Source organism: Pseudomonas atacamensis, assembly GCF_017167965.1.
GTDB lineage: Bacteria > Pseudomonadota > Gammaproteobacteria > Pseudomonadales > Pseudomonadaceae > Aquipseudomonas > Aquipseudomonas atacamensis.
This window is the reverse complement of sequence record NZ_CP070503.1, coordinates 4,646,332-4,702,708: the sequence shown is the minus strand read 5'-3', so window position 1 is coordinate 4,702,708 and position 56,377 is coordinate 4,646,332. Positions and strand designations below refer to the sequence as shown.

At 60.8% G+C, this 56,377-nt stretch carries 53 protein-coding genes and 1 pseudogene (2 of these 54 running past the window's edge); 25 read left to right on the top strand and 29 right to left on the bottom strand.

Annotation, left to right across the window (positions count from 1 at the left end):
- Positions 1-2,217: the 5' portion of a penicillin acylase family protein gene (locus tag JWU58_RS21465; protein WP_206420948.1), read on the bottom strand. The gene continues 234 nt to the left of window position 1, outside the view; only the first 2,217 of its 2,451 coding nucleotides appear in the window; the start codon lies at positions 2,215-2,217; its stop codon lies beyond the left edge, outside the window.
- Positions 2,218-2,418: 201 nt separating this feature from the next.
- Between JWU58_RS21465 and JWU58_RS21460 the strand changes: the two genes are divergently transcribed.
- A complete protein-coding gene (locus JWU58_RS21460) occupies positions 2,419-2,976 on the top strand; it encodes a cysteine hydrolase family protein (protein ID WP_206420947.1) in 558 nt (185 codons plus the stop codon).
- A 145-nt stretch (positions 2,977-3,121) separates the two neighbouring features.
- Here JWU58_RS21460 and JWU58_RS21455 read toward each other — a convergent pair whose 3' ends face one another.
- The 4 genes from JWU58_RS21455 to JWU58_RS21440 form a co-directional block, all read right to left on the bottom strand.
- The gene (locus JWU58_RS21455) at positions 3,122-3,325 is read right to left on the bottom strand and encodes an SEC-C metal-binding domain-containing protein (RefSeq protein ID WP_003198420.1); all 204 of its coding nucleotides are present in this window, start codon (positions 3,323-3,325) and stop codon (positions 3,122-3,124) included.
- A gap of 5 nt (positions 3,326-3,330) precedes the next feature.
- A complete protein-coding gene (locus tag JWU58_RS21450; RefSeq protein ID WP_024011906.1) occupies positions 3,331-3,816 on the bottom strand; it encodes an LEA/WHy family protein in 486 nt (161 codons plus the stop codon).
- Positions 3,817-3,932: 116 nt separating this feature from the next.
- On the bottom strand, positions 3,933-4,409 hold the full coding sequence (locus JWU58_RS21445) for a YchJ family protein (RefSeq protein WP_016770618.1): 477 nt from the start codon (positions 4,407-4,409) through the stop codon (positions 3,933-3,935).
- A 4-nt stretch (positions 4,410-4,413) separates the two neighbouring features.
- On the bottom strand, positions 4,414-4,911 hold the full coding sequence (locus JWU58_RS21440) for a DUF6231 family protein (RefSeq protein ID WP_039762620.1): 498 nt from the start codon (positions 4,909-4,911) through the stop codon (positions 4,414-4,416).
- Positions 4,912-5,110: 199 nt separating this feature from the next.
- Between JWU58_RS21440 and JWU58_RS21435 the strand changes: the two genes are divergently transcribed.
- From JWU58_RS21435 to JWU58_RS21420, 4 genes are all read left to right on the top strand, one after another.
- A complete protein-coding gene (locus tag JWU58_RS21435; RefSeq protein WP_024011908.1) occupies positions 5,111-5,806 on the top strand; it encodes a PA1041 family peptidoglycan-binding anchor lipoprotein in 696 nt (231 codons plus the stop codon).
- A gap of 90 nt (positions 5,807-5,896) precedes the next feature.
- Positions 5,897-6,619 (top strand): PA1041 family peptidoglycan-binding anchor lipoprotein, encoded by a 723-nt coding sequence (locus tag JWU58_RS21430; protein WP_206420946.1) that lies wholly within the window; start codon positions 5,897-5,899, stop codon positions 6,617-6,619.
- A gap of 160 nt (positions 6,620-6,779) precedes the next feature.
- On the top strand, positions 6,780-7,061 hold the full coding sequence (locus JWU58_RS21425) for a DUF1145 domain-containing protein (protein WP_016771375.1): 282 nt from the start codon (positions 6,780-6,782) through the stop codon (positions 7,059-7,061).
- Entirely contained in the window at positions 7,054-7,812 is a 759-nt protein-coding gene (locus JWU58_RS21420) for a collagen-like triple helix repeat-containing protein (protein WP_125918042.1), read from the top strand. The genes JWU58_RS21425 and JWU58_RS21420 overlap by 8 nt, the downstream gene beginning before the upstream one ends.
- Positions 7,813-8,012: 200 nt before the next feature.
- On the opposite strand, the gene JWU58_RS21415 is transcribed toward JWU58_RS21420, so the two are convergent.
- Positions 8,013-8,477, bottom strand: a complete 465-nt coding sequence (locus tag JWU58_RS21415; protein ID WP_016771373.1) for a CopD family protein — start codon at positions 8,475-8,477, stop codon at positions 8,013-8,015.
- 99 nt (positions 8,478-8,576) lie between these two features.
- Here JWU58_RS21415 and dinG point away from each other — a divergent pair, with 99 nt between their 5' ends.
- From dinG to JWU58_RS21385, 6 genes are all read left to right on the top strand, one after another.
- Positions 8,577-10,721, top strand: a complete 2,145-nt coding sequence (gene dinG / locus JWU58_RS21410) for an ATP-dependent DNA helicase DinG (protein WP_206420945.1) — start codon at positions 8,577-8,579, stop codon at positions 10,719-10,721.
- A gap of 95 nt (positions 10,722-10,816) precedes the next feature.
- Positions 10,817-13,285: a beta-galactosidase gene (locus JWU58_RS21405; RefSeq protein ID WP_206420944.1), complete on the top strand. Its 2,469-nt coding sequence runs from the start codon at positions 10,817-10,819 to the stop codon at positions 13,283-13,285.
- Between the two features lie 210 nt (positions 13,286-13,495).
- The gene (locus JWU58_RS21400; protein WP_206420943.1) at positions 13,496-14,641 is read left to right on the top strand and encodes a serine hydrolase domain-containing protein; all 1,146 of its coding nucleotides are present in this window, start codon (positions 13,496-13,498) and stop codon (positions 14,639-14,641) included.
- Between the two features lie 113 nt (positions 14,642-14,754).
- A complete protein-coding gene (locus tag JWU58_RS21395; RefSeq protein WP_016771371.1) occupies positions 14,755-15,858 on the top strand; it encodes an OmpA family protein in 1,104 nt (367 codons plus the stop codon).
- Positions 15,859-15,882: 24 nt separating this feature from the next.
- Entirely contained in the window at positions 15,883-16,530 is a 648-nt protein-coding gene (pdxH, locus tag JWU58_RS21390; protein ID WP_122612613.1) for a pyridoxamine 5'-phosphate oxidase, read from the top strand.
- A 180-nt stretch (positions 16,531-16,710) separates the two neighbouring features.
- Positions 16,711-17,175, top strand: a complete 465-nt coding sequence (locus JWU58_RS21385) for an outer membrane lipoprotein (RefSeq protein ID WP_016771369.1) — start codon at positions 16,711-16,713, stop codon at positions 17,173-17,175.
- Between the two features lie 73 nt (positions 17,176-17,248).
- Here the strand turns inward: JWU58_RS21385 and JWU58_RS21380 are convergent, their stop codons facing one another.
- From JWU58_RS21380 to nhaA, 5 genes and pseudogenes are all read right to left on the bottom strand, one after another.
- A complete protein-coding gene (locus JWU58_RS21380; RefSeq protein WP_206420942.1) occupies positions 17,249-17,500 on the bottom strand; it encodes a pyocin S6 family toxin immunity protein in 252 nt (83 codons plus the stop codon).
- Between the two features lie 10 nt (positions 17,501-17,510).
- Positions 17,511-18,704 (bottom strand): annotated as a pseudogene (locus JWU58_RS21370) (S-type pyocin domain-containing protein).
- Between the two features lie 200 nt (positions 18,705-18,904).
- Entirely contained in the window at positions 18,905-19,645 is a 741-nt protein-coding gene (locus JWU58_RS21365; RefSeq protein WP_073475882.1) for an ATPase, read from the bottom strand.
- The gene (locus tag JWU58_RS21360; protein WP_071174604.1) at positions 19,642-19,911 is read right to left on the bottom strand and encodes a hypothetical protein; all 270 of its coding nucleotides are present in this window, start codon (positions 19,909-19,911) and stop codon (positions 19,642-19,644) included. The genes JWU58_RS21365 and JWU58_RS21360 overlap by 4 nt, the downstream gene beginning before the upstream one ends.
- 120 nt (positions 19,912-20,031) lie before the next feature.
- Entirely contained in the window at positions 20,032-21,219 is a 1,188-nt protein-coding gene (nhaA, locus tag JWU58_RS21355) for a Na+/H+ antiporter NhaA (RefSeq protein WP_071174605.1), read from the bottom strand.
- A 251-nt stretch (positions 21,220-21,470) separates the two neighbouring features.
- Between nhaA and JWU58_RS21350 the strand changes: the two genes are divergently transcribed.
- A complete protein-coding gene (locus JWU58_RS21350; protein WP_206420940.1) occupies positions 21,471-22,565 on the top strand; it encodes a PLP-dependent cysteine synthase family protein in 1,095 nt (364 codons plus the stop codon).
- Between the two features lie 138 nt (positions 22,566-22,703).
- On the opposite strand, the gene JWU58_RS21345 is transcribed toward JWU58_RS21350, so the two are convergent.
- The 3 genes from JWU58_RS21345 to JWU58_RS21335 form a co-directional block, all read right to left on the bottom strand.
- Positions 22,704-24,317 (bottom strand): NAD(P)/FAD-dependent oxidoreductase, encoded by a 1,614-nt coding sequence (locus JWU58_RS21345; RefSeq protein WP_206420939.1) that lies wholly within the window; start codon positions 24,315-24,317, stop codon positions 22,704-22,706.
- Positions 24,318-24,413: 96 nt separating this feature from the next.
- Positions 24,414-25,067, bottom strand: coding sequence for a COG3650 family protein (locus JWU58_RS21340; protein WP_110645952.1), 654 nt, complete (start codon positions 25,065-25,067; stop codon positions 24,414-24,416).
- A 60-nt stretch (positions 25,068-25,127) separates the two neighbouring features.
- A complete protein-coding gene (locus JWU58_RS21335; RefSeq protein ID WP_125918054.1) occupies positions 25,128-25,727 on the bottom strand; it encodes a short chain dehydrogenase in 600 nt (199 codons plus the stop codon).
- Between the two features lie 104 nt (positions 25,728-25,831).
- Here JWU58_RS21335 and JWU58_RS21330 point away from each other — a divergent pair, with 104 nt between their 5' ends.
- Positions 25,832-26,746, top strand: coding sequence for a LysR family transcriptional regulator (locus tag JWU58_RS21330; protein WP_206420938.1), 915 nt, complete (start codon positions 25,832-25,834; stop codon positions 26,744-26,746).
- Between the two features lie 108 nt (positions 26,747-26,854).
- Here JWU58_RS21330 and JWU58_RS21325 read toward each other — a convergent pair whose 3' ends face one another.
- From JWU58_RS21325 to JWU58_RS21285, 9 genes are all read right to left on the bottom strand, one after another.
- Positions 26,855-27,331, bottom strand: coding sequence for a DoxX family protein (locus tag JWU58_RS21325; RefSeq protein WP_206420937.1), 477 nt, complete (start codon positions 27,329-27,331; stop codon positions 26,855-26,857).
- Positions 27,328-28,086 carry an HvfC/BufC N-terminal domain-containing protein gene (locus tag JWU58_RS21320; RefSeq protein ID WP_016771360.1) on the bottom strand — a complete coding sequence of 253 codons (759 nt, stop codon included), beginning with the start codon at positions 28,084-28,086 and terminating at the stop codon, positions 27,328-27,330. Before JWU58_RS21320 ends, JWU58_RS21325 begins: the two co-directional genes overlap by 4 nt.
- Positions 28,083-28,970, bottom strand: a complete 888-nt coding sequence (bufB, locus tag JWU58_RS21315) for an MNIO family bufferin maturase (protein ID WP_206420936.1) — start codon at positions 28,968-28,970, stop codon at positions 28,083-28,085. Before bufB ends, JWU58_RS21320 begins: the two co-directional genes overlap by 4 nt.
- 25 nt (positions 28,971-28,995) lie before the next feature.
- A complete protein-coding gene (locus JWU58_RS21310) occupies positions 28,996-29,301 on the bottom strand; it encodes a BufA1 family periplasmic bufferin-type metallophore (protein ID WP_016771358.1) in 306 nt (101 codons plus the stop codon).
- Between the two features lie 290 nt (positions 29,302-29,591).
- The gene (locus JWU58_RS21305; RefSeq protein WP_003222380.1) at positions 29,592-30,293 is read right to left on the bottom strand and encodes an ABC transporter ATP-binding protein; all 702 of its coding nucleotides are present in this window, start codon (positions 30,291-30,293) and stop codon (positions 29,592-29,594) included.
- A complete protein-coding gene (gene livG, locus JWU58_RS21300; protein WP_016771357.1) occupies positions 30,294-31,061 on the bottom strand; it encodes a high-affinity branched-chain amino acid ABC transporter ATP-binding protein LivG in 768 nt (255 codons plus the stop codon).
- Positions 31,058-32,314, bottom strand: a complete 1,257-nt coding sequence (locus tag JWU58_RS21295; RefSeq protein ID WP_016771356.1) for a high-affinity branched-chain amino acid ABC transporter permease LivM — start codon at positions 32,312-32,314, stop codon at positions 31,058-31,060. The genes livG and JWU58_RS21295 overlap by 4 nt, the downstream gene beginning before the upstream one ends.
- Positions 32,311-33,234, bottom strand: coding sequence for a high-affinity branched-chain amino acid ABC transporter permease LivH (livH, locus tag JWU58_RS21290; RefSeq protein WP_016771355.1), 924 nt, complete (start codon positions 33,232-33,234; stop codon positions 32,311-32,313). The genes JWU58_RS21295 and livH overlap by 4 nt, the downstream gene beginning before the upstream one ends.
- Before the next feature lie 229 nt (positions 33,235-33,463).
- Positions 33,464-34,591 (bottom strand): branched-chain amino acid ABC transporter substrate-binding protein, encoded by a 1,128-nt coding sequence (locus JWU58_RS21285; protein ID WP_016771354.1) that lies wholly within the window; start codon positions 34,589-34,591, stop codon positions 33,464-33,466.
- A gap of 351 nt (positions 34,592-34,942) precedes the next feature.
- Between JWU58_RS21285 and JWU58_RS21280 the strand changes: the two genes are divergently transcribed.
- A complete protein-coding gene (locus tag JWU58_RS21280) occupies positions 34,943-35,248 on the top strand; it encodes a DUF2288 domain-containing protein (protein WP_016771353.1) in 306 nt (101 codons plus the stop codon).
- A gap of 307 nt (positions 35,249-35,555) precedes the next feature.
- Here the strand turns inward: JWU58_RS21280 and JWU58_RS21275 are convergent, their stop codons facing one another.
- Positions 35,556-37,754: a hypothetical protein gene (locus JWU58_RS21275; protein ID WP_206420935.1), complete on the bottom strand. Its 2,199-nt coding sequence runs from the start codon at positions 37,752-37,754 to the stop codon at positions 35,556-35,558.
- Between the two features lie 196 nt (positions 37,755-37,950).
- Between JWU58_RS21275 and JWU58_RS21270 the strand changes: the two genes are divergently transcribed.
- Complete coding sequence (locus JWU58_RS21270; RefSeq protein WP_206420934.1) at positions 37,951-38,847, top strand: NAD(P)-dependent oxidoreductase; 897 nt, start codon at positions 37,951-37,953, stop codon at positions 38,845-38,847.
- Here the strand turns inward: JWU58_RS21270 and JWU58_RS21265 are convergent.
- Positions 38,738-41,020, bottom strand: a complete 2,283-nt coding sequence (locus JWU58_RS21265; protein WP_206420933.1) for a putative bifunctional diguanylate cyclase/phosphodiesterase — start codon at positions 41,018-41,020, stop codon at positions 38,738-38,740. The genes JWU58_RS21270 and JWU58_RS21265 overlap by 110 nt on opposite strands.
- A 150-nt stretch (positions 41,021-41,170) precedes the next feature.
- Entirely contained in the window at positions 41,171-41,539 is a 369-nt protein-coding gene (locus JWU58_RS21260) for a YkgJ family cysteine cluster protein (protein WP_130926997.1), read from the bottom strand.
- Positions 41,540-41,840: 301 nt separating this feature from the next.
- Here JWU58_RS21260 and JWU58_RS21255 point away from each other — a divergent pair, with 301 nt between their 5' ends.
- A complete protein-coding gene (locus JWU58_RS21255; RefSeq protein ID WP_206420932.1) occupies positions 41,841-43,190 on the top strand; it encodes a spinster family MFS transporter in 1,350 nt (449 codons plus the stop codon).
- A 110-nt stretch (positions 43,191-43,300) separates the two neighbouring features.
- On the opposite strand, the gene rapA is transcribed toward JWU58_RS21255, so the two are convergent.
- Positions 43,301-46,147 (bottom strand): RNA polymerase-associated protein RapA, encoded by a 2,847-nt coding sequence (gene rapA, locus JWU58_RS21250; protein ID WP_024011930.1) that lies wholly within the window; start codon positions 46,145-46,147, stop codon positions 43,301-43,303.
- Between the two features lie 239 nt (positions 46,148-46,386).
- Between rapA and JWU58_RS21245 the strand changes: the two genes are divergently transcribed.
- The 3 genes from JWU58_RS21245 (at position 46,387) to ccoM (ending at position 47,252) form a co-directional block, all read left to right on the top strand.
- The gene (locus JWU58_RS21245) at positions 46,387-46,728 is read left to right on the top strand and encodes a hypothetical protein (RefSeq protein WP_024011931.1); all 342 of its coding nucleotides are present in this window, start codon (positions 46,387-46,389) and stop codon (positions 46,726-46,728) included.
- Positions 46,729-46,822: 94 nt separating this feature from the next.
- Complete coding sequence (locus JWU58_RS21240; protein ID WP_016771347.1) at positions 46,823-46,984, top strand: hypothetical protein; 162 nt, start codon at positions 46,823-46,825, stop codon at positions 46,982-46,984.
- Between the two features lie 154 nt (positions 46,985-47,138).
- Entirely contained in the window at positions 47,139-47,252 is a 114-nt protein-coding gene (gene ccoM, locus JWU58_RS27420) for a cytochrome c oxidase subunit CcoM (protein WP_016771346.1), read from the top strand.
- A 786-nt stretch (positions 47,253-48,038) separates the two neighbouring features.
- Here ccoM and JWU58_RS21235 read toward each other — a convergent pair.
- The gene (locus JWU58_RS21235; RefSeq protein WP_016771345.1) at positions 48,039-49,514 is read right to left on the bottom strand and encodes an inorganic phosphate transporter; all 1,476 of its coding nucleotides are present in this window, start codon (positions 49,512-49,514) and stop codon (positions 48,039-48,041) included.
- Positions 49,515-49,884: 370 nt separating this feature from the next.
- Positions 49,885-50,085, bottom strand: coding sequence for a hypothetical protein (locus JWU58_RS21230; RefSeq protein WP_206422218.1), 201 nt, complete (start codon positions 50,083-50,085; stop codon positions 49,885-49,887).
- A gap of 631 nt (positions 50,086-50,716) precedes the next feature.
- Between JWU58_RS21230 and pcaR the strand changes: the two genes are divergently transcribed.
- From pcaR to pcaH, 6 genes are all read left to right on the top strand, one after another.
- On the top strand, positions 50,717-51,559 hold the full coding sequence (pcaR, locus tag JWU58_RS21225) for a pca regulon transcriptional regulator PcaR (RefSeq protein ID WP_016771343.1): 843 nt from the start codon (positions 50,717-50,719) through the stop codon (positions 51,557-51,559).
- 293 nt (positions 51,560-51,852) lie between these two features.
- Positions 51,853-53,199, top strand: coding sequence for a 4-hydroxybenzoate transporter PcaK (pcaK, locus tag JWU58_RS21220; RefSeq protein ID WP_206420931.1), 1,347 nt, complete (start codon positions 51,853-51,855; stop codon positions 53,197-53,199).
- Positions 53,200-53,473: 274 nt separating this feature from the next.
- The gene (locus tag JWU58_RS21215; protein ID WP_024011937.1) at positions 53,474-54,331 is read left to right on the top strand and encodes a CoA transferase subunit A; all 858 of its coding nucleotides are present in this window, start codon (positions 53,474-53,476) and stop codon (positions 54,329-54,331) included.
- Positions 54,331-55,110 (top strand): CoA-transferase subunit beta, encoded by a 780-nt coding sequence (locus JWU58_RS21210; RefSeq protein ID WP_016771341.1) that lies wholly within the window; start codon positions 54,331-54,333, stop codon positions 55,108-55,110. Before JWU58_RS21215 ends, JWU58_RS21210 begins: the two co-directional genes overlap by 1 nt.
- A complete protein-coding gene (gene pcaF / locus JWU58_RS21205) occupies positions 55,107-56,312 on the top strand; it encodes a 3-oxoadipyl-CoA thiolase (RefSeq protein ID WP_206420930.1) in 1,206 nt (401 codons plus the stop codon). Before JWU58_RS21210 ends, pcaF begins: the two co-directional genes overlap by 4 nt.
- Positions 56,313-56,348: 36 nt before the next feature.
- Positions 56,349-56,377: the beginning of a protocatechuate 3,4-dioxygenase subunit beta gene (gene pcaH, locus JWU58_RS21200; protein WP_016771339.1), read on the top strand. The gene runs 676 nt beyond the window's last position; only the first 29 of its 705 coding nucleotides appear in the window; its start codon is at positions 56,349-56,351; its stop codon lies beyond the right edge, outside the window.

Sequence of the window (56,377 nt, the reverse complement as noted above, 5' to 3'; positions counted from 1 at the left end):
GCCCCAGGCAAACGCCGAGCTGTTCAGCGTGGTGTGATCGCCTCCAGCCGCCAGCGGCCCGCGTACAGTCTGACCGTTGCTGTTTTTCCACGCATAGCTGTGCAATTTGCCCCACTGCCAGGCGCGATGATCGCCGCCCAACTGGCTGTCGCCCGCTGTAATCGCTGCAGCGAGGCTGCGGGCGAGAATCACCGCTTTATCTTCCTTCTGCGGCGTGCGCAGATCATCCCAGAACGGACTGTCCTCACGTCCCAAGAGATGATCGGCCTGCGCCGCGTAGGACAGATCGCCATTGGCGACAAAGGCCTTCCACGCCGGGCTCGATTCAGGACCCAGTTCATCGAGGAAGAGCTGCTTCATGCTTTCCTGCAGAAACAGTTCATAAATCGCGGCATCCGCCGAGGTCGGGCTGAGCTTGCCGTCGAACGCCATCATTCGCGTGAAGGCTTCACGAGCCTTGCTGCGTTCGGCGTCCGGCAGGGCGTCGATCGCCTGTTTCAGCGGTTGCTTCATCCCCGGTGCTTCGAAGACTTTTTTCAGCTTGGCGGCGAAGGTGGTGGTCTGGTCGTACTGCATGGCGATCACGCTGCGGCTGTCGTGCTTGCCGCTGCCAGCCATTTCCGCCAAGCGTTCGCCGCGCTCCGGTGCCGCCCAGGATTTCGACAACTGCATGCCGTAGCCGTCGGGGATGACGCGCTGGTTGGCGGTGCCGAGCCAGCCTTGTGCCGGGTCCTGATCGTAGGGGTGCAGCATCGGGTCGGCGTAACCGTCCCAGTCGTAGCGACCGTCCCAACCCGGCGAGGGCAGCAGGCCTTCGCCTTCGCGACGGTTGGGGAAGCGCCCGGTGACTTGCCAGCCGATATTGCTCGCATCGGCAAAGACCAGATTCAGGGTAATGGCGCGGATTTCACGGCTGGCGTCCGAGGCGCGCTCGACGTTTTGCGCTCGGGTCAGATCGAAGAAGGCATCCAGCGTTTTGTCGTCGGTGAAGCTTGGCGTCTGCAAGGCGAGGCCGAAACCGCTGCCTTGCGCCGCTGCCTGGGCACTGTTGAGCAGCGCGCCGTGACGGGTTTCGTACACGGCTTCGCGAATCGGCCGCTGGCCTTTGACGAAGTAGGTCTCGTTGCGCACGCCCAGCGGCTGCCATTTGCCGTTGACTTCGTAAGTGAGGCTGCTGCCCTGACGGCGGATTTTCTCGAGGAACAGGTCCTGATTGTCGCCGAGCACGCTGGTCATGCTCCACGCCACTTTACCGTTGAAGCCGCCGAGCACCATCGGCAGACCGGCAACCGTGACGCCGGCCGCCTGATATTTCGGCGCACGTATCTGCACGAAACTCCACAACGACGGCGCGGCCAGTGGCCCGTGCGCATCGCTGGCCAGCAGGCTTTTGCCGCTGCGGCTGCGTTGCGGGGCAATCGCCCAATTGTTCGCAGTCGGCGTGGCGAGCAGGTTCAGCGCCGACAGTTGCTGGCTGGCGCTGCTCAGTTCCGTCAGCCCCGGAATCTGCCCGTTGAGCTTAAGGCCTTGCAGTTTGTCGGCTTCAGCCACTGGCAGGTTTTCATCAGGCGCCGACGGGCTCAGCCAGGCGAGTTTGTCAGTGGTCACGGTTTGCGCGAGCACCAGCGACTGGATTTCCTCCGGCAGGTTGGCCGACTGGCTGAAATTCAGCAGGGCAAAAATCAGCGCCGAATCTTCCGGTTTCCAGTATTCGGGCTTGTAACCGCTGGCGGCGAGGTCGCCCGGCAACTTGTCGGCGTAGCGGAACAGGTAGGCGTTGACGCCCCGTGCATACACTTCGAAGAAGCGCTTGAGCCGTGGCGACGAGGCCTTGTACAGCTCGCCGGCGCTCTTCTTCAGATTGACCGCGCGCATGTAGCGGTCGGCATCGAGCATCGACGCGCCGGACATTTCCGCCAGCCGGCCCTGGGCCAACAGGCGCAGGGTGACCATCTGGTTGATGCGGTCGCTGGCGTGGACGTAACCGAGACTGAACAGCGCGTCATGGAAGCTGTTGCTTTCGATCAGCGGCATGCCCATCGCATTGCGCCGCACCGAAACGTTCTGCGCCAGGCCCTTGAGCGGTTGCACGCCGGAGGTCGGCGGCAGGCTGTCCTGGGCGTTCCAGGTCTGGCAACCGGACAGGCCGAGGACACCGGCCACTGCTGCGGCAACGCCGAACCGGGGAAGAAAATGTGAAAGGGCTGGCGAGGCCATGGCGAAGCTCCTGCGGGGGTATAAGGCTGGGGGCGCAATAAAGCCGCTACGTTAGTGACGGCGCGAGAGCCGCGCAAGCGGGGCGAGTGGTTATTTATGCAGTTGTCGGCTGATCGGTCAGAGGTGTGACAGTTGCTTGTGGGAAAGCGCTGATGTTGAACTACGGAACAAGTCCCGTGCCCTGTCAGGAGAAAGATCGCTATGGAGCTTCAGAGCAACACTGCGCTGATCATCATCGACCAGCAGAAAGGCATCCTGCATCCGCGTCTGGGGCGGCGGAATAATCCTCAGGCCGAGGAAAGAATGCTTGAGCTACTGGCGCTGTGGCGCCTGCGCGGGCGCCCGGTGATCCACGTGCAGCACTTGTCGCGCTCACCTGATTCGGTGTTCTGGCCCGAGCAGGACGAAGTGGAGTTTCAAGAGCGATTTGTTCCTCGGGACGGGGAATGGCTGGTGCAGAAACAGGTGCCGGACGCGTTTTGTGCCAGTGGGCTGGAGGCGCAGTTGTGTGAGGCTGGGATCGGGCAACTGATCATCGTTGGTGTGGCGACCAATAACTCGGTTGAGTCGACGGCGCGCACTGCGGGCAACCTGGGGTTCGACACATGGGTGGCAGAGGATGCATGTTATACCTTCGACAAGGCCGATTATTTCGGCACACCGCGTACCGCTGAAGAGGTGCACGGGATGTCGCTGGGCAATCTGCATGGGGAGTATGCGACGGTGGTCGGCTCTTCCCAGATTCTGGCGGCGGGCTGAAGTTTTGTAATGGAGGCGCCGCCGCCTTCGCGAGCAGGCTCGCTCCCACAGTGACCATATTTCTTCAGATGAAACGCGATCCCTGTGGGAGCGAGCCTGCTCGCGAAGGCGGTGTGTCAGGCGAAGAAGACCTTCGCCAGTGACATCAAGCGCCGTGGCACTTCTTGAATTTCTTGCCGTTGCCGCATGGGCAAGGGTCGTTGCGGCCGACGTCTTTCAGGGCGTTGCGCACCGGTTCCTGGTGGGCGTGGCCGCAGTTCGGGCCGTGGACATGGCCATGGTCGTGATCGTGATGGTGGTCATGATCGTGGTTGCAGTCAGGGCCATGGACATGGGGTTGCTGGGTCATCGAGGTCACTCCGGAGTTAGATCGGCGGGGATTATCACGCCATTGCGCTCAAGGTGCACGTAGTGGGCGATGAATAAACCGGTTTCCATTTCGCCCTGCAATCGATAGGGAATCTGCTGGTTCGGATTTTTCAGCAGTTTCACCACCTGTTTCACCTTCGGCCACAGGTTGGTGCGGATCGGCACTTTGAAGTAAGCGCTGCGCTTGGGCCCCACGGTAAACCAGTGCTCATGCTCGCCTTCGGTGAGCAGCATGTCGGCCAGGTGAATCCGGTATTCGAGGCCGCGCACGGTCAGGTCGCTGTCGTTGGGATTGTCGACGCGAAAGTGCAGGATGAATTTCTGTTCGAGCAGTTTGGCCCGCACGACCTCGACTTTCACCAGATGCACGGCGGGCTCGACGCTGTCGTCGCTGAACCACGAGGCACAGCCGCCGAGGTTTACGATCAGCATCAAGAGCAGAAAATGTAATGTGCGCCGACGACCGAGCATGAAATTGACTCCCTTTGTGCCCAGTCTAGACCTTAAAAGATTTCAGCCTTCGGCTAATCCCGTGTAGGAGCGGCCGAAGGCTCGGGCCGCGATCGGACGATCTTTTGATCTTCAGCTCAAGCGCCGAAATAACCCGAACAACACTTCTTGAACTTCTGCCCGCTGCCACACGGGCAGCCGTCATTGCGCCCCAGCTTCATCTGCACCGTCGGATCGATGAAGTACCAGCGCCCGCCGTTCTGGACAAAGGATGAGCGCTCGCGATGGCTGTGCTCGCCCTGGCTGTCATGCCAGCGCGCGGTGAAGGTGACAAAGGCGTGTTCCGGCTGACCGCCAAAGACTTCCGAGCTTTCAACCTCAAGGCCGAGCCAGGTGCTTTGCGCACTCCAGTCGCTGATCGATTGTCGGTTCAGCCCCGCCTGTTGCGCGGGCAGGGTAGTCGCTACCAGATAGTCGATCAGCCCCAGCACATAAGCGCTGTAGCGCGAACGCATCAAGGCTTCGGCACACGGTGCCGGGTGGCCGTCGTGATAAGGGCCGCAGCAGGCGTCCAGCAGATTGCCGCTGCCGCATGGGCAAATGGCTGTACTCATTGCATTACCACCAGTATTTCCCGAAGTTTTCCGGATTGGCCCAGAAGCGTGAATTGAGCCAGTCGGGGACTTGTTTGTAGTCAAGCAGATCGTAGGTGAACAGGGTCAGCACCTGCTCGTCGCGCTGGAAACGCTCGCTGGCCTGCAGGGCCAGCGAATAGAAATCGGTTTCCTGCCAGCCACTGGCCGCCAGATCCGCCAGCACCGCGATGCGACTGGCGTTGAGATTGCGAATGCCGCCCAACAGGTTCAGGCCGTCGCGCTTGGGCAAATGTTCCAGGCAATCGACTACCAGCGCCAGATCGAAGCGTTGCGCGGCCAGCTCAGCCGGCAGTGCGCCGGGTGCGGCATGGGCGACCACTGTGTCGGGATGCGCGTCCTTGAAAGCGCTCAAGGCGGGAAACTCGCTGGCGCCGATCAGCAGCAGACGGGCCGGGGCGTAGCGATCCAGCAAAGCGGCCAACGCCTGTTGTGGCGTGCGCGAAGAAATGGCGGCGTTCATCGAAGCTCCTCAGTCAGACCGCCAAGACTAGCCTGCCAGACCGCGTCGGCAAAGCGCCCGGTGGCACCGGTTTTCGCCAAAAGAGGCAAACCCCTGTGAACACGGTCGCAAACAGCGGTGGCCTATTGCTGGCGGAGATTAAAACTCCGGTCTTTACTCCCTGAATCGGTTTTAAGCCGATCCCTCAGGAGAAAACTAGATGAGCATAGTTCGGACAGCATTACCCTTGGTTCTGCTAACCAGTGTGTTGACTGGTTGTGCAGGTTTGCAGAAAACCGACTGGCCGACCTGTGCGGCGGTCGGCGGTGTGGTCGGTGCCGGTCTCGGCGCGACGGAAAGCGCATCGTGGGCTGGCTACGGTGCGCTGCTCGTTGGCGGCACGGCAGCGGCCTATTGCTGGGTGCATGGTGATGGCGATGAAGACGGCGATGGCGTGCCGGACAGTCGCGACAAGTGCCCGGGTACGCCTAAAGGCGTACAGGTCGACGCTGACGGTTGCCCGCCACCGACGCCTGCGCCAGTGGTCGAAGAAGCGGTTGTGGTCAAGGAAGAAACCATCGTCATTCGTGATGTGCATTTCGAATTCGACAAAGCCACGCTGACCGGCCCCGACAAGCAAGTGCTGGACAAGGTCGCCGATCGCCTGAAACAGGAATCCTCTACCGCGCAACTGACCGTTACCGGTCACACCGACAGTGTCGGCAGCGATGCCTACAACAAGAAACTGTCGGATCGTCGTGCGCACTCGGTGGTGGAATACCTGATCCAGCAGGGCGTTCCACGTGCCAGCTTCGTTTCGGTGTCGGGCCTTGGTGAAAGCCAGCCTGTGGCTGACAACAAGTCGGCTGATGGTCGTGCGCAGAACCGTCGCACCGAAATCAAAATCGTCCGCTAGCCCCTCTCGCATCCGCGGCTTGTGCAGTCGCGGATGCGGGTCTTTACTCCTGTGTAACCGGTATGGGCCGGTACACAGGAGCGTTCACAAATGCGTGTTTTCTCAAGGTCCGTCTTGCCGGTGCTGCTGCTAGGCAGCTTGCTCACCGGTTGTGCCACTCACAGCGATGGCACCGCCCCCCTCAATCAACGTACGTGGCCAATCTGCAGCCTGCTTGGCGGCCTGGTCGGCGGCGGTCTTGGCGCCATTGAAAGCGCCGGCTGGGCCGGTGGCGGCGCGGCATTGGGTATCGTCACCGGCGGGCTGATCTGTTACGCCCAGGATGGCGACGAGGACAGCGACGGCGTATTCGACCGCCGCGACCGCTGCCCGGACACACCGGAAAATACCGAAGTCGATCATCGTGGCTGCCCGCTGCCGCAATATCCGGTGGCAGTCAAACCGGTCGAACCGGCGCCGCAAACCGAAGTGATCACCTTGAGCGATGCCGGCAACGTGCTGTTCGATTTCGACAAGTCCGATCTGACCCCGGCGGCCAAAGCCCAGCTCGACACCTTGATGGACAAACTGCGTAATGCCGACGTGGTCAGCATCAAAGTCATCGGGCATACAGACAGCAAAGGCTCCGACGCCTATAACCAGGCTTTGTCCGAGCGGCGCGCGAGCAGTGTCGCAGCGTACTTGCTCAGTCAGGGCCTGGCGCCGAACAAGCTCACCAGCGAGGGTCGAGGCGAAAGTGAGCCGGTCGCCGATAACGCCAGCGATGAAGGTCGCGCGGAAAATCGCCGGGTCGAGCTGCATATCAATCGTTAGGAAAGGTCTGTAGTCCGCCGGCTAGAGCTGCCGGGTCGAGATCGTCGCCCCGGCAGCCATTTCATCAGCGTTTGCACAAATTTCATTTTTCCCTCTGGCTTATCCCCCGCAGAAGCCGGTACTGTGCGTGCAAAGAATAATTCGCAACACGGGGGAGCGTATGAAGGTGTTCTGGGGGCTGGGGCGTTTGCTGACCCTGCTGTTCTGCTGCGTGGTACTGGCCAATCAACTGGTGCCGTTTGTTCATCCGTTGCATCTGCTGGTCAATCTGGCCGGCGCTCTGTTGTTGCTGATTCATCTACTCGAAGTGCTGCTGTGCAACCGCAGCCTCAAGGGTCGTCCGCACCCTTGGCGTGATCGTGGCCGCATCCTGTTGTTCGGCGTTTTCCACCTGCAAACCATCCCGGCCCCGGCCGCTCCGGAGGCTTCTTCCCATGCGTAAACTCTGCCTGCTCGCTGCATTCATCAGTCCACTGGCCTGCGCCCAGGTGGTCAACGTGCAAAGCAATTCTTTGATGCGCTTGCCCAACACCACCAGCACGCTGCAACTGGAGAAACTGGAAGTCGCCGATTACGGCACCTTGCTGATCCCGTCCAACGTGACTGAATTAAACATCGATGAACTGCGTCTTGGCCATGAAGCACGTATTGCTATCGTTCCGGCTGAACAAGCGCTGGAAGTGAAGGTCAAGCGCGCTGAATTGAGCGAGGGCAGCCAGATCACCGCGCGCGGCGCCCCCGGCACTTATGAAAAAGCGGCCCGGGCCGGGCGCAATCTGAATCTGCAATTCCAGGCCCTGAGCGCGCCGCAACTGACGGTCGATGCCCGTGGCGGCAGGGGCGCGCCAGGGTTCGTCGGCCTCGACGGCGGCAACGGTGAAGATCCGGGCTGCACCTATGGCTCGGCCGGTCACGGTGCCGATGGCAGTGACGGCAGCGATGGCCAGCCAGGCGCGCCGGGTGCGCTGGTGCGACTCGCCGTACCACGGGATTTTCCAGCCGAGCTGATCAAAGTCAACGTGGCTGGCGGTGCCGGCGGCCCGGCGGGTGTCGGCGGCAAGGCGGGCAAGGGTGGCAAGTCCAAGGGCTGCCTGGTGTACCGCGCTGACGGCGGCAAGAACGGCAAGGCCGGCGTGGATGGCCAGCCGGGGCCGGAGGGAGCGGCGGGTTCGGTTACCGTGCAACGCCTCTAAAACTGCGACCCACTCTCTGATCAATAAAATGCTTTGGTGAGTGAAGATCTTTGGTGAGTGAAATTATGTGGCGAGGGGATTTATCCCCGCTGGGTCGCGAAGCGGCCCCGCTCTAAAAATCAAAAGCGGGACTGCTACGCAGCCCAGCGGGGATAAATCCCCTCGCCACAACTGTGTTCACAGCAGAAAAATAGTGCGATTCAGAGCATCGGTCTCGCCGCCGCTACCGCCACCAGCACCAACCCGACCAGCAGATTAAGCCCCACCACCCGGCGAATCCGCCCCAGCACTGCCGCACCCGCCGGCCAATCCTTCGCCTCAACCGCCTTGCGCAATTCCGGCAGCATCAACCCCTGAATGCGGATGAACAGCGCCGTCATCACCACATACAAACCGATCATCACCTGCACGTACTTCGGCGCGGTTTCAAATCCGACCTGCTGCAGATGCAGCATGCCCACGCCGCTGATCGGCAACAGGATCACTGCGACCCAGACCCAACGGAAAAAACCTTGAAACACTTCCACCCACAGGGTCAGGCGAGCTGGGCCGTCCAGAGCCTTCACAGCCGCAGGGCGCAAGACCATCCAGGCGAAAAACATGCCGCCGACCCACACCAGAGCGGCAAGGACATGCAGGGGGTAAACGAGGCTAAAAGGTGTCATTCGGGCACTCCGTTCTGCGCAGGATCGATTAGGCAGGTATGATAGCCGCCGAACCAAACTACTGAAAATTTATCCAGCGTTTCCAGCGCCCGACACTCAATGATCAGCACTGAACTCAAAACCACGATCCAGGGCGCCTATTCGCGTTTTCTAGAGGCCAAGAGCCTCAAGCCGCGTTACGGCCAGCGCCTGATGATCGCCGAAATCGCCAAGGTCCTCGGGGATATCGACACCGATGACGAAGGCCGGCGCAGTGGCGACCCCGCGATTGTCGCGGTGGAAGCCGGCACCGGTACCGGCAAGACGGTGGCCTACAGCCTGGCGGCGATTCCTACGGCGAAACTGGCCGGCAAGCGTCTGGTGATAGCCACCGCGACCGTCGCCCTGCAAGAGCAGATCGTCTACAAGGATCTGCCTGACCTGATGCGCAACAGCGGGCTGAATTTCAGCTTCGCCCTGGCCAAGGGCCGTGGCCGCTACATGTGTCTGTCCAAGCTCGACATGCTCTTGCAGGAAGGCCACGCGCAAACCGCCACCGCGCAGTTGTTCGAGGAAGAAGGCTTCAAGATCGAAGTCGACGAGGCCAGTCAGAAGCTGTTCACCAGCATGATCGAAAAGCTCGCCGGCAATAAATGGGACGGCGACCGCGACAGCTGGCCTAACGCGCTGGAAGACGCCGACTGGGCGCGCCTGACCACCGATCACAGCCAGTGCACCAACCGTCATTGCCCGAACTTCGGCCAGTGCGCCTTCTACAAGGCCCGCGAAGGCATGGGCAAGGTTGACGTGATCGTCACCAACCACGACATGGTCCTGGCGGATCTGGCACTGGGCGGCGGCGCCGTGCTGCCGGACCCGCGCGACACCATTTACGTGTTCGACGAAGGTCACCATTTGCCGGACAAGGCCATCGGCCACTTCGCTCATTACACGCGCCTGCGCTCCACCGCCGACTGGCTGGAAACCACTGCCAAGAACCTGACCAAATTGCTCGCGCAGCATCCGTTGCCGGGTGATCTCGGCAAGCTGATCGAGCAGGTGCCCGTGCTGGCGCGGGAGATCAAGACCCAGCAGCAGTTCATGTTCACCGCGTGTGAGCAGATCGCCGATTTCAAACCCGGCGAAGACGTCGAAGGCCGCGAACGTCCGCGACATCGCTTTGTCGGCGGGGTGATTCCCGAGGACATGCGCGAGATGGGCATCGAGCTGAAAAAAGGCTATTCGCGCCTTAACGATCTGTTCCAGCGCCTGACCGATCTGCTCAAGGAAGGCATGGATGGTGAGGTCAATATCGGCATCGCCAGCAATCAGGCCGAAGAGTGGTATCCGCTGTTCGGCAGCCTGTTGTCCCGCGCTTCCGGCAACTGGGAATTGTGGACCGCGTTCACCGCCGAAGACCCGGAAGACAGCCCGCCAATGGCCCGCTGGCTGACCCTGGCCGAAAGCGGTTCGCTGTTCGATATCGAGGTCAACGCCAGCCCGATTCTGGCGGCGGAAACCTTGCGTCGCAGTTTGTGGAACGTCGCTTACGGCTGCCTGGTGACCTCGGCGACGCTGACGGCGCTGGGCACTTTCGACCGTTTCCGCATGCGCGCCGGTCTGCCGAAAAAAGCTGTCACGGCGGTGGTGCCGAGCCCGTTTCATCATGCCGATGCCGGCGTGCTGCGCGTGCCGGATCTGAAGGCCGACCCGCGCGATGCCGCCGCCCACACGGCGGCGATCATCCGTGAACTGCCGGATCTGGTCGAAGGTTCCCGTGGCACGCTGGTGCTGTTCTCCTCGCGCAAGCAAATGCAGGACGTGTTCGACGGTCTCGACCGCGACTGGCGCAAGCAAGTGTTCATTCAGGGCAACCTGTCGAAACAGGAAACCCTCAACAAGCACAAGGCGCGGGTCGATGGCGGTGATTCCAGCGTTCTGTTCGGGCTGGCCAGTTTTGCCGAGGGTGTCGATTTGCCGGGTGCCTACTGCGAGCACGTGGTGATCGCCAAGATTCCGTTCTCGGTGCCCGATGATCCGGTCGAGGCCGCGTTGTCGGAGTGGATCGAGGCGCGTGGCGGCAATCCGTTCATGGAAATCTCCGTGCCCGATGCCTCGCTGAAACTGGTTCAGGCCTGCGGGCGTCTGCTGCGCACCGAAGAAGACCGCGGCACCATCACCTTGCTCGACCGGCGTCTGGTCACCCAGCGCTACGGCAAGGCGATCCTCAATGCGTTGCCTCCTTTCCGACGTGAAATATCCTGAGACGCGGGTGGGCCGATTGGCCCGCCGCGTTGTCTATCTCTCTGCCACCGCTTTTCCATTGGCCTTGACTGGTCGTTAGGGAGAACTCCGTTCTTATGATCCGCCGTTCGTTGCCCGCTGTTTTCGCCATGTTCTTTGCCGCGCCGTTGCTGGCCGCGCCCGCCGGTCAGCAGACGCTGTTCAACTTCGTGCGCCCGGCCGACGTGGTCAAGGTCGCCACGGAAAACGCCGACCTGCCCCAGGCCAATGCCGAACAGACCGCGGAAGGTGAAGTGCTGCGCCGGGTGACGTTCAATCCGGTCGCCCGGCCAACCTTGCGCCTGACCCCACAGACTGGCGCCTGGGACTGGTCGCAGTCCGGCATGATGAGCTTGCGTCTGCAGAGTGCGATGAACTGGGCGGTGACGGTTTATGTGCAGATCCAGAGCAACGATGGCCGCACCCTGATCAGCCGCGTCGATCTGCCGGCCGGCCCCGCGCAAACCTTGCTGGTGCCGCTGGTGGCTTCGACGCCGCTGAGCCAGGGCATGAAAGCCGGGCCGCCGATGCCGATGACCGTCGATGGTCAACGCATCCTGCTGGCCAGTAGCACCGGCGAGATCGACCGCAGCCAAGTGGTCTCGGTGAGTCTGTCGATGGATCAGCCGAAAGTTGCGCAGAGCCTGTTGCTCGAGCGTTTCGGCGTGCAGGACGGCGAGTCGGTGACGCGCGCGGTGTACGGTAATCTGGTCGATGCTTACGGGCAGTCAACCCGCAGCAAGTGGCCGGAAAAAGTCAGCAGCGACGAGCAACTTAAAAGCGCCGCCAGCAAAGAGCAGCAACAACTGAATACGTGGCTGACTGAGCGTGAAAAGGCTTCGCTGGACAAGTTCGGCGGCTGGAACAAAGGCCCGGCGTTCAAGGCCAGCGGCTTCTTCCGCACGGAAAAACGTGATGGCCGCTGGTATCTGGTGACCCCTGAAGGCCACCCGTTCTATTCGCTGGGCGTCAACACCGTCAGCGCGCAAGTCAACCAGACCTACGTGGCTGGTCGTGAGTACATGTTCGAATCGTTGCCGAAGAACGACGACCCGCTGGCCGCGCATTTCGGCGAGGGCGACAACCGTGGCGGCAACGGTGCCGATCAGGGCCGTGGCTACGGCAACGGCCGCTGGTACGACTTCTATGGCGCCAATCTGCAACGCCTGTACGGCGAACCGTGCAAGGCGGACAGCGACAACAAGGCCGGGATTGCCGAAGCAGCGAAGGCGGGCGCGGCTGAGGCCGGCTCGGTGCAGGCTGCTGAGACTGCAGCGGTGCCTGCCGAGCCGAAATCCGGTATTGCCGAAGCGGCGCAGACCGATGCGGTGCAAGCGTCCAGCGAGGAAACCGCCCCGTGCAAAGCCACAATTGATGAAGAACGCTGGACCCGCCATACCCTCGATCGGCTGCAAGCCTGGGGCTTCAACACGGTAGGCAACTGGAGCGCGCCGTCGCTGGCTGACGCTGAGCGCGTGCCGTACACCTTGCCGCTGTCGATCGTCGGCGATTACACCAGCATCAGCACCGGCAGCGATTGGTGGGGCGGCATGCCGGATCCGTTCGATCCGCGTTTCGCCATGGCCACCGAGCGCACCGTGGCCATTGCCGCCCGCGATCACCGTGACGATCCGTGGCTGATCGGTTATTACGCCGACAACGAACTGGCCTGGGCTGGCCCAGGCGACGATCCGAAGGCTCGCTACGCGCTGGCCTACGGCACGTTGAAAATGACCACCGACGTGCCGGCCAAACGCGCCTTTCTCAAGCAATTGCGCGACAAGTACCGCAATCAGGCCGGACTGTCCAAGGCCTGGGGCATCGAGTTGCCGGCGTGGGAATTGATGGAGGACCCTGGCTTCGTGCCGCCGCTGCCGAACCCGGAGCATCCGGAGATCGAAGCGGATTTCAAATACTTCCAGAAGGTCTTCGCCGATACCTATTTCAAGACCATTTCCGATTCGCTGAAATGGCACGCGCCGAACCAGATGCTCCTTGGCGGCCGCTTCGCTATCAGTACGCCTGAAGCCGTGGCGTCCTGCGCGCAGTACTGCGATGTGTTGAGCTTCAACATGTACACGCTCAAGCCGCAGGACGGTTACGACTTCGCCGCACTGGCGGCGCTGGACAAACCGGTGCTGATCACCGAATTCAACTTCGGCTCGGCTGACCGAGGGCCATTCTGGGGCGGCGTGACGCAGTTGGCCAAGGAAGAAGATCGCGGCCCGGCTTATGCCAACTTCCTCAAACAGGCGCTGAGCGAACCGTCGATTGTCGGCGTGCACTGGTTCCAGTATCTCGACCAACCGGTGACCGGGCGTTTGCTCGACGGCGAGAACGGCCATTTCGGTCTGGTCGGGGTCACTGACCTGCCGTATCAGGGTTTTGTCGAGGCGGTGCGTAAGAGCAATCTGCAGGCGCTGGAGCAATTGGGCAAGGAGGCGCAGAAAGCACCGGTTGCAGAGATTGAAGGCGGGCGCAAGGCCGAGGCTGGCAAAGCGCCGGGGGCTGCACAGGCGGGTGGGCATTCGGGGAATGGTCACTAGGTTTCAGACCGCGTTATCGTTCTTCGCGAGCAGGCTCGCTCCCACAGGGGAACTGCGCTGCTGTTGAGATCCAGTGTGGGAGCGAGCCTGCTCGCGAAGGGATCACCACAAATTGCCGATCAACCGTCTGGCCCGCGCCTGTTCCCAAATCCCTCAAGGGCTGGAACAATGCGGGCCACTTTGTAGAGCGTTTTCGCGGGGGAGTTGCGGGTGCAGATTCAGGGACATTACGAGCTTCAATTCGAAGCGGTGCGCGAGGCTTTCGCCGCACTGTTCGACGATCCCCAGGAACGCGGCGCAGCCCTGTGCATCAAGGTCGGTGGAGAAACCGTCCTCGACCTCTGGTCCGGTACTGCCGACAAGGACGGCGCCGAAGCCTGGCATAGCGACACCATCGCCAACCTGTTCTCCTGCACCAAGACCTTCACCGCCGTCACCGCGCTGCAACTGGTCGCTGAAGGCAAGTTGCAACTCGACGCCCCGGTTGCCCGCTACTGGCCGGAATTCGCCGCCGCCGGCAAAGAATCCGTCACCCTGCGCCAATTGCTCTGCCATCAGGCCGGCTTGCCGGCGCTGCGCGAACTGCTCGCCCCTGAAGCCCTATATGACTGGCAAACCATGGTCGACGCCCTTGCGGCCGAAGCGCCATGGTGGACTCCGGGCACCGGTCACGGTTATGCCGCGATCACCTACGGCTGGCTGGCCGGCGAATTGCTGCGCCGCGCCGACGGTCGTGGGCCGGGCGAGTCGATCGTCGCTCGGGTCGCCAAACCGTTGGGCCTGGATTTCCACGTGGGCCTGGCCGACGAAGAGTTTCATCGCGTGGCGCACATCGCCCGTGGCAAGGGCAACGCCGGCGACGCTGCGGCCCAGCGTCTGCTGCAAGTGACCATGCGCGAACCGACTGCCATGACTACTCGCGCCTTCACCAATCCGCCGTCCGTGCTGACCAGCACCAACAAGCCGGAATGGCGACGCATGCAGCAACCGGCGGCCAACGGCCACGGTAACGCGCGCAGTCTCGCCGGGTTCTATGCCGGCCTGCTCGACGGCAGCCTGCTCGAGAGCGAGATGCTCGAAGAGCTGACCCGCGAGCACAGTCTTGGCGATGACAAGACCTTGCTCACGCGCACCCGTTTCGGCCTCGGCTGCATGCTCGATCAACCGGACGTGCCCAACGCCACCTACGGCCTCGGCCCACGCGCGTTCGGTCATCCGGGAGCGGGCGGCTCGATCGGTTTTGCTGATCCTGAGCACGATGTGGCTTTCGGTTTCGTGACAAATACCCTGGGGCCTTACGTTTTGATGGATCCGCGCGCGCAAAAGCTGGCGCGGGTGCTTGCCACTTGTCTGTAAAGCTTCAACAGAGGTTCCAGGGTCGGAACCTCAAAGGGATTTTCGTTTCAAAACGGCTGTTTATCCGGGCGAAAGTGCTCTGATTTTTCATTACTTCATTTTGTGGATTTTCAATGTCATCTAAAAAGACCCTCGCCCTGGCCCTGTGTGTAGCGATCACCGGTTGCGCACAGAACCCGAAAAACAATGCGGACGGCGGCAGTTGGTGGCCGTTCGGTTCTTCCGACAAAGTCGCGGCCAAAGATTCGGCCCCGGCTCCTGCTCCTTTGAAACCTGCGGCGACTGCGCCAGTGGCCAAGGCCGAAAGCAGCAACCCGTGGTACTGGCCGTTCGGTTCCAGCGATGAAGCGGTCAAGGCTGATCTGAAAGCCGAGGTCAAACCTGAAGCCAAACCGGTCGAGGTGGCCAAAGCCGAGGCGCAGTCCAATGGCAAATGGTGGTGGCCGTTCGGCGGCAAGGACCAGCCAACTGCCAAAGCCGTGCCGATGCCGGATCCGAAGGTCACTCAGGCCTGGCTCGACGACTACGAGCCGCGTCTGCGTGAAGCGGTGAAGGACAGCAATCTGCAACTCGAGCGTCGCGACAACGTACTGGTGGTGACGGCGCCGGTCGAAGGCTCGTTCAACCCGGACCGCCCGGCGATGCTGCTGCCGGTCACCCTTGGCCCGTTCACTCGCGTGGCGAAAATCCTTGAAGCCGACCCGAAAACCGCGGTGCTGGTGCTCGGTCACAGTGACACCAGCGGTGCCGCACCGGCCAACGTCAAGCTGAGTCAGGAACGTGCGCAATCGGTGGCAGCGATCTTCCGCCTCAGCGGCTTGCAGCGTGATCGCCTGATGCTGCGCGGCATGGGTTCCGAAGCGCCGCGTGCGGCCAACGACAGCGTTGAAGGCCGTGCCTTGAACCGTCGTGTCGAACTGCTGGTGACGCCGCAAAACACCATGGTTGCGCTGCTGAGCAAATACAACATGCCAGCGCCGAAGCCGGTGACGATGGTTGCTGCGCAAGACGTCAAGCCAGTGGCCAAACCCGCCACCCCAGCGCCTGCTGCCAAGAAAGCTGCTGCCCCTGCGGCGAAAAAAGCGCCAGCCAAGAAAACCGCTGCCAAGGCTCCGGCGAAGAAGGCCCCGGCCAAGGCTCCGGCGAAAAAGACCGCACCAGCCAAAGCCGCCGCGACCGACAAGAAAGTCGCCGCAGCCGACGCTGCCAAGAAGTGATCCGCTAACGAAAAGGAATCCGCCATGACCCAGGCTCTGGCCGATATGCGTCGCGACTACACCCGTGACGGTTTGACCGAGGCGCAAGCCCCGACCGAGCCGTTTGCGCTGTTTCACCAGTGGTTCGCCGATGCGGTCAAAACCGAGCAGGCGCCGGTAGAAGCCAATGCCATGACCCTGGCCACGGTCGATGCCGACGGTCGTCCGCATTGCCGCATTCTGTTGCTCAAGGGCCTGGACGAGCAGGGCTTCACCTTCTTCACCAACTACGACAGCGCCAAGGGCCAGCATCTGGCGGCCAACCCGTTTGCCGCCATGACCTTCTTCTGGCCAACCCTGGAGCGCCAGGTGCGCATCGAAGGGCGGGTGGTCAAGGTCACGGCGCAAGAGTCCGACGCGTATTATCAGGTGCGTCCTCTGGGCAGCCGCCTCGGCGCCTGGGCCTCGCCGCAGAGCCGAGTCATCAACGGTCGTGGCGAACTGGAAGATTTGCTCAAGGCCACCGAGCAACGCTTCAGCGACAGCCAGCCGCACTGCCCGGAACATTGGGGTGGTTACCGCTTGTTGCCCGAGCGCATCGAGTTCTGGCAGGGCCGTCCGAGCCGCCTGCACGATCGCCTCAACTACCGCCTCCAGGGCACCGAGTGGATTCTGGAACGACTGGCACCCTGAGCAGTCTACCGAGCGAGATAAACGCGGATGGCGCAGGATCGCTGATTTGACGCTACCTTGAGTGGACGCTCGCGGGCATCTGTACCAAGCCTGAATGGAAGCCAATTTTATCCGGATGGTGTCGTGACAGGCGCCAGGCCACGGGGTTTAATGAACACATGTTCTTTTGGAGTTGATGCTATGCGTAAGTCTGTTCTGCTGGTTGCTTCCTTTTCGACGATGGCGATGTTGCTGACCGGCTGCCAATCGAGCCTCACCGGCGACTCCTACTCCCGTGACGAAGCGCGTCGTGTACAGACGATTCGCATGGGCACCATCGAATCCTTGCGCCCGGTAAAAATCGAAGGCACCAAGACCCCGATCGGCGGCGCAGCAGGCGCAGTGGTCGGCGGCGTCGGCGGTAGTGCCATCGGCGGCGGCAAGGGCAGCATCGTTGCTGCGGTCATCGGCGCAGTGGCCGGCGGCCTGCTTGGCTCGGCCACCGAAGAAGGCCTGACCCGCACCCAGGGCGTGGAAATCACCGTCCGCGAAGACGACGGCAGCATGCGCGCCTATGTGCAGCAGGTTCAGGAAAATGAAGTATTCCGCGTTGGCGAGCGGGTACGGATTTCCACCGTTGGCGGAACCAGCCGCGTTTCGCACTAAACGAGAAGCCGGGTAAAAGAAAACCCCGATCAGGTGACTGGTCGGGGTTTTTCTTTGCTTGTGAATTGTTCATTCAGTATGTGGCGCAGATGCCCATGAAGTATTCGAGGCCCTCGGGAAAACTGACGTTGAGCAGGTTTTCCAATGCGGTTATCTGATCCTGAGTCAACAACAGCTCGCCGGGTTCCACCTCATCCAAGGGCTTTGATTCAATGAGCTGAGCCACTTTTTCATTCATCTCGCTGCCGGTGATGTCCAGCTCGAATTGCAATGAGTCATCTTGGGCTTCGTCAGGGAAGAATCCGGTAATTGAAATAAAGCGCATGTTTCAATCCTTAATTTCTAGAAGTTTTTCGTTTTGGATCCGCAGGTCCCGTTTGTTCACCCGTCAAGTGATTGAACTCGCCTAAATGAGTCGTTCCTAATTTGTCGTATTTTTCGACGGCGTTGCTTTTGTAATCCCACTCGTAAATTCGACCTTTGCGGTCTACCCAACGTGCTCACTGCTTTCCACCACCTTGCACTGACGACTTCGATTTCACTTTGACTGCGTCAGGGAATGCGGGCAGCGTTTTCGGATGGCCGTGATAAGCATGGTCGCGAGCACGGCTGAGCACAACATAGGCCGGCCTGACGCCCGAATCTGCCGGATACACCAAAATAAAGTCTTTGTACTCCGGTGGATAAACCGGATTCACCAGAATCCCGTCCGCCGCCTTCGTCGGTGGATACACCCAGATATGCGGTGCCTGCGGTGCGGCCTCGAGCGCTGGAATGCCGAGGATGTCCGAGCCATCCACCGCCGGGGTCCAGAGCAGTTCGACGCCTTCACCAAGATCCGCAACGAACCGGTCACCGCGTGCAGTGAACTGCACGACATCGACCATTTCCCAATCGCGGTTCTTACCGGTGTAGAAACCGTAACCCTTGAGGCTGCCATCGGCCTGTTGCTCGACGCGCAGGCGCACGCGGGTTCGGGCTTGTTTGAGTGTGCTTAGTTGCTCATCGGTGTAGAGCGCGCTGTCGCCCAGGCTGGATGGCATCAAAAGCGCAACCAGCCCCACCAAAGACGCAGCCGCCGCAGGGGAGGCGAGCGCCGGTAGCGCTTCAAAAGCCGAGCCTGCCAGGGCCAGACTGCCGAACCCGACCGGGATGGCGCTGGCGCTGATTTTCTTGAGAGGAATGCCGCCGCTTGCGTCGGCTTCGCGAGCGCCGAGCAGGATCAGCTCGCCGTAATCCTTCAGGCTGTCGGTCGGTACCATGCCGGAAGGATTGCTGTAATCGATAATCGCATCCGGCAACTTGCAGGACTTGGCGAATACACAGCCGGCACGCACGGCTTCAGGTTTTTTCGCCGCCACTTCACGGCTGCGCTCGAACGCCTCCTGCCGCGCCAGCATCGCGTCGTAAGCGTTTTGCCCGGCTTCGCGCTCGGCCAGTTCTGCGGCCGTCATATACCGCCAAGTAACGTGATGCCCGTCGCCCTGCGGTGGGTTTTGCACCCGGGGAATGTCCTTGTTCCGCGCCACTGATCGTCCCTTCCTTCACCATCGACAGCCCCTGAGAAGGGGCCGCACGACGTTATCGAAGCGGGGAAAGTGTGGCTGTAGGACGGGTCGCTAATGAAGTGGGGATTGTTCGACTGGAACGAGGTCTGCCGCAGAGACGTGGAGCAGTCTGCTACGCAAACTCATCGTTACCGATTGGCAGTGTGAGTTTCGGAGTGAATCTAAAGCAATTTATCCAGCACGAACTGCTTGAACCACGGCGGCTGAGTGTCTGATTTGATTTCGATCAGTTCTCCATCCGTAATTTCAGCTATCTGCGTCAGGCCTTCACTGCCTTCATCTGAGTTATCGAAAATATACGCCCGGTTGGAGGCCAGGATAGCTTCGGATAAAAGCTCCAGGGATCGCCAGTATCGAGCTTCAATTTTTTCAGCAGGAACGTTATGTCCTCCTCGGGAAACGCGGTATGCAACTCTCGCAATATTTATCTGCGGGTCCGCTGTCGCCACGTAATAGACGTAGACCCTGTAGCCGGATTTACTCGCTTCAGCGAGGAGGCTGACTTTGTCCGCGGACGACATGACGGTTTCGAACGTAAAGCTGATGCGCTCTTTTATCAACGATCTACGGATGAAGTCGCAGAGTGCCGACGCAACGTACGAGTCGATTTCAGTATTCGAAAAGTTAAGCCGGATTCCATCAATTGCGAGATCATCAAGCTTTGCCTGCGAACGAGGCGATTTTTTCAGCAGGGGGTGAGCACGGAGAAAGTCGAAAAGCTCCGCTTTATGTGCTTCGATGCGATAAGAACCGAAATCAAAGTAACCGGTATCTTTGATTGAACGTTCGATGTCGTCAGGATTTATGTAGTTGCCCAGTAGGTGCGCAGGGACAAGTCGATTGAATGTGCTTTTCCCGGATCCGTTCGGTCCCGCAAATATCCGTATTCTCGGTGTGCTCAAGAAGTAACCTGTTTTGAAGATTTATTGATGTGCAGACGCGTTCCGCTTTTCAGATTGCCGTAGGCGCCAATCGACCGCAAAACAATGGAGGTTTTCTCGGTCACTTCAAGTAGCTGACCATCTTTAGCGACAAGCACCGCTGCGCCGTTTGCAAGTGCCATTTTGTAGGCGTTGCTGAAGGCCTTTAGAGCGATGTAAGGAATTCGCGACTCCTGAACGGCAATCTGATCGTCAGTCATTGGGCGTTTTTCGGCTTTGCGCGACATGAATGACTCCAAGCTGTGCTGAGTAGATGGCTGTTTGATGCGCAAGATATAGCACATTTGCAAGGCTTAGAGCCAAGCCCCTCGTTTGGGGAGGGGCTACGGCATTGGCCGCAATAAACCTCAGGAAGTTTGTATCGTGCCCCTGCGACTCGCCGCCGCCGTCACCGCATAACCAATCACCGCCGCGAGGATCGAGCCGGTGAGGATGCCCATGCGATCCATTCCGGCGTAATCACTCACGCCCGGTTCGAAGGCCAGCGAGCCGACGAACAGGCTCATGGTGAAGCCGATGCCGCAGAGGATCGCGACGCCGAGGACCTGGCCCCAGTTGGCGCCTTGGGGCAGGGCGGCGATGCCGATCTTGACCGCCAGCCAGGTCAGGCCGAACACGCCGATGGTCTTGCCCAGCAGCAGGCCGATGGCGATGCCCATCGGTACGTCGTGGGTGAAGCTTTCGACGGTGACGCCGCTCAGTGACAGGCCGGCGTTGGCGAAGGCGAACAGCGGCAGGATGCCGTAGGCGACCCACGGGTGCAGCGCGTGTTCGAGGGTCAGCAGCGGCGACGACTCGGCGTTTTTCGTGCGCAGGGGAATGCAGAAAGCCAAGGTCACGCCGGCCAGTGTCGCGTGGACACCACTCTTGAGCACGCAGACCCAGAGGATCAGGCCGATGATCATGTACGGCCCGAGCTTGACCACGCCGAGCCGGTTCATCGCCACCAGCGCGGCAATGCACGCAGCCGCCAGGCCAAGGGACAGGGTCGAGAGTTCGCCGGAATAGAAGATTGCGATGATGACGATGGCGCCGAGGTCATCGATGATCGCCAGGGTCATCAGGAACAGTTTCAGCGACACCGGCACGCGCTTGCCGAGCAGCGCCAGTACGCCGAGGGCGAAGGCGATATCGGTGGCGGTCGGAATGGCCCAGCCACTTAGGGCCGCGGGGTTGTCGCGGTTAAGGAACCAGTAGATCAGCGCCGGCACCAGCATGCCGCCGATCGCCGCTGCGCCAGGGAGGACGATTTGCGAAGGCTTGGACAATTGGCCGTCGAGCACTTCGCGTTTCACTTCCAGACCGATCAGCAGGAAGAACATCGCCATCAGGCCGTCGTTGATCCACAGCAGCAGGGGTTTGGCGATTTTCAACGCACCGATCTGCGCCACCACAGGAGTGTCGAGCAGGCCGGTGTACAGCCACGACAGCGGTGAGTTGTTGATGATCAGCGCGAGAACGGCTGCGGCGATCAATAGCAGACCGCTGGCGGCTTCCAACTGAAAGAAACGCGTGAAAGTGCTACGCAGAGGCAAGGTCGCTCTCCATCGAATCAAGAAAAAGGTGAAACACCCTAACCCGTACCGTTAGTTGTTAAAACAAAAGTTATATTCTTTTTTGTTATATGTCGTTACAGGCTGTCTGGTACGGGCAGCACTGAGCCTAGCAGTTGCCTGACACATTGAGACTCAGCTGTATCTTTGCCGCCTGCGGGATTTTTCCTAAGCTTGCGGCAGACCTTTTTCAGAAGACCGATCTTCTGGCTGATTCAACGAGAACCGAAACCATGAGCGACAACCGACAGTGGGCCCGCGAAGCCATCCGCATCATCGAGGCGGACTTCCAGCGCAGCGCCGACACCCACCTGATCCCTTTGCCGCTGCCCGGTTTTGCCGGCATCGAGTTGTATTTCAAGGACGAATCCAGCCACCCGACCGGCAGCCTCAAGCATCGCCTGGCCCGGTCGCTGTTCCTTTACGCGCTGTGCAACGGCTGGCTGAAACCCGGTGCGCCAGTGATCGAAGCGTCCAGCGGCTCGACGGCGATTTCCGAAGCGTATTTCGCGCGCATGCTCGGTTTGCCGTTTATCGCGGTGATGCCGGCGACCACTTCGAAAGAGAAGATTGCCCAGATTGCCTTCTATGGCGGGCAGAGCCATCTGGTGCAGGATCCGACGCAGATCTACGCCGAATCCGAGCGCCTGGCCCGCGAGCATGGCGGTCACTTCATCGATCAGTTCACCTACGCCGAACGTGCCACCGACTGGCGAGCGAACAACAACATCGCCGAGTCGATCTTCCAGCAGATGCGCTACGAAAAACACCCTGAATCGACCTGGCTGATCTCCAGCCCCGGCACCGGCGGCACCACCGCGACCCTCGGCCGTTACGTGCGCTATCGCCAGCACTGCACCCGCGTGTTGTGTGCCGATGCCGAGCGTTCGGTGTTCTTCGATTTTTATCAGACGGGAGATGCCAGCCTGCGTCTGGATTGCGGTTCACGCATCGAAGGCATTGGCCGGCCTCGGGTGGAAGCGTCGTTCCTGCCCAAGGTGATCGATGCGATGGTCAAGGTGCCGGACGCCCTGTCCCTGGCGGCCATGCATTATCTGGCGCAGCGTTTGGGGCGGCATGTCGGCGGGTCGAGCGGGACCAATCTGATCGGTGCGCTGATGGCGGCGCAGCAGATGAAAGCGGCGGGGCAGTCGGGGTCGATCGTGGCGATCCTGTGCGATGGCGGCGAGCGTTATGCCGACACCTATTACGATCAGGATTGGCTGACGGCGCAGGGGTATGCACTGGGTGATTTGATTGCAGCGGTGGCGGCAAGTGCCGAGCGCGGACAGGCGCTGCCGACCTCGGTGCTGCGCGCGAATATCTAAAGCCAAATGCAGACACCACTGTGGGAGCGAGCCTGCTCGCGAAGGCGGAGTCACATTCAACAACTTCGTTGAATGACAGACCGCTTTCGCGAGCAGGCTCGCTCCCACAGGGTTTGGTGTTGGGTCAGCTGATGCTGATCAGTCAGACAGGCCGAGGATATCGCGAGCCACTGCCTCGGCAATGCGAATCCCGTCGACACCCGCCGAGAGAATTCCGCCGGCATAGCCCGCGCCTTCACCGGCCGGGAACAGGCCTTTGACGTTCATGCTCTGCAGCGACTCGTTGCGGGTGATGCGCAGCGGCGATGAAGTGCGGGTCTCAATTCCGGTCAGCACGGCGTCGTGCAGGGAATAACCGCGAATCTGCTTCTCGAACGCCGGCAAGGCTTCACGGATCGCCTCAATGGCAAAATCCGGCAATGCCAAGGCCAGATCGCCCAGCGCCACGCCCGGCTTGTACGACGGCTCGACTTCGCCCAGCTCGGTCGACGGCTTGCCGTTGATAAAGTCGCCAACCAGTTGCGCGGGAGCCTTGTAGTCACTGCCGCCAAGGATGAACGCGTGGGATTCCAGGCGCTCCTGCAACTCGATACCGGCGAGCGGGCCGCCCGGATAATCGACTTCCGGGGTAATGCCGACGACGATGCCGGAGTTGGCATTACGCTCGTTACGCGAGTACTGGCTCATGCCATTGGTGACCACGCGATTCGGTTCCGACGTCGCCGCGACCACAGTGCCGCCCGGGCACATGCAGAAGCTGTAGACCGAACGCCCGTTCTTGGCGTGGTGCACCAGTTTGTAATCGGCAGCGCCAAGTTTCGGGTGGCCGGCGTATTTGCCCAGACGCGCGCGGTCGATCAGCGACTGCGGATGTTCGATGCGGAAACCCACCGAGAATGGCTTGGCTTCCATGAACACGCCACGGCTGTGGAGCATGCGGAAGGTGTCGCGGGCGCTGTGACCGAGGGCCAGAACCACGTGTCTGGAATGCAGGGTTTCGCCGCTGGCCAGTTGCACGCCGACCAGTTGGCCGTCTTCGATCAGCACGTCGCTGACGCGCTCCTGGAAGCGCACTTCACCGCCCAGTTCGCGGATCTGCTCGCGCATGTTTTCGACCATGCCGGTCAGGCGGAACGTACCGATGTGCGGCTTGCTGACGTAGAGGATTTCTTCCGGCGCGCCGGCCTTGACGAACTCGTGCAGGACTTTACGACCGAGGAATTTCGGGTCCTTGATCTGGCTGTACAGCTTGCCGTCGGAGAACGTCCCCGCGCCGCCTTCGCCAAACTGTACGTTGGACTCGGGATTGAGCACGCTTTTGCGCCACAGGCCCCAGGTGTCCTTGGTGCGCTGACGGACTTCAGTGCCGCGTTCGAGAATGATCGGTTTGAAGCCCATCTGCGCCAGCAGCAGGCCGGCGAAGATGCCGCACGGGCCGAAACCGACGACGATCGGCCGCTGGCCGAGATCGCTCGGTGCCTGGCCGACGAATTTGTAGCTGACATCCGGCGCCACGTTGACATTACGGTCGTCGGCGAACTTGCCCAACACTCTGGCCTCGTCGCGTACGTTGAGGTCGATGGTGTAGATGAAGCACAGTTCGGAGGACTTTTTACGCGCGTCATAGCTGCGCTTGAACAAGGTGAAATCGAGCAGATCATCGCTGGCGATGCCCAGGCGTTGCACGATGGCGGTGCGCAGGTCTTCTTCGGGATGGTCGATTGGCAGCTTGAGTTCAGTGATTCGTAACATGGCGGGGATCCGGATTCGCGGGGCGCACAACTGCGCCAGGGCGTTTGAAGGCGGCGATTATAAGCCGCCGCGAGCGGATCCGTGGGGGAAAAACGATCAGTCGTTGCGTGCGCCGCCGAAATAGCCGCAGCCGCGCTGGACCTGCCCGTCGATGCGCAACTCGGCGCTCATGTGCTGCACGCTGCCGGTGCTGCTGTCGACGCAGCGCTGTGGCGCGACCCACAATTCGATGCGCTGGTTGTTGGCTTCGCTGCTGAGATTGAAGCGGCCGTCGCCCAGTTGCTCTTCCACATACGGCACGGCCAGCGGCGGCTGGCCGTCGCGCTCGATGACCATGCCTTTGCCGCTGACCTTCACATTCCACTCCGGGCCATGGCCGGCGGCGCGCAGGATCAGCAGTTTGAAATTCGGGTCGTCGCAGGCCGTGCCCGAGCGCTCGACGCGATATAACTGGCCGAGGTCGAGGCGGTCGCCGGAGACCTTGCCGCGCACATCGGCAAACAGCTTGCCCTGCTCGTCGGCGAGGGTGGCGGCTTCTTGCAGGACACTGGTGCCGCCGATGTCGTTGACCACCAGTTGCCGCTGCTCCTGGCACGGCTGAAACACCAGTTTGCCGTCGGCGGCGGTCAGTTGCCCCTGCATCCGCGTCTGCCCGGCATGGGACACACTTTCACGCTGGCCGTCGAACAACTGGCAGGCGGCAAACATCGGCAGCAGGGCAACGAGGACGAACGAACGGGCAACACGCATCTTTGGCTCTCCAGACAAGTGCTGCCACGTTACGCAGCCTGACCGTTCATCACAAGGGCCTTAACCGACGTGAAACGTCTGACCGGTTTGCAGGCCTTCGACACTTTTCGCGTAAGCCAATGCCACTTCCGCTGCAGGAACCGGCTTGAAGCCACGGAAGTAGGGCGCGTATTTGCCCAGGGCTTCGGTCAGCACGGTCGGGCTCACCGAGTTCACCCGCAGGCCACGCGGCAGTTCGATGGCGGCGGCGCGGACGAAGCTGTCGAGGGCGCCGTTGACCAGCGCTGCCGAGGCGCCGCTGCGAATCGGGTCGTGGCTGAGCACGCCGGTGGTGAAGGTGAACGAGGCGCCATCATTGGCGAACTCGCGGCCGATCAGCAGCAGATTGACCTGGCCCATCAACTTGTCTTTCAGGCCGAGGGCGAAGCTGTCCCCAGTCATCTCGTCCAGCGCTGCAAACGTCACGTTGCCCGCCGCGCAGATCAACGCATCGAACTTGCCGGTCTGTTCGAACAGCTTGCGGATCGACGCGCTGTCGCTGATATTCACTTGCAAGTCACCGCTGTTGCGGCCGATACGAATGACCTCGTGGCGTTGCGACAACTCTTTGTCCACCGCCGAACCGATGGTGCCGCCGGCGCCTATCAACAGAATTTTCATCGAGCTGTACCTCATGTGTGTGAATGAGGTTTCAGTCTAGAGTGGTTTTTTCTGCGGATAAGCGCACTAATAGGCAACCTTTGGTTTTCAAATGGAAACAATCCATGAGCGAAATGGATGACCTTGCCGCGTTTGCCGTGCTGATCGAAGCCGGCAGTTTTACCCTGGCCGCGCAGCAGTTGGGCTGCAGCAAGGGCCAACTCTCCAAGCGCATCAGCCAGCTTGAAGCGCAATTCAGTGTGGTGCTGCTGCAACGCACCACCCGACGCTTGAGTCTGACGGCGGCGGGGGCGGCGCTGCTGCCGCAGGCCCAGGCGCTGGTGGTTCAGGTCGAACGCGCACGGCAGGCTTTGGCGCGGTTGAAGGACGACATGGCCGGCCCCGTGCGCATGACGGTTCCGGTGTCGCTCGGCGAGACCTTCTTCGATGGCTTGCTGCTGGAGTTTTCCGGGCAATACCCCGAGGTGCAAATCGAGCTGGAGCTGAACAACAGTTATCGCGATCTGTCGCGCGATGGCTTTGATCTGGCGATTCGTGCCGAAGTGGCCAATGACGATCGGCTGGTGGCCAGGCCGCTGTTGGCGTGGCACGAAATGACCTGCGCCAGCCCGGCCTACCTTGAGCGCTTCAGCGAGCCGGCGACGCCGCATGCCTTGGCCGAGCATCGTTGCCTGCTCAACAGCCATTACAGCGGCCGCGAAGAATGGCTGTATCACCAGCAGCACGAGTTGTTGCGGGTGCGGGTTTCGGGTCCGTTTGCCAGCAATCACTACAGCCTGTTGAAGAAAGCAGCGCTGTCCGGCGCCGGCATCGCCCGTTTGCCGTCGTATCTGCTGCAAGCGGAACTGGCGGACGGCCGCTTGCGCTGGCTGCTGCGCGATTACCAGACCCGACGCATGCCGATGTATCTGGTGCACCCGTATCAGGGGGGATTGCCGAAACGCACGCAGGTGCTCGCGGATTATCTGATGGGCTGGTTCAAGCGCAGTGGCGAGGCGCTGGATCGACTGCAGCGCTGATGTGATTTCCCTGTGGGAGCGAGCCTGCTCGCGAATGCGTCAGTTCAGTCGATACCGATGTTGAATGACACACCGCTTTCGCGAGCAGGCTCGCTCCCACGGGGGTGATTATTTGGCGAAACGGCGCGCGATCATCTGATCGATCGACAATTTGCCCGGCCCGGTCGCCATCAGGTACAGCAACACCGCCGCCCAAGTGCCATGGGTCGGGTAGGCATCCGGGTAGACAAACAGTTGGATAGTCAGGGTCATGCCCAGCAGCGCCAGCGCCGAAAACCGTGTGGCGAAGCCGAGCAGGATCAGCAGCGGAAACACATGCTCGGCAAACGCCGCCAGATGCGCGGCAATTTCCGGCGACAACAGCGGCAGGTTGTACTCGCTCTGAAACAGCGGAATCGTCGAATCGGCCAAACGTGGCCAGCCCAGTTCAAAGGTTCCGTCAATCAAATCGACGGCCAGTCCTTCGACCTTGGTTTGCCCGGATTTCCAGAACACCGCGGCAATGGAGAAACGCGCGATGAAGGCAATCAGGCTGTGCGGGATTTTTTCGAACAGCGCGATGACGCGCAGGATAAAAGCGTTCATAGCAACTCCTTGTAATTCAGCTGCGTGATCGCGTTATGCGCAATCAGTAAGGCGAGGGTTTGGGCGAGATCGAACGGCGGGCTGTTTTCTGCCGCCGCGAGCAGTGGCGAGCCCTGGAGCAGATGACGAAGGAACACGCTCGCACCTGGTTCAAGCGCAAACACCTCAACGTCGAGACCATTGCGCAGCACCAGAGCGTGCTGGCCTTGATTCAGGCCAATGCCCGCCAGAGTTGGCTCCTGCTGATGCGCGGCCCAGATCGCGACAACGGCGTAGGCTGAGTCGAGCAGGTGCAGCGAGGGATGCAGTTCGAAACACAGCTCAGTCAGCGACTGCGGATCGGCCAGCGCGGCACTGACTTGTTCAGGCCGTATCGGCTGCGCATCAGCGGCGTGGTAGGCGACAGTGCGCAGATGCTCAAGGCGCGCAACATCAGCGACATAAGGCACGCCGGCGATGGGTTCAAACTCTGCGATGAAGTCGGCGAAGTCTTCGCCATAGCGGCTCATCAACGGACTGTGTGGCGGCTGACTCTGGACGAAAATCGCTGCCATGGCGCGGAAGAACTCCTCGCCGACCAATTGCAGCACCACCGGATAGCTGTCGGCCAGGGCATTGATCAACGAGCTCTGCACGTTGTTGCGATACACCGCAAAACGTCGCGACGGATCGGCGCCGTTGCGGCTGCACAGGCCCTTGGGATACGGCAGTTGCGCATTGAGCAGGGCGGCGGCGAAGTCCGCTTGCGTGCTCATGCCGCACACTCCGCGCGGCGCAACAGCGTCTCGGCTTGCTGCGCTTCGGCGAGCAAAACGTCGAAGGCCGGCACCTGGTTATCGCGTTCGATCAGCGTCGCTACCGGGCCGATACGTTGCAGCACTTGCCGGTACAGATCCCAGACGGACTGATCAATAGGCGCGCCGTGATCGTCAATCAGCAAGCGATCGCCGAGGTTGTCGCAATCTTCAGCGAAGCCGGCCAGATGAATCTCGCCGACCGCGTGCAGCGGTAACGCATCGAGGTAGGCCAAAGGATCGCGCTGATGATTGATGCACGACACGTAGACATTATTGACGTCGAGCAACAAGCCGCAGCCGCTGCGGCGGATCACTTCGGCGATGAACTCGGCCTCGTCGATCGTCGAGTGCGCAAATCCCAGATAGGTCGCCGGGTTCTCCAACAGCATCGGTCGTTTCAGAGTGTTCTGCACCTGGTCGATGTGCGCACACACGCGGTTCAGTGTCGGCGTGTCGTAAGCCAGTGGCAGCAGGTCATTGAGGAACACCGGGCCGTGGCTCGACCACGCCAGATGTTCGGAAAAAGCTTGCGGTTGATAGCGCTCGATCAGCTCGGCGAGGCGGTTGAGGTGCTGGCTGTCCAGCGGGCCTTCGCCACCGATCGACAGGCCCACGCCGTGCAATGACAGCGGGTACTGTTGGCGAATCAGACCGAGGAAATGATGAAACGGGCCGCCGGCCCCCATGTAGTTTTCGGCGTGGACTTCGAAGAAACCGAGGTCCGGTACGGAGCCGAGCACTTCGAGGAAGTGCCCGGTCTTGAGCCCCAGCCCGGCGCGGGCAGGGAGCTCGGTGCGAGCTGCCTGAGTGCGCGGCAGGGACGGTTCGTGATGACTGAACATGGGCGTCACTCAGGCAGGCCGTGGATCAGGACTTGGCTTTGAAGGCTTCGAGCTGACCGAAACCGGTCGGCGAGGTTTTGCTTTCGGTGGTGGCGCAGGTGCCTTTCGGAACGAGCTTCCAGGCGTTGGCCTGATAGTCCATTTTCGCCGTGCCGGCGCAGGTAGTCCCGGCACCTGCGGCGCAATCGTTCTTGCCCTTCATGGCCACGCCGAAGCATTTTTCCATGTTGGCATCGGCGGCCTGGGCGGTGGAGACAGTGGCGATGCTCAGAGCGGAACCGAGGGCCAGAACCAGGGCGGTAGCGGACAGGGTACGGGTAGTCGCAGTCATGATGTTTCTCCAGTTTTTATCAGGGTTTCTGCAAGCGGTTTGCGCTTGCTTGTCCCTCTAGAGAACGGGTGGGGGGATGCGTTACAGGCGGGGCGAGAAATTTATAAAAAATTTCGGATTCAGCTGTATCCCTGTGGGAGCGAGCCTGCTCGCGAAGGCGGTTTGTCAGGCACCCATAATGTTGAATGACAGAGCGCTTCGCGAGCAGGCTCGCTCCCACAGGATTACCTTGGTGGTGCTCAGGAAACAAAAAACGGCCCGAAGGCCGTTTTTTTGTGCAGCGATAACACTCAACCGCCGAGGTACGCCTCGCGTACTTTCGGATCGGTCAGCAGCGCTTCACCGGTGCCTTGCATGACCACGCGGCCGTTCTCCAGAACGTAGGCGCGGTCAGCGATTTTCAGCGCCTGGTTGGCGTTCTGCTCGACCAGGAACACCGTCACACCGTCCTTGCGCAGCTGTTCGATGATGTCGAAGATCTGCTGGATGATGATCGGCGCCAGGCCCAGCGATGGCTCGTCGAGCAGCAGCAGCTTGGGCTTGCTCATCAGCGCGCGGCCGATGGCGAGCATTTGCTGTTCGCCGCCGGACATGGTGCCGCCGCGCTGGTTGAAGCGCTCTTTCAAGCGTGGGAAAAGTCCGAGAACCTTGTCCATCTGTTCCTGATAGTCGCCCTTGTCGGTGAAAAATCCGCCCATCGACAGGTTTTCTTCCACGGTCAGACGGGCGAACACCCGACGCCCTTCCGGGACCACGGCGATGCTCTTGCGCATGATCTGCGACGAGTCCTGGCCGACCAGTTCCTCACCCATGTAACGGATGCTGCCGCTGTGCGCCTGCGGCGAACCGCACAGCGTCATCAGCAGCGTGGATTTGCCGGCACCGTTGGCGCCGATCAGCGTTACGATCTCGCCCTGACGGACTTCGACGTTGACGCTGTGCAGGGCCTGGATCTTGCCGTAGAAGGTGGAAACGTTTTCGAACTGCAGCATTTACGCTTCCCCCAGGTAGGCTTTGATCACTTCAGGATTGTCGCGGATCTGTTCCGGCGTGCCGTCGGCCAGCGGCGTGCCCTGATTGATCACGACGATGTGGTCGGAAATGCTCATGACCAGTTTCATGTCGTGTTCGATCAGCAGCACGGTGACGTTGTGCTCTTCGCGCAACACACCGATCAGCGCCTTGAGGTCTTCGGTTTCCTTCGGGTTCAGGCCGGCGGCCGGTTCGTCGAGCATGAGGATCCGTGGGCGGGTCATCATGCAGCGGGCGATTTCCAGACGCCGTTGCTGGCCGTAGGCGAGGGTGCCGGCGGTGCGGTTGGCGAACTCTTTGAGGTTGACCTTTTCCAGCCAGTACTCGGCAAATTCCATCGCCTCGCGCTCGCTTTTGCGGAACGCCGGGGTCTTGAACAGGCCGGACAGGAAGTTGGTGTTCAAGTGACGGTGCTGGGCGATCAACAGGTTCTCGACCGCGGTCATGTCCTTGAACAAACGCACGTTCTGGAAGGTCCGCACCACGCCTTTGAGGGCGATCTTGTGGCCCGGCAGGCCCTGGATCGGCTCGCCGTCGAGCAGGATGCTGCCGCCGGTAGGCTGATAGAAGCCGGTCAGGCAGTTGAACACGGTGGTCTTGCCGGCGCCGTTCGGGCCGATCAGGGCAACCACCTGCTTTTCCTTGACGGTCAGCGCCACGCCGTTGACCGCGAGCAAGCCGCCGAAGCGCATGCTCAGATTTTCGACTTTAAGGATCTCGCGGCTCATTTGCGCAACTCCATGTGTGGGCGTTGCATCGGCAGCAGACCTTGTGGACGCCAGATCATCATCAGCACCATCAGCGCACCGAACATCAACATGCGGTACTCGCTGAACTCACGCATCATTTCCGGCAACAGGATCATCACGATCGCCGCCAGAATCACGCCCAGTTGCGAGCCCATGCCGCCCAATACGACGATGGCGAGGATGATCGCCGACTCGATGAAGGTGAACGACTCGGGCGTCACCAGACCCTGACGCGCAGCGAAGAAGCTGCCGGCGAAACCGGCGAACGCAGCACCCAGGGTGAACGCGGAGAGCTTGATCACGGTCGGGTTCAGGCCCAACGCGCGGCAGGCGATTTCGTCTTCACGCAGTGCTTCCCACGCACGGCCGATCGGCATGCGCAGCAGACGGTTGATCACGAACAGCGCGGCCAGTGCGAGCAACAGCGCAACCAGGTAAAGGAAGATCACCTTGTTGATCGAGTTGTATTGCAGGCCGAAATACTCGTGGAACGTCTGCAGGCCTTCGGCGGCTTTGCGCTCGAAGGTCAGGCCGAAGAACGTCGGTTTTTCGATGTTGCTGATGCCGTTCGGACCACCGGTGATGTCGGTCAGGTTACGCAGGAACAGACGGATGATTTCGCCGAAACCCAAGGTCACGATCGCCAGATAGTCGCCACGCAGACGCAACACCGGGAAGCCCAGCAGGAAGCCGAACGTCGCCGCCATCAGGCCGGCAATCGGCAGGCAGATCCAGAAGCTCAAGCCGTAGTAATGCGACAGCAGCGCGTAGCTGTAGGCGCCGACGGCGTAGAAACCGACGTAACCCAGGTCGAGCAGACCGGCCAGACCGACGACGATGTTCAGGCCCAGGCCGAGCATCACGTAGATCAGGATCAGCGTTGCGATATCCACCGCGCCACGGGAGCCGAAGAACGGCCAGACCAGGGCGATCAGAATCAGCGCAATGATGAAATAGCGCTGGGTGGTTGGCAGGGTCAGGAAGTTGCTGGCCTTGGCCGGGATCAGCGGCATGCCTGGCGAAGAGCGCCAGGCCTTGCTGATCTGCTGGTTGAACAGCACGCGCAGGAACATCAGCACCGAGCAGATCGCGATGGTCGCGAGTACCGCAGGGCTGGTGTTGTGCACTTCCAGATTGATGCCGACGATGGTCAGTTTCAGACCCAGTACCGGGTAGGCCACCGCCCACACCAGCAAGGCACTGAACAGTGCCTGTTTAAGATTCCTAGTCATACTTTCTCAACCTCCGGACGGCCAAGAATGCCGGTCGGACGGAACAACAGCACCAGAACCAGCAGGCCGAACGCAACGACGTCCTTGTACTGGTCGCCGAAGATATCGGCACCGAACGCTTCCGCTACACCGAGCACCAGGCCGCCGAGCATGGCCCCGGGGATGCTGCCGATGCCGCCCAATACCGCAGCGGTGAAGGCCTTGAGGCCGACGAGGAAACCGGCGTTGGGGTTGATCACGCCGTATTGCATGCTCAGCAGCACTGCGGCAACGGCGGCCAGCGCAGCACCGATGACGAAGGTCAGGGCGATGATGTTGTTGGTGTTGATGCCGAGCAGGTTGGCCATCTTGATGTCCTCGGCACAGGCGCGGCAGGCGCGGCCCAGACGGGAACGGGAGATGAACAGGGTCAGGCCGAGCATGGCGATCAGGGTCACCACGAACACCACGATCTGCATGTAGGAAATCAGCACTTCTTGTGCGCCACCCGGACCGAAGGCGAAGTTGCCCGGGATCAGGTTGGGGATCGCTTTGTCCTTGGAGTCTTGCGCCAGCAGAACGGTGTTCTGCAGGAAGATCGACATACCGATGGCAGAAATCAGCGGGATCAGACGGTTGCTGCCGCGCAGGGGACGGTAGGCGATCCGTTCGATGCTGTAACCGTAGGAACTGGTGACGACGATGCTGGCGATGAACGCCGCGGTCATCAACAGCGGGACACTGTCGAGTCCCATCATGGTCAGCCCGGCGATGGCAATGAAGGCCACGTAGGAACCGATCATGTACACCTCGCCGTGGGCGAAGTTGATCATTCCAATGATGCCGTAGACCATCGTGTAGCCGATGGCGATCAGGGCATACATGCTGCCAACGTTGAGGCCGTTAACCAGCTGTTGGAAGAAGTGATAGAGGTCAGGCATTACAGCGCTCCTAAAAACCTGTACGCATTTCACTGGTGGAGTCATTTTCCCGCCCGGCCCCGTGGATCTCTATCCACTTCGAATCCGGGTTTTGCCAGCGAACCGCTGATGACGGTTTTGAGATTTTCAGGTGGGTCGACTGGCGGATCACGCCAGCGCGGCCCATACATTCGCAAAACAAAGCCCACGGCACGCCGTGGGCTTTATTGGCAGTCAGTCGGGCAAGGCCTTACTGAGGCGAAACTTCGGTTTTAGGTTTGCCGTTGTGCCACTCGTACACGACAAATTTGAAGTCCTTCAGGTCGCCCTTGTCGTCGAAGCTCAGGTCGCCGGTCGGGGTCTTGAACGAACCGGCGTGGATGGCTTCAGCCACTTTGGTCGCGTCTTCGGACTTGGCCGCCTTGATGCCTTCGGCAATCACGGTCACTGCCGAGTAGGACGGGAACACGAACGGACCGCTCGGATCTTCCTTCTTGGCTTTGAAGGCGTCAGCCAGGGCAACGTTGGCCGGATCCTGGTCGAAGGATTTCGGCAGGGTCACCAGCAGGCCTTCGGACGCGTCCTTGGCGATCTGGGTGATCGAGTCGTTACCCACGCCTTCCGGACCCATGAAGCGGGCTTTCAGGCCTTTTTCCTGAGCCTGGCGCAGGATCAGGCCCAGCTCCGGGTGGTAGCCGCCGTAGTAGACGAAGTCGACGCCGGCTTGCTTGAGCTTGGCGATGATGGCGGAGAAGTCCTTGTCGCCAGCGTTGACGCCTTCGAAGACGGCAACCTTGGTGCCTTTCTTCTCGAGGGTCGATTTCACCGCGGTGGCGATGCCTTCACCGTACTGCTGTTTGTCGTGCAGCACGCCAACCACTTTCGGTTTCACGTGATCGGCGATGTAGTTGCCGGCGGCAGGGCCCTGGGCGCTGTCGAGACCGATGGTGCGGAAGATCATTTTGTAGCCACGGGCGGTGATGTCCGGGCTGGTGGCAGCCGGGGTGATCATGATCACGCCTTCGTCTTCGTAGATGTCCGAAGCTGGCTGAGTGGAGCTGGAGCACAGGTGACCGACCACGAACTTGACGCCGTCGTTGACGACCTTGTTCGCTACCGCTACCGCTTGTTTCGGATCGCAGGCATCGTCGTATTCAACGGCTTCGAGTTTCTTGCCGTCGACGCCGCCCTTGGCGTTGATCTGCTCGATGGCCATTTTCGCGCCACTGAACTGCATGTCGCCGTACTGGGCTACTGGACCGGTTTTAGGACCGGCGATACCGATTTTGATGGTGTCAGCTGCGAACGAATGGCTGGCAACCCCGGCCAGAACCATAGCGGCAAACAGTTTGGAAATCTGCTTAGTAGCCTTAGTCATAGTGCTCCACTCTTACTGTTGTATTTTTTAGAGTTCTGGCGCCGTAGCAGCAGAACCGGGTCAGATATCTTTGCGATACCCTCCGGAAAATGCCCCGGCAACTGTACCGGTACAGTGTAGAGCGCCGCTTGATCAACTGGGAAGCGGGCGCCACGGGGCAAAACTTGGGGGTGTCGCATTTTTGAATGAAAGAGACAGAATTGCGGCGGAGCAATCGGGGGCATATATCCCAAAAGGCAGCATTCCCTGGCGTTCCTGCTCTTTTCGTTCGGTGCAGCGATTTGCAACCGGGTTTTTCTGCCGGACCACCGACGTTATCATTCGCGTCGATTTCTTTTCCGGACAGCTCCCATGAATCAAGAACCTAGCACCCTCTATGCCAAGCTGCTTGGTGAAACGGCATCTATTACCTGGAAAGAGCTGGAGCCGTTCTTCGCCAAGGGTGCCCTATTGTGGGTCGATCCTGACCTGGATTTGATCGCCGCCGCCGAGGCCGTGGCCTCGGATGAAGGCGAGAAAGTCGCGGCCTGGCTGGCCGACGACAAGGTCGCCAAGCTGTCTGAAACGCGGGCACTGGATATTTTCGAACGTGATCCGCAGCTGTGGGCCGTGGTGGTTTCGCCGTGGATTCTGATCCAGGAAAGGGCGGCCGTTTAATTGCCCGCACCCTTTTGGTGCCTCGATTGCCGCACCGCAAGTGTGTAGCGGAGTAGCGTGATGGCACCTTGCCGTGGAGAAATGCCACGCCTCACGGTGACGTAAACGTAACGGGAACAGTTTATGGAGCGGCCTGAGGGTCGCTTAATTGTTTCTGGATGTTGGAATGGCTGAAATCTTTAGTGAATTTGGAGACCCCATCGCTGGCAAGCCAGCTCCCACAGTGTCCGGGTGTACACAAATATTGTGAGCACCACAAAATCTGTGGGAGCTGGCTTGCCAGCGATTGGGGCGACTCGGTAGCGGATCAGGCCGAATAAGTCTTCCCGGTATGGTTATTCAGCGAAATCACCTTGGTCTTGCCAATCCGGTGGCGGTAGATCTCGCGCAGGTATTTGATCGACTTCTTCACGCAATCGCGTGACAGGCGAATGTCATTGATCGAGACGAACTTGTCCTTGTCGTTGATCAACTCGCGGTATTTCTTTTCGTACATCGGTTTGATCGCGTACCAGTTGGTATCGAGGATCTTCGCCGGGTTTTCGAATTCGTTGAGCAGGTCGTCGATCCGCGCTTCGTCGAAGTCTTCCTGAATAATGAAGTCGAGAATCGAGTTATCCAGCGTCTCGTCGAAACGGTACGGATTCTTCGCAAAGCAGCGCTTGATGAACGCCACGATCAGTGTGAGGAAATCGTCCGACAGGCATGGGCTCTTGGCGATCAGGGTGGTCAGCGACAGGTTGGCCGAAGCGCCGATTACCAGCGCATAGCGCTTGAGGGTGGTGTTGGGGAACAGGCTGTTGAGATGGGTCTTCAACCGGTTCAGGTCCATGTACGACAGTTTGTAGTCTTTCGGCAGCGAGACGATCGACACCACCGACGAGCAATTCTTGAAGAAGTGCAGGTCGTGCAGCGCGGCGGCGTCGTAGCCGGAATTCTTGTACTGCTCCAGCGAAGCGCGATAACGCTTGGATTCGATCGGCAGCAGGCTGATGCCTTCGATGGCCTGAGTGACCTTGTTGAAGTGCGGCAGGTCGATCGAACGGAAGAACAGGTCGTCGATGTTCAGGCGCTGCGGCTCTTTATCGAAGACCTTGAACTTGTCGCTGCTCGGCGGCGGGGTTTCCGGGACCACCGATTCGGCGTAGGCAATCGCCACCGGGCCGGCCAGACTCATGAACAGGTCGTTGGCGTCCAGGCGGATGGTTTCGCCGATGTCGATGCCGGCGCGGCGGAAGTAGTTCTGGTCGTAGTCGGTGGTGACTGCCTGCGCCGTCAGAATGTTGAAGATCTGCTGCGAGATGTACTGGTTGGCGTGCTTCTCCATGGCATTGACATCAATGTTCTGGATATTGCCGTCATCGCTTTCTTCGGCGTAACGCATGATGTCGTTGGAGATCAGCATCATCGCATTCCACGGGCGGATGCGTCCCATCACGCTGGCTTCGCTGCTGTCTTCATTGGCGAAGTTGTAGGAGAAATCCCATTCCTCCGACAGGTATTTGCACAGCAGGCGCCCGGCGTTGATGTGCAGCGCCTCGGACATTTCGCTGCGGTGGTCGGAAATGTTCGGCAGCACGCAGATGCCGCTGGTGAAGATCGGCTCAAAGACAAACGAATGACCGCTCTTACCGTCATGCTCGTCCATCGGCTTGGTGTCGAAGGTCTTGTTCATGTACGAGTGCTGCTGCGCCAGACCGAACTCCGAGGCCATGCCCGAACCGGTACCGCCGCCGGCACTGAAGATCGAGAAATACAGGCGCGATTGGTTGGCCTTGATCCCGCAGCTGTCAATCAGGTACGAGTGGATCATTTTCCAGTCGGGGCTGGAGAAGCGCTGGGTGTCCTTGTTGAGGATGATTTTCGCCAGGTACTGGCCGAGGATCGGCGCGTTACCGGCGCCACCGGCGTGGACTTCGGACAAGTCCATGATCTTCATTTTGCTGTAGTCGCGCAGGAAGCCGCTTTTCTCGCCCTTGCGCGAGAAACGGATGCGCCCGGCGATGTCCTTGTCGAGGTCGCCGAGCATCACCAGCGGTTCGACCAGAAACACCGGTTTGGTCGATTTGCTGGTACCGATGCGCAGGTTGTTCTTGATCCACTGCGCCGGGCTGTAGCCCTTGTCGGCCAGACGCCGGTCGGTCGGGCGGTCTTCGTTGTTGAATTCGTTGAGGTAGAACTTGCGCGCGTTGTACACCAGCTCCGCCACGTCGAGGGCGATGTTGGAGCCGCAGCGACCGAGGCCGATCAGGCACACCGAGGGGAATTCCTGGTCGTTGTGCTGCTCGTTGTCGCCTTCCTGATGCGCCGGGCGCGGGAACACCGAATCGCGCAGGCCGTCGAGGTTATCGAGGATGCGGTCGGTGTTGGTCTCGGTGAAGTACAGGTATTGCTGGGTCGACAGCGGGCGCGAAAGCTGCGTCGGTCTGGATAATGACGCGCTGTTCGCGGCGGGGCTCAGGGTCAGATCGGCTGTTGCACTGGCGGGGTTGTTTTTAGAGGTCATGGTGCGCCATTTACCTGGACTGGGTTGGTCCGCCGGACGGTGCCGGCGAACCTCACGGAATAAGATCTCGCGTCTTGTGTGCGCGAATACGGCCCGGGCGTCGTAGTGCTGGCTGGTCTGATCGCCGGGCGGAATCCTTTCCTGATCGTTGATGAATCGGCCATGATTCGGTGATCTTTAATCGAAAAGAGGCGAAATGATGTCAACGCTACCTTCGTTGGGGTTTGCCGGAATCGGCCTGATGGGCCTGCCGATGTGCCGGCGTCTGCTGGCCGCGGGTTATCCGCTGACGGTGTGGAACCGCAACCCGGACAAGTGCGCACCGCTGGTTGCGGCCGGCGCCCGACAGGTATCGAGCCCGGCTGACCTGTGCGCACACGCCGACATCGTCATGCTGTGTCTGGCCGACACTGCCGTGGTGCGTGAGGTGGTGTTTGGCGCTGGCGGTGTTGCCGAAGGTGCGAAAAACGGCCAGCTATTGGTGGATTTCTCTAGTCTTGAACCGACCGCGACTCGCGAGATGGCCGCAGATCTGGCCGAGAAAAGCGGCATGGGCTGGCTTGACTCCCCGGTGTCCGGCGGTGTGGCCGGCGCCGAGGCTGGCAGTCTGGCGATCATGGTCGGTGGTGCAGCGGCAGATCTTGAGCGCGTGCGCCCGGTACTGCTCAGCCTCGGTCAGCGCGTCACGCACATGGGCGGCATCGGTGCCGGCCAGGTGACCAAGGCCTGCAACCAGATGATCGTCGCCTGCAATGCGCTGGTGATTGCCGAAGTGGTGGCGCTGGCCGAGCAGGCCGGGGTTGATGCCAGTCTGATCGCCGAGGCGTTGGCCGGTGGCTTTGCCGATTCCAAGCCGTTGCAGATCCTTGCCCCGCAAATGGCCGAGAGCCGTTTCGAACCGATCAAGTGGCACGTGCGCACGCTGCTCAAGGATCTCGACACGGCGGTGAAATTTTCCCGCGAGCAGGGCTCGGCGACGCCAATCAGCGGATTGGCCGCACAATTGATGCGCCTGCATGGGGCGCAAGGCTTTTTAGCGAAGGATCCAGCGACGCTGGTGCAAATGTATCGCGCGCCAGACTCAACGGATTGACCCCGAGCACGGGTTTGCGCTGATTGATTTCATCGAGCACCGCGCGCAATTCGTCCAGCGGCACCGGGCGGCTGAGCAGATAACCCTGAATGAAGTCGCAGCCCGAACGCTCGAGAAACTCGTATTGCTCCAGGCTCTCGACGCCCTCGGTGACCACCTGCAGATGCAGGGTGTGCGCCATGACGATGATCGCCTGGACGATCTCCATGTCCGCCGTGGCGGTGGGGATGTCGAGGATGAACGAGCGGTCGATTTTCAGGGTGTTCAGCGGCAGACGCTTGAGGTAGGCCAGCGACGAATAGCCGGTGCCGAAATCATCGATCGACAGCGACACACCGAGGGCGCGGATCTGCCGCAACAGCACCAGAGTGTTGGCGATGTTGCCCATCAAGGCGTTTTCGGTGACCTCCAGTTCCAGGCGTTCCGGGGCAACGCCCGCCGTGTGCAAGGCGTGCTCAATCTCCTCGGCAAGCTCTTCGCGCGCCAGATTCAGCGGCGAGCAGTTCCAGGCGATTTTCAATTCGGCACAACCATGCCGCGACAGCTCGCCGAGATCCTTGCAGGCGCGGCGCAGCACCCAGTTGTCCAGTTCGGCAATCAAACCGTTGTTCTCGGCGATACCGATGAAGCGATCCGGTGTAAGCAAACCGTGAACCGGATGCTGCCAGCGAATCAGCGCTTCGAGCTTGGTTACGCGTCCGGTTTTCACTTCGAATATCGGCTGGTAGTAGAGCATCAGCGCGTGGTCTTGCCGTAGCGCACTGCGCAGTTCCTCTTCCAGTTGCAGCTCGAAACTGGCGCGGGTCTTCAGGCTGGAATTGAAGAAGTGCAGACCGTTGCGCCCGGCGCCTTTGGATTGGTACAAGGCCAGGTCGGCGTGCTTGAGCAGCTCTTCGCAAGTGGTGCCGTCTTCGGGAAACAGGCTGATGCCGATGCTGGTGGTCATCACCATGCGCCGGCCGGCCAGTTCGATCGGCTCTTTCATCTTGTGCATGATGCGCTGCGCCATACCGCGCGCCTCTTCGCGGTCACGCAGGCTGATAAGGATGCAAAACTCGTCGCCGCCGAACCGCGCGACCACGTCTTCATGGCTGCGTACCGAGCTTTTGATGTGCTGGGCGATGACTTTGAGCAGCGCGTCACCGGCGTCATGGCCGAGGCTGTCGTTGATGCGCTTGAAGTGGTCGATGTCGAGAAACATCACCGCGAGCATGCCGCCCTCGCTGGTTTTCTGGCTGAGTTTTTCGGCGAACATCTGGTTGAAACCACGGCGGTTGATCAGGTTGGTCAGCGCGTCGTAATTGGCCGCTTGCTGCAAGGACATGCGCGCCTGATCGAGTTGACTGAGCAAGGCGTTGACCCGGCGCAGGTCGTTTTCCTTGTTCTGCAGTTTCTTGTCGGCGAGGGCGGCGCTGATCGCACTGCCGAGAATCAACAGGATGATCAGCGCCACGGTCAGGCCAAGTTGCAAATGGCCGGTTTCACTGCCGCTCGCTGCCAGGGCACCTTCGGGAAGCACCAGATCCAGCGCAGCCATGCCGGTGAAGTGCATGCTGATGATGCCAGCGCCGAGAATCAGCGCCGCGCTGTACTTGAGCAATTGATGCGCGACGCCGCTGCCTTCGCTGAGATAGCGCGCCACCCACAGCGCGGCGAAACTGGCGCCGATGGCAATCAGCACCGATAGCGCGAACAGCCCCGGCTGGTAGTAGGCGGTGGCGCTCGACTTCATCGCGGCCATGCCGACGTAATGCATGCCAGCGATGCCCAAACCGATGACACATGCGGTCTTGAGGCAATGCAACGCGCTCGGCTGCACCTCACTGAGGGTATGCATGGCCAGCCACGAGGCGAGCAGGGCGATCAGCAACGACAAGAGGGTGATGCCGAGGTCGTACTGAATATCGATGGGGGTCTGGAAGGCCAGCATGCCGATGAAGTGCATGGCCCAGATGCCGCCGGCCAGGCAGGTCGCGCCGATCCAGCGCCAGATTCGCCACGACCCCGGGTCTTCGGCATGCACCAGGCGCTCTGCCATGTCCAGGGTGGCGAAGCTCGCCGCGCAGGCGACCAGATAGGCCACCATCACCAGCAGAGGGTTGTGACTGCAATCAAGGAGAATCTGCCCGCTCGCCGGCAGCTCGGCAACAAACTGCAAACCAAGCCACTCCATAGCATGCCCCGTCTCGGATTCATCTGGCCCGTGCGTCAATCAACGCAGGCGAATGAAAGGAGTATAGAGGCGCTTTTCCGGCTGCAAGCCGTAGTGGCACATTGGTGGTAATGATTTTGCCATTAGCCTCATAGCGATTCGCGCTAAGGCTCAGGCAATACGCTCCAGCGGCAGATCGTTCCAGTGTGGCGACAAGGGTGGCAGGCCGTGGGCGGCGCGGGCCTTGTCGCAGTCCGGGTTGTGCTCTCCGTTCTCCCACGACGCCTCGAACTCGCGGCAGGTGCTCGAGCGCTTGTCATAGATCGTGCAGGCCACAGCGCTGCCGACCTCACCCGCCAGCGACATGCAACGCGCCGGTTTGCGATCGGTGCCGATCATTGCCACCCGGCTCGGAGTGATCTGCGCGACCAGTTCATCGGGCACCGTCCCGCCAGCGGATGAGCACTCACCCCAGAAAAAAGACACGCGAAAGTGGGAACAGCAGGCACCGCAATTCAGACACGGACTGGCTTCGGACATGGGCGGGGGTATCAAAGGGGTTGATCGGAAGATCCGGACGGATCCGGCGGCCATTCTAGGCTTTGCCATGGCGTTGGGAAGGGGGGCGCGAAACTATTTTTTTGTCGCTGGATTTTGCCACGAAAGCCCCGTATGGCGGGGGATTCCAGACTTATCAAGCGCTTACGTTTCGTTACAGTGCGATGGGTCGATATCAGGCTGACGAATGATGACAGACAGTCCCCGCGCGGCTGACTAGATTGCAGGTTCCGGGCTCGACGCGCTGGCAGTGAAGCCCTCATAACAATAAAGAGACGGACCCATGCAGAACTCGACCCAAGCGGCGAATGCCTGGCGCATTCTGTTCCTGCTGTTCCTCGCCAACCTGTTCAATTTCTTCGACCGCACCATCCCGGCGATCATCATCGAACCGATCCGCATGGAATGGCACCTCAGCGACTTTCAGCTGGGCATCATCGGCACTGCGTTCACCATCGTTTACGCGATTGCCGGCCTGCCACTCGGGCGCATGGCCGACACCGGTTCACGCAGCAAACTGATGGGCTGGGGCCTGGCGGCCTGGAGTGCGCTGACTGCGGTCAACGGCATGGTCGGCAGTTTCTGGAGTTTCCTCATCGTGCGCATGGGCATCGGCATCGGCGAAGCCAGTTACGCACCAGCGGCCAACTCGCTGATCGGCGATCTGTTCCCGGCGCACCGTCGGGCGCGGGCGATGGGTATTTTCATGCTTGGCCTGCCGCTGGGGCTGCTGCTGGCGTTCTTCACCATCGGCGCGATGGTCAAGGCTTTCGACAGCTGGCGCGCGCCGTTCTTCATCGCTGCCGTGCCGGGGCTGATCCTCGCGGTGTTCATGTTCTTCATCAAAGAGCCGAAACGCGGCGCGGCTGAAACCGTGCAGGTCTCGCAAGAGAAAGTCGACAAACCGATCCGCCGCGTCCTCGCCGTGCCGACCTTCCTGTGGCTGGTGATGGCCGGGCTGTGCTTCAACTTCGCGACCTATGCCTGCAACTCGTTTCTGGTGCCGATGCTGCAGCGCTATTTCCTCATGCCGTTGCAGGAGGCGGCGGTGGCAACCGGGTTGATCGTTGGCGTGACGGGATTGGTCGGGCTGACCCTTGGCGGCTGGATCGCCGACAAGATCCACCAGCGCTTCGCCAGTGGGCGGCTGCTGTTTGCCGCGTTCAGTCTGATCATTTCGACGTTGTGCACAGCCTGGGCGCTGCATGCCGGGCGCATTGAGATAGGCGTGTTCGTCGCGGTGTTCAGCGTTGGCTGGCTGTTCGCTTACAACTTCTATACCTGCGTGTACACGGCGATTCAGGACGTCGTCGAACCTCGCCTGCGGGCGACGGCGATGGCGTTGTTCTTCGCCGGTCTGTATCTGCTCGGCGGCGGGTTGGGGCCAGTGGTCGTGGGTGGTCTGTCGGATCACTTCGCGCATACGGCGATGCTGGCGGCGGGGGCTGAGCAGATGACCGAAGCGTTCAAGGCTGTCGGCCTGCACGACGCGATGTACCTAATCCCGGTGGCGCTGTTCCTGACCATGGTCTTTCTGTTTCTGGCATCGCGGTGTTTTGTTCGCGATGCGCAGCGGATGAAGGAGGGATTGGTGGCGGTGGTTGAGCCAGAAATTTCTGCGGCGACTGCCTGACCGTTTTCGCGAGCAGGCTCGCTCCCACATGATCGTTCCCACGCAGAGCGTGGGAACGATCCGCCCGCATCACTGCGGGCCTCTTGGTTTTCAGCGGTGGAGCGGGGCGGTTAGCCCGCCACCAGCACCCGAATCGCTTCCAGGCGCAGCGCCGCTTTGTCGAGCATCGCCAGACCCTGCTCACGCTGAGTGCGCAACGCCTCCAGTTCGCTGTCGCGCACGGTCGGGTTGACCGCTTGCAACGCGGTCAGGCGCGCCAGTTCTTCGTCGGTATCGGCGGCCAGGCGGCGGCGCGCTTCGGCCACACGCTCGGCGTGACGCGGGGCGATCTTTTCTTCGCCGGCATTGATCCGAGGCGTCAGCTGATCGCGCTGGGCCTGGATGAACTTGTTGGCGCTGGCACGCGGCACGCTTTCCAGCTGATCGTTGAGGGTTTCGAACGACACCCGTGGCGACAGGTCATTGCCATTGGCATCGAGCAGGCAACGCAGCGCCGCCGGTGGCAGGTAGCGACCCAGTTGCAGCGAGCGCGGTGCGACCACTTCGCTGACGTAGAGCAATTCGAGCAACACGGTGCCCGGCTTCAGCGCCTTGTTCTTGATCAGCGCGACGGCGGTGTTGCCCATCGAACCGGACAGCACCAGATCCATGCCGCCTTGCACCATCGGGTGTTCCCAGGTGATGAACTGCATGTCTTCGCGCGACAGCGCCTGATTGCGGTCGTAGGTGATGGTCACGCCTTCGTCGTCGCCCAGCGGGAAACTGGCGTCGAGCATCTTCTCGCTCGGCTTGAGGATCAGGGCGTTTTCCGAGTGGTCTTCGCTGTCGATGCCGAACGCGTCGAACAGGGTTTCCATGTAGATCGGCAGGGCGAACTGGTCGTCCTGCTCGAGGATCGCTTCTACCAGCGCTTCACCTTCGCCAGCGCCGCCGGAATTCAATTCCAGCAAACGGTCGCGGCCGGTGTGCAGCTCGGCTTCGAGACGCTCACGCTCGGCGCGTGCTTCGTCGATCAGCGCTTGCCACTCGCCGTCATCGGCTTCTTCGAGCAGCGGCAGCAGGCGCGGGCCGAACTGATGCTGCAAGGCGTTGCCGGTCGGGCAGGTGTTGAGGAAGGCGTTGAGCGCTTCGTGGTACCACTGGAACAGGCGCTCTTGCGGGCTGGTTTCCAGGTACGGCACGTGCAGTTCGATGATGTGCTTCTGGCCGATCCGGTCAAGACGGCCGATGCGCTGCTCGAGCAGGTCCGGGTGCGACGGCAGATCGAACAGCACCAGGTGGTGAGCGAACTGGAAGTTGCGACCTTCACTGCCGATTTCCGAGCAGATCAGCACTTGCGCGCCGAACTCTTCATCAGCGAAGTAGGCGGCGGCGCGATCCCGCTCGAGGATGTTCATGCCTTCGTGGAACACCGTGGCCGGGATGCCGGAACGCACGCGCAGGGCGTCTTCCAGATCCATCGCGGTTTCGGCGTGGGCGCAGATCACCAGCACTTTGGTGCGCTTGAGCATTTTCAGCTGATCGATCAGCCACTCGACGCGCGGATCGAATTTCCACCAGCGCTGTTCTTCGTCGGCGTCCGGTTGCGCCTGGAAGCTGACTTCCGGGTACAGCTCGGCGTGCTCGCCCAGCGGCAGTTCGAGGTATTCGTCGGGGCACGGCAGCGGATAAGGATGCAGTTTGCGCTCCGGGAAACCCTGCACGGCGGCGCGGGTGTTGCGGAACAGCACGCGGCCGGTGCCGTGGCGATCGAGCAGTTCACGCACGAGGCGGGCGCTGGCTTCAGTATCGCCATCGTTGACGGCGGTGAGCAGGGCTTCGCCTTCGTTGCCGAGGAAACCGTGAATGGTCTTGTGCGCCTCGGCGGAGAGACGGCCCTTGTCGAGCAGTTCCTGCACCGCTTCGGCGACCGGGCGATAGTTGTCGCTCTCGGCGCGGAACGCGGCCAGGTCGTGGAAACGGTTCGGGTCGAGCAGGCGCAGACGGGCGAAGTGGCTGTCCTGACCGAGTTGTTCCGGGGTGGCGGTGAGCAGCAGCACGCCGGGGATGACTTCGGCCAGTTGCTCGACCAGCGAATATTCCGCGCTGGCCTTGTCTTCATGCCAGACCAGGTGGTGCGCTTCGTCGACCACCATCAGGTCCCAACCGGCAGCGAACAAGGCGTCCTGTGCCTTCTCGTCATCGACCAGCCACTCCAGCGCGACCAGCGCCAGTTGCGTGTCTTCGAACGGGTTGGTGGCATCGCTTTCGATAAAGCGTTCTTCGTCGAACAGCGCGACCTGCAGATTGAAGCGGCGGCGCATCTCCACCAGCCACTGATGCTGGAGGTTTTCCGGGACCAGGATCAGCACGCGGTTGGCGCGCCCCGAAAGCAGTTGGCGATGGATGACCAGACCGGCTTCGATGGTTTTACCCAGACCTACTTCGTCCGCCAGCAATACGCGCGGGGCGATACGGTCGGCGACTTCGCGGGCGATGTGCAACTGGTGCGCGATCGGTTGCGCACGCACGCCACCCAGGCCCCACAGCGAGGACTGCAACTGGCGGCTGGTGTGTTCAAGGGTGTTGTAGCGCAGGGAGAACCACGGCAGCGGGTCGATCTGCCCGGCGAACAGGCGGTCGCTGGCCAGACGGAACTGAATGAAGTTCGACAGCTGGGTTTCCGGCAGCGTGACGACTTCGTTCTGCCCGTTGAGGCCGTGATAGACCATCAGCCCGTCGACGTCGTCGACCTGCTGCACGGTCATCTTCCAGCCTTCGAAATGGGTGATGGAGTCGCCCGGCGAGAACCGCACGCGGGTCAGGGGCGCATTCCGTAGCGCGTACTGGCGGGTTTCGCCAGTGGCCGGGTAAAGCACGGTCAGCAAGCGGCCGTCCTGTGCCAGAACGGTGCCTAAACCAAGCTCTGCTTCGCTGTCACTGATCCAGCGTTGCCCCGGTTGATACTGCTGCGCCATGCTGCCTGACTCCCACCTTGAAAAAGCGGGCTATCTTAACGGAATGCGGGCTTCAGGGCCAAAGGAATAGGAGCAGCGGCAAGCTTTTAGCTTCGAGCTGCAAGCTGAAGCCGCGGCGTCATGTGTCGCTTTTTTCAAGCGGCAGGGCACCTGTCAGTGTCTACCGGGTCACAAGTTTGCGACAGGCGGCTCAAGGCGCCTGCGCCCCAGCCGATAGCCTGCAGACAGGAGACCTTTATATGTTGCCACCGATGCTCCCCTTGAGCGCCGTGCCGATCACTTCCCAGCAGGATCCGATCCGCCAGCGGCCGGACATCCCGCCAGTGGTGCCGGTGCAGGAAAGCTCCAACGAAAGCACGATCGATCTGCAGAAGCGTGATCCGGAAGAGGATCGTCTGCTGGCGCGCGAAGAACAGCGTCGTCAACAGGAACGTGACCGCCGACGCCGCGAGGCGGATGAAGATCCTGAAGAGCATCTGGCCGTGCCGGGTACCGAGTTGAACGCCGACAACACCGTGCCGGTGGTGCCGTTGATAGACGATCAGCCGCGTCAGGGGCTGTGGGTCGATATCGAGATTTGAGCAGTGACTGGTCAGCGCCTGCGCCAAGCGGCATGATTGGCGCAATCCTGTCGGTGACGGCAGCTGTGATCTCTTCTGCGATGTGCCGGACGCCATGAGCCAAGACGACAAACTGATCGACCTCAGCACTGAACGCGCCAAGCGTGTGCATGACCTCAACGAAAAGCGCCTGAACGAAGTGCGCCAGGCTTTCGAGCAGGCGATGCCGTTGGGAAAAGCCAAGAAAAAGTCGAAGAACAAGCCGAAAAAGCGTTGATCTCCCGCTGCATTGGTTGATGCAGATCAGTTATTTCCCCTCCTTTATTTCCCAACGTTGCGGATATTGATCCTGGTCAATATGTGCGCCTGTGTGTTTGTTAATTTGAATCCATCGCAGCAAAGCAAAGCAAAGCAGGGCCGGGAGGTCAGTCATGTTTTTCGATAACGTGGTGTTTGCCGGGGTTCTCACGGTGGGGCTCATGGTGCTGTTTTTTGCAGGGTTTGGATTTTTTATCTGGAAGGATGCGCATAAGCGGCGCAAGTGAGTTCTTCTGGATTTGATGGGCACGCAAGGCATTTTGGGGCGACTTCGGTTGCCCCTTTTTTTTGTGCCTTGGCGGCCTGTGGGCCGACCAGGCTCTGGTTGGTTTGGGTGAATATCCGGTTTTTGCGGTGCTGCGGCTGGCGGTTTCGCCCTTACGGCGAGGCACTTTTTCCAGACGCCGAAAAAGTACCCAAAAAGGCTTGCTCCTACGTTCGGCCCTCGCAGGCTCGGGTTCCTTCGCTCCGGGACTGATCCGGGCGCAGCGGCTCCGGTTTGCTTCGCTGCACCTCCTTCCGCTGTGTCTGGCTGCGCCAGACGGTCGCTGCGCTCCCACGTCCGGATCAATCCCTCCACTCAGCCTTCCGACGTCGCCGGTGGATCAAGATCAAAAGCGTTACTCGAGCTTGCGCTCATTGTTGAGTGGAGCGGCTTTGCCGCGGGCAGCTGCGCTGCTTTGCTTTTGCTTTTGCTTTTGCTCTTGCTCTTGTGGGAGCGAGCCTGCTCGCGAAGGCGGCCTGACAGCCGACCTGTTCTTGAAGTGGTACCCAATCCAACTGTAGGAGTTGCCGAAGGCTGCGATCTTTTGATCTGGCTTTTGCGTTGGCTTTTGATCTTTTTGCCAATTCGGCAGGCTTCGTTACGGGATCGGTCGACGTCTGAAAGAGTGAACGCTGTAAGAGCGAAAGCATAAGCAGCCGTTACGGTAGCAATGGATATGCTCCCATTCCCCAATAACAAAAAAGGCGTGATCCTCACGAATCACGCCTTTTCAATCAACAGCTAACGATCAACTACCCAAAGCCTTGGAAGCCAACCAGAACAATCCGGCCGACAGCGCCACGGTCGCTGGCAAGGTCAACACCCAGGCCAGCAAAATGGTCTTGACCGTGCCACCCTGCAGGCCGCTTTTATTGGCAACCATGGTCCCGGCCACACCCGAAGACAACACGTGAGTGGTCGACACCGGCAGGCTGAAAATGTTGGCCATGCCGATCAAACTGGCGGTGGTGATCTGCGCCGACATGCCCTGGGAATAGGTCATGCCCTGCTTGCCGATCTTCTCGCCAATGGTCAGCACTACGCGCTTCCAGCCGACCATGGTGCCCAGGCCCAGTGCCAGGGCGACCGCCAGAATCACCCAGAACGGGGCGTATTCAGTGGTGGTGGTCAGGTCTTTGCGCAGCTTGTCGAGGTCAGCCTTTTCACGGGCTTCGAGGCCTGGCAGCTTGCCGACTTTCTTCGCCGTGTCGTCCAGGCAGAGCAGGTAGCGACGCACTTCGATGCGGCTGTCCGACGACAGCGAATGGTAGTCCGCTACACCTTTAAGGGTGTGCAGCAGGGCGGTGATGGTCGGTTCGGTCTGCTGCGGGTTGCAGCGGAATTTCTCCGGCAGGTCGCCTTCCACGCTCTTACCCAGGGCCAGGAATTCACCCAGCGAATCGGCGTTGCGCTGGTAGAACTGGCTCAGGTGCAGGGTCGCGTCGCGGGTGCGTTCGATCTGGTAGGTGGTGCTGTTCAGATCGAGAACGAACTGCGCCGGGACGATACCGATCAGCACCAGCATGATCAGGCCGATGCCTTTCTGGCCGTCGTTGGAACCGTGCACGAAGCTCACGGCCATTGCCGAGATCACCAGAACCAGACGGTTCCAGAACGGTGGGTGCTTTTTGTCGTCGATCTTGCGGCGCTGTTCCGGCGTCTTGTGCATCTTCGACAGCGGGCGCCACCATTTCAGGCCGATCAGCACCAGCGCGGCGATGAGGAAGCCGGCCATCGGCGAGAACACCAGCGAGGCGCCGATGTCGATCGCTTTCTGCCAGTTCACGCCATCTCTCAACGGAATGTCGTTGATCAGCGCGTTGGCCAGGCCGACACCGAGGATCGAGCCGATCAGGGTGTGCGAGCTGGAAGCCGGGATACCGAAGTACCAAGTGCCCAGGTTCCAGGCGATTGCCGCGGCGAGCAACGAGAACACCATCGCCAGGCCATGGCCGGTGTTCACATTGATCAGCAGCTCAACCGGCAGCAAGTGGACGATGGCATACGCCACGCCAACGCCGCCCAGCAGCACGCCGAGGAAATTGAACACACCGGAAAAGAACACCGCCAGGTGTGGCGGCATGGCTTTGGTGTAGATAACAGTGGCTACCGCGTTAGCGGTGTCATGAAATCCATTGATGAACTCGAAGGCGAGGACAAACGTCAGGGCGAGCAAGAGGCTCACAAGCACCCAAGCATCCAGTCCGCTGAATAAATCGATCATGAAGGTTTTCTGACCCGGTCGTAAGGGGGCGCGATTATGCCAGAAAAGACAGGAAATCGATGCCCCGTCTGCTCACTGGTCACACCCTTCTTCGATTTAATTTGTTGCAGGGCGTGAAAACCAAGCAGCACGCAGGGTTTTTCAACCCTTTGATTTTATTGAATAAAGAAGATTTTTAAGCCAGTTTTTCTGATATCTCAAAGGCTCAAACGCTTGTCTGAAATATCTCTGAAACCTGTGGGACGCTCGTTCATAAGCCGCAGAACAGCGATGCAGCCGCTGCCCGCGGTTAGCGGGCGCGCGAGGTGTCGTCTTCCACCGCGCTGTGGCTCAGGCGGACGTCGACTTTCGAATGCTCAACCGCCGTGGCTCATGGCTCTTCGGCTTTGAGTTCCTTTTCGATCTTTTCGATTTCCTGCTTGAACACCTGATCCTGGACGGTAGGGCGCTTGCGCCATGCCTTGCGTTCCGGTTCCGGCTGAGCGGCGTAGGTGGTGACTTCCCCGCCGTAAATTTCCTTGTAACGTTGTTCCTGGCGCTCTAGTTCCGCGCGCAGTTCGTCTTTTGTCACGGTGCTACCTGTATGAGTTGAATTGAATATCCGGTGAAACACACTGCAACGAGTCAATTGCGCGCCCCCGCCAGTCATCCACAGCCCGATCGGGCGCGGAGACATTGCAGAGGCGATCAAGACTTCCGTGTTACAGGCGGCTACGGCACCAGATAAAAACTGACGCAGCATCAGTTTCCTGTTTCAGCGAGCGCTGGCGTTGCATGTGTGATGGGCGCCGGGCGCTGGCCGGAGCTGAGACGAAGGACCTCGTTTCAGCAAGTCGCGGGCTTTTGATTAAAGCGCCGCGACTAGGGTGCATTATAGCGGCCGATTCGGGAATGACTATCTTTGCCAAGTTAAAAACGGTTCTGAATGTGTGATGGTTTTGTTGCTGGCAACTTTTGCCGCTAGTTAAGTGTAAAGACAGCGTTATAGAACAGGCGTTCTGTTTTTGGCGCCATTAACTGGAACAACTAAGTTGCGAGCAGAATCGCTAAAGCTGCCTCGAGGATGAAGAGGAGGGCGGGAGTCTGGATTGCGATTATCGGTCGGCGGTTCGATAATCGCCCAATGTTGGCGCCCCGGTGCTTGTGCATCGCGCGGCGAGCCGTTTGACTAGGCATCGATGCGTGCCGGACAAGGACAAGAAATGAACGATCAAATGCGCAACTCCTTCACCTCGGTGGCGCCGCCCATCGTCGCCTCGCCGGCCAAGCGCATTCAGGCGCTGACCGGTGATCCGGATTTCATGACGTCCCTGGCCCGTGGTCTGGCGGTGGTGCAGGCGTTTCAGGAACGCAAACGCCACCTGACCATCGCGCAGATCAGTCATCGCACGGAAATCCCCCGCGCCGCCGTGCGCCGTTGCCTGCACACGCTGATCAAGCTCGGCTACGCCACCACCGACGGGCGCACCTATTCGCTGCTGCCGAAAGTGCTGACCCTCGGCCACGCCTATCTGTCCTCAACCCCGCTGGCCGTTTCCGCACAGCCGTATCTGGACCGTATGAGCGAGCAACTGCACGAGGCCTGCAACATGGCGACGCTGGAGGGCGATGACATTCTCTATATCGCGCGTTCGGCGACCACTCAGCGATTGATCTCGGTCGACCTTTCCGTCGGCGGGCGTCTCCCTGCCTATTGCACGTCGATGGGGCGCATTCTGTTGGCCGCGCTGGACGACACCTCCCTGGGCGAATACCTCGACCACGCCGAACTGGTGGCCAAGACCAGCCGCACCATTCATACCCCCGACGCGTTGCTCGAATGTTTGCAGCAGGTGCGGCAGCAGGGCTGGTGCATTGTCGATCAGGAACTGGAACAGGGGCTGCGCTCGATCGCCGTTCCGGTGTACGACGCCTCGGGGCAAGTGGTCGCCGCGCTGAATGTCAGCACCCACGCCGGGCGGGTCAGTCGCGCCGAGCTGGAGCAGCGCTTCTTGCCCGGCCTGCTCAGCGCCAGTCGCGACCTCAGTGCGCAGCTGTTCGCCTGAGGAAGCTGTTCGATAAACGCACAGTGTTGCGTTTATCGAATTGACGCTAAAACCCTCGGATCATTAATGTCGCGGCAGCGTCATCCGGCGCTGATGTGAATGAGCTCGCCGGACTGTCGACCCCATAATAATGACAAGAGGCAACTCACCATGCGCTCGCTCCCCGACTGTCTGTATCCCACCCGTTGTTGCCGGGTTCACCGCAACGCCTGATTACAACCTTCTATTCTTGTGACCGTGCCTTCCTTTGGCCGGCCGCCGTTCGACTGCGTTTTTTGCGTGGAATAAAAATAATGAACCAGCCTCAGTCCGCTGTGGGTAACTGCCTCGATGTGCAGACCTTCATCAACGCCCAACCGATCTCGCGCTATCAGTGGCGGGTGGTGATCCTGTGTTTCCTGATCGTATTTCTCGACGGCCTAGACACCGCCGCCATGGGCTTCATCGCCCCGGCGCTGTCGCAAGACTGGGGCATCGACCGTGCCAGCCTCGGCCCGGTAATGAGTGCCGCGCTGATTGGTATGGTCTTCGGCGCGCTCGGCTCCGGCCCGTTGGCTGACCGCTTCGGGCGCAAGGTTGTCCTCGTCGGTGCGGTGACTCTGTTCGGCGGCTTCAGCCTGGCCTCGGCGTACAGCACCAACGTCGAACAACTGCTGGTGTTGCGCTTCCTGACCGGCCTCGGTCTCGGTGCGGGCATGCCCAACGCCACGACCCTGCTGTCGGAATACACCCCGGAGCGCAAGAAGTCGCTGCTGGTGACCAGCATGTTCTGCGGCTTCAACCTCGGCATGGCCGGCGGCGGTTTCATCTCCGCGAAGCTGATCCCGGCGTTCGGCTGGCATGCTCTGCTGATGATCGGCGGGATCCTGCCGCTGATCCTCGCCGTGGTATTGGTGTTCTGGCTGCCGGAATCGGCGCGCTATCTGGTGGTGCGCAACCGTGGCACCGACAAAGTACGCAAGACCCTCGCGCCGATCGACCCGGTTACCGTCGCCCAGGCTGCGAGCTTCAGCGTGCCGGAACAGAAAACCGTCAAGGCACGCAACGTCTTCGCGGTGATCTTCTCCGGCACTTACAGCACCGGCACGCTGCTGTTGTGGCTGACTTATTTCATGGGGCTGGTGATTGTGTACCTGCTGACCAGTTGGCTGCCGACGCTGATGCGCGACAGCGGCGCGAGCATGGAGCAGGCCGCGTTCATCGGTGCGTTGTTCCAGTTTGGCGGCGTGTTGAGCGCGGTCGGGGTGGGCTGGGCGATGGACCGCTTCAATCCGCACAAGGTCATCGGCATTTTCTACCTGCTGGCCGGGGTGTTTGCCTACGCCGTGGGGCAAAGCCTGGGCAACATCACCTTGCTGGCGACACTGGTACTGGTGGCGGGCATGTGCGTCAACGGCGCGCAATCGGCGATGCCGTCATTGGCCGCGCGGTTCTACCCGACTCAAGGCCGCGCGACCGGTGTGTCGTGGATGCTCGGCATCGGCCGCTTCGGCGCGATCCTCGGCGCGTGGATGGGCGCAACCTTGCTTGGCCTGGGCTGGAATTTCGAGCAAGTGCTGACCGCACTGGTGATCCCGGCCGGTTTGGCGACGGCGGCGGTGCTGATCAAGGGCATGGTCAGTCATGCGGATGCGACCTGAGGCAGACCCATGATCGTTCCCACGCTCCGCGTGGGAATGCCTCTATGGACGCTCTGCGTTCGGCTTTACAGGGACGCGGAGCGTCCCGGGCTGCATTCCCACGCGGAGCGTGGGAACGATCATTAGGGAAGCAACAATCCGTTCGATAAACGAACACTCAGTCGATTATCGGATTGTTTGGCGAATTTCCCGAGCTTAATCTTCAGTGACTCCGGCGCTGAACCTCGCGCCTTTTTATCACTGGCGATTCCTTACAAGAACAGGAGCCCGCTCCATGGCTGAGATCCTTTCGCTGCACGACGCGGTGAAGCAATTCGTCAACGACGGCGACACCGTCGCCCTCGAAGGCTTCACTCACCTGATCCCTACGGCAGCGGGTCATGAAATCATTCGTCAAGGCAAGAAAGATCTGACGCTGGTGCGGATGACGCCTGACCTGATCTACGACCAACTGATTGGCGCCGGTTGCGCGCGCAAACTGATTTTCTCCTGGGGCGGCAACCCGGGTGTGGGCTCGCTGCACCGCCTGCGTGACGCGGTCGAGAAACAATGGCCGCACGCGCTGGAAATTGAAGAACACAGCCACGCCGACCTCGCCAACGCCTACGTTGCCGGCGCGTCCGGCCTGCCGTTCGCGGTGCTGCGTGCCTACGCCGGCTCCGACCTGCCGAAGGTCAATCCGCTGATCAAAACCGTGACCTGTCCGTTCACCGGCGAAGTGCTGGCGGCAGTGCCATCGGTGCGACCTGACGTTACCGTGATTCACGCACAAAAGGCCGACCGCAAAGGCAACGTGTTGCTCTGGGGCATTCTCGGTGTGCAGAAAGAAGCCGCGCTGGCGGCCAAGCGTTGCATCGTCACCGTGGAAGAAATCGTCGACGACCTCAACGCACCGATGAACGCTTGCGTACTGCCGACCTGGGCCTTGAGCGCGGTCTGCCATGTGCCGGGCGGCGCGCACCCGTCCTACGCCCACGGTTACACCGAGCGTGACAATCGTTTCTATCAGGCGTGGGACCCGATCGCTCGCGACCGTGAGACGTTTACCGCGTGGATCAACGAATACATCCATGGCTGCGCTGACTTCAGCGAATTCCAGGCCAAATTGGCCGCTGCTTCGGAGGCCAAGTAATGACTTACACCACCAATGAAATGATGACCGTCGCGGCGGCCCGGCGCCTGAAGAACGGCTCGGTATGCTTCGTCGGCATCGGCCTGCCCTCGAAAGCCGCCAACCTCGCGCGCCTGACTTCATCGCCGGACGTGGTGCTGATCTACGAATCCGGCCCGATTGGCGCCAAGCCGAGCGTACTGCCGCTGTCCATCGGTGACGGTGAGCTGGCCGAGACCGCCGACACGGTGGTGCCGACCGGTGAAATTTTTCGCTACTGGCTGCAGGGCGGGCGCATCGACGTCGGTTTCCTCGGCGCCGCGCAGGTCGACCGTTTCGGCAACATCAACACCACCGTGGTCGGCGACTACCACGCGCCGAAAGTGCGTCTGCCGGGGGCCGGTGGCGCGCCGGAGATTGCCGGTTCGGCGAAAAGCGTGCTGATCATCCTTAAACAGTCGGCGCGGTCGTTTGTCGACAAGCTCGACTTCATCACCTCGGTCGGTCACGGCGAAGGTGGCGATTCGCGTAAACGTCTCGGCCTGCCGGGCGCCGGGCCGGTGGGGATCATCACCGACCTGTGCATCATGGAACCGGAGGAGGGCACCCACGAATTCGTGGTCACCGCGCTGCATCCGGGCGTGACCCGCGAGCAAGTGGTCGCCGCCACCGGTTGGGCGATTCGTTTTGCCGACTCCGTTGAAACCACCGCTGAGCCGACCGAAGTCGAGTTGACCGCACTGCGTGATCTTGAAGCGCGCACCGCTGCCGCCCATGGCCAGGCACCGGGAGAAGCATGATGCGTGACGTGTATATCTGCGACGCGATTCGCACCCCCATCGGACGCTTCGGCGGCGCACTGTCCGCCGTGCGCGCCGATGACCTGGCCGCCGTGCCGATCAAGGCCCTGATGGAGCGCAATCCATCGGTGGACTGGAACGCCGTCGATGAGGTGTTCCTCGGCTGCGCCAACCAGGCCGGCGAAGACAACCGCAACGTTGCGCGCATGGCGCTGCTGCTGGCGGGTCTGCCGGACAGCGTGCCCGGCGTTACGCTCAATCGCCTCTGCGCTTCGGGCATGGACGCGATCGGCACCGCATTCCGTGCGATCGCCAGCGGCGAAATGGAGCTGGCGATTGCCGGCGGCGTCGAGTCGATGTCCCGCGCACCGTTCGTAATGGGCAAGGCCGACGCGGCGTTCTCGCGCAACATGAAACTGGAAGACACCACCATCGGCTGGCGTTTCATCAACCCACTGATGAAGGCGCAGTACGGCGTCGATGCCATGCCGCAGACTGCTGATAACGTTGCCGACGACTGCAAGGTTTCGCGCGCAGATCAGGACGCCTTTGCTCTGCGCAGCCAGCAACGTACCGCCGCCGCGCAGGCTGCCGGTTACTTCGCTGAAGAAATCGTCGAAGTGCGCATCGCCCACAAAAAGGGCGAAACCGTGGTCAGCGAGGACGAACATCCGCGCGCCGACACTACGATTGAAGCGCTGGCGAAACTGAAACCGGTCAATGGCGCGGATAAAACCGTCACCGCCGGCAATGCCTCAGGCGTCAACGATGGTGCTGCTGCGCTGATTCTGGCGTCAGCCGAAGCGGTGAAAAAACACGGCCTGACCGCCCGCGCAAAAGTGCTCGGCATGGCCAGCGCCGGCGTCGCACCACGGGTGATGGGCATCGGCCCGGTGCCGGCGGTGCGCAAACTGACCGAGCGCCTTGGCGTCGCGGTCAGCGATTTCGACGTGATCGAGCTCAACGAAGCGTTTGCCAGCCAAGGTCTGGCGGTACTGCGTGAACTGGGGCTGGCGGATGACGCGCCGCAGGTCAACCCGAATGGCGGCGCGATTGCTCTCGGTCACCCGTTGGGTATGAGCGGTGCGCGGCTGGTGCTGACCGCCCTGCATCATCTGGAAAAGACTGGCGGCAAGAAAGGTCTGGCGACCATGTGCGTCGGTGTTGGCCAGGGTCTGGCCCTGGCCATCGAACGTGTCTGACGCGCTGCGGCACTTACAAGAACTGAGGAAAGCGAAATGACTGACAAGCCTGGTTACCGTCGCCC

Excerpts from the sequence above, each read along its gene's own strand:
- JWU58_RS21460 (WP_206420947.1), top strand. The coding sequence starts at position 2,419 with ATGGAGCTTCAGAGCAACACTGCGCTGATCATCATCGACCAGCAGAAA.
- JWU58_RS21455 (WP_003198420.1), bottom strand. The coding sequence starts at position 3,325 with ATGACCCAGCAACCCCATGTCCATGGCCCTGACTGCAACCACGATCAT.
- JWU58_RS21450 (WP_024011906.1), bottom strand. The coding sequence starts at position 3,816 with ATGCTCGGTCGTCGGCGCACATTACATTTTCTGCTCTTGATGCTGATC.
- JWU58_RS21445 (WP_016770618.1), bottom strand. The coding sequence starts at position 4,409 with ATGAGTACAGCCATTTGCCCATGCGGCAGCGGCAATCTGCTGGACGCC.
- JWU58_RS21440 (WP_039762620.1), bottom strand. The coding sequence starts at position 4,911 with ATGAACGCCGCCATTTCTTCGCGCACGCCACAACAGGCGTTGGCCGCT.
- JWU58_RS21435 (WP_024011908.1), top strand. The coding sequence starts at position 5,111 with ATGAGCATAGTTCGGACAGCATTACCCTTGGTTCTGCTAACCAGTGTG.
- JWU58_RS21430 (WP_206420946.1), top strand. The coding sequence starts at position 5,897 with ATGCGTGTTTTCTCAAGGTCCGTCTTGCCGGTGCTGCTGCTAGGCAGC.
- JWU58_RS21425 (WP_016771375.1), top strand. The coding sequence starts at position 6,780 with ATGAAGGTGTTCTGGGGGCTGGGGCGTTTGCTGACCCTGCTGTTCTGC.
- JWU58_RS21420 (WP_125918042.1), top strand. The coding sequence starts at position 7,054 with ATGCGTAAACTCTGCCTGCTCGCTGCATTCATCAGTCCACTGGCCTGC.
- JWU58_RS21415 (WP_016771373.1), bottom strand. The coding sequence starts at position 8,477 with ATGACACCTTTTAGCCTCGTTTACCCCCTGCATGTCCTTGCCGCTCTG.
- dinG (WP_206420945.1), top strand. The coding sequence starts at position 8,577 with ATGATCAGCACTGAACTCAAAACCACGATCCAGGGCGCCTATTCGCGT.
- JWU58_RS21405 (WP_206420944.1), top strand. The coding sequence starts at position 10,817 with ATGATCCGCCGTTCGTTGCCCGCTGTTTTCGCCATGTTCTTTGCCGCG.
- JWU58_RS21395 (WP_016771371.1), top strand. The coding sequence starts at position 14,755 with ATGTCATCTAAAAAGACCCTCGCCCTGGCCCTGTGTGTAGCGATCACC.
- pdxH (WP_122612613.1), top strand. The coding sequence starts at position 15,883 with ATGACCCAGGCTCTGGCCGATATGCGTCGCGACTACACCCGTGACGGT.
- JWU58_RS21385 (WP_016771369.1), top strand. The coding sequence starts at position 16,711 with ATGCGTAAGTCTGTTCTGCTGGTTGCTTCCTTTTCGACGATGGCGATG.
- JWU58_RS21380 (WP_206420942.1), bottom strand. The coding sequence starts at position 17,500 with ATGCGCTTTATTTCAATTACCGGATTCTTCCCTGACGAAGCCCAAGAT.
- JWU58_RS21360 (WP_071174604.1), bottom strand. The coding sequence starts at position 19,911 with ATGTCGCGCAAAGCCGAAAAACGCCCAATGACTGACGATCAGATTGCC.
- JWU58_RS21350 (WP_206420940.1), top strand. The coding sequence starts at position 21,471 with ATGAGCGACAACCGACAGTGGGCCCGCGAAGCCATCCGCATCATCGAG.
- JWU58_RS21345 (WP_206420939.1), bottom strand. The coding sequence starts at position 24,317 with ATGTTACGAATCACTGAACTCAAGCTGCCAATCGACCATCCCGAAGAA.
- JWU58_RS21340 (WP_110645952.1), bottom strand. The coding sequence starts at position 25,067 with ATGCGTGTTGCCCGTTCGTTCGTCCTCGTTGCCCTGCTGCCGATGTTT.
- JWU58_RS21335 (WP_125918054.1), bottom strand. The coding sequence starts at position 25,727 with ATGAAAATTCTGTTGATAGGCGCCGGCGGCACCATCGGTTCGGCGGTG.
- JWU58_RS21330 (WP_206420938.1), top strand. The coding sequence starts at position 25,832 with ATGAGCGAAATGGATGACCTTGCCGCGTTTGCCGTGCTGATCGAAGCC.
- JWU58_RS21325 (WP_206420937.1), bottom strand. The coding sequence starts at position 27,331 with ATGAACGCTTTTATCCTGCGCGTCATCGCGCTGTTCGAAAAAATCCCG.
- JWU58_RS21320 (WP_016771360.1), bottom strand. The coding sequence starts at position 28,086 with ATGAGCACGCAAGCGGACTTCGCCGCCGCCCTGCTCAATGCGCAACTG.
- bufB (WP_206420936.1), bottom strand. The coding sequence starts at position 28,970 with ATGTTCAGTCATCACGAACCGTCCCTGCCGCGCACTCAGGCAGCTCGC.
- JWU58_RS21310 (WP_016771358.1), bottom strand. The coding sequence starts at position 29,301 with ATGACTGCGACTACCCGTACCCTGTCCGCTACCGCCCTGGTTCTGGCC.
- JWU58_RS21305 (WP_003222380.1), bottom strand. The coding sequence starts at position 30,293 with ATGCTGCAGTTCGAAAACGTTTCCACCTTCTACGGCAAGATCCAGGCC.
- livG (WP_016771357.1), bottom strand. The coding sequence starts at position 31,061 with ATGAGCCGCGAGATCCTTAAAGTCGAAAATCTGAGCATGCGCTTCGGC.
- JWU58_RS21295 (WP_016771356.1), bottom strand. The coding sequence starts at position 32,314 with ATGACTAGGAATCTTAAACAGGCACTGTTCAGTGCCTTGCTGGTGTGG.
- livH (WP_016771355.1), bottom strand. The coding sequence starts at position 33,234 with ATGCCTGACCTCTATCACTTCTTCCAACAGCTGGTTAACGGCCTCAAC.
- JWU58_RS21285 (WP_016771354.1), bottom strand. The coding sequence starts at position 34,591 with ATGACTAAGGCTACTAAGCAGATTTCCAAACTGTTTGCCGCTATGGTT.
- JWU58_RS21280 (WP_016771353.1), top strand. The coding sequence starts at position 34,943 with ATGAATCAAGAACCTAGCACCCTCTATGCCAAGCTGCTTGGTGAAACG.
- JWU58_RS21275 (WP_206420935.1), bottom strand. The coding sequence starts at position 37,754 with ATGACCTCTAAAAACAACCCCGCCAGTGCAACAGCCGATCTGACCCTG.
- JWU58_RS21270 (WP_206420934.1), top strand. The coding sequence starts at position 37,951 with ATGATGTCAACGCTACCTTCGTTGGGGTTTGCCGGAATCGGCCTGATG.
- JWU58_RS21265 (WP_206420933.1), bottom strand. The coding sequence starts at position 41,020 with ATGGAGTGGCTTGGTTTGCAGTTTGTTGCCGAGCTGCCGGCGAGCGGG.
- JWU58_RS21260 (WP_130926997.1), bottom strand. The coding sequence starts at position 41,539 with ATGTCCGAAGCCAGTCCGTGTCTGAATTGCGGTGCCTGCTGTTCCCAC.
- JWU58_RS21255 (WP_206420932.1), top strand. The coding sequence starts at position 41,841 with ATGCAGAACTCGACCCAAGCGGCGAATGCCTGGCGCATTCTGTTCCTG.
- rapA (WP_024011930.1), bottom strand. The coding sequence starts at position 46,147 with ATGGCGCAGCAGTATCAACCGGGGCAACGCTGGATCAGTGACAGCGAA.
- JWU58_RS21245 (WP_024011931.1), top strand. The coding sequence starts at position 46,387 with ATGTTGCCACCGATGCTCCCCTTGAGCGCCGTGCCGATCACTTCCCAG.
- JWU58_RS21240 (WP_016771347.1), top strand. The coding sequence starts at position 46,823 with ATGAGCCAAGACGACAAACTGATCGACCTCAGCACTGAACGCGCCAAG.
- ccoM (WP_016771346.1), top strand. The coding sequence starts at position 47,139 with ATGTTTTTCGATAACGTGGTGTTTGCCGGGGTTCTCACGGTGGGGCTC.
- JWU58_RS21235 (WP_016771345.1), bottom strand. The coding sequence starts at position 49,514 with ATGATCGATTTATTCAGCGGACTGGATGCTTGGGTGCTTGTGAGCCTC.
- pcaR (WP_016771343.1), top strand. The coding sequence starts at position 50,717 with ATGAACGATCAAATGCGCAACTCCTTCACCTCGGTGGCGCCGCCCATC.
- pcaK (WP_206420931.1), top strand. The coding sequence starts at position 51,853 with ATGAACCAGCCTCAGTCCGCTGTGGGTAACTGCCTCGATGTGCAGACC.
- JWU58_RS21215 (WP_024011937.1), top strand. The coding sequence starts at position 53,474 with ATGGCTGAGATCCTTTCGCTGCACGACGCGGTGAAGCAATTCGTCAAC.
- JWU58_RS21210 (WP_016771341.1), top strand. The coding sequence starts at position 54,331 with ATGACTTACACCACCAATGAAATGATGACCGTCGCGGCGGCCCGGCGC.
- pcaF (WP_206420930.1), top strand. The coding sequence starts at position 55,107 with ATGATGCGTGACGTGTATATCTGCGACGCGATTCGCACCCCCATCGGA.